Annotated in this window: 61 protein-coding genes and 8 pseudogenes (2 of these 69 only partly in view); 43 read left to right on the forward strand and 26 right to left on the reverse strand. The window is 61.9% G+C overall.

Annotated elements, in window-relative coordinates; genetic code table 11:
• From ASD64_RS02800 to ASD64_RS02840, 9 genes and pseudogenes are all read left to right on the forward strand, one after another.
• Positions 1–632, forward strand: the 3' portion of a protein-coding gene (locus tag ASD64_RS02800) for a NosR/NirI family protein (RefSeq protein WP_156459984.1). The gene continues 1,615 nt to the left of window position 1, outside the view; 632 of the gene's 2,247 nt are visible here — the last part of the coding sequence; the start codon falls outside the window, past its left edge; the stop codon is at positions 630–632.
• A gap of 24 nt (positions 633–656) precedes the next feature.
• Entirely contained in the window at positions 657–2,582 is a 1,926-nt protein-coding gene (nosZ, locus tag ASD64_RS02805; protein WP_056100638.1) for a TAT-dependent nitrous-oxide reductase, read from the forward strand.
• Between the two features lie 36 nt (positions 2,583–2,618).
• A complete protein-coding gene (locus ASD64_RS02810) occupies positions 2,619–3,965 on the forward strand; it encodes a nitrous oxide reductase family maturation protein NosD (RefSeq protein WP_056100392.1) in 1,347 nt (448 codons plus the stop codon).
• Positions 3,962–4,879: an ABC transporter ATP-binding protein gene (locus ASD64_RS02815; protein ID WP_056100396.1), complete on the forward strand. Its 918-nt coding sequence runs from the start codon at positions 3,962–3,964 to the stop codon at positions 4,877–4,879. Before ASD64_RS02810 ends, ASD64_RS02815 begins: the two co-directional genes overlap by 4 nt.
• Complete coding sequence (locus tag ASD64_RS02820) at positions 4,876–5,706, forward strand: ABC transporter permease subunit (RefSeq protein WP_056100399.1); 831 nt, start codon at positions 4,876–4,878, stop codon at positions 5,704–5,706. Before ASD64_RS02815 ends, ASD64_RS02820 begins: the two co-directional genes overlap by 4 nt.
• Positions 5,703–6,242, forward strand: a complete 540-nt coding sequence (locus tag ASD64_RS02825) for a nitrous oxide reductase accessory protein NosL (RefSeq protein WP_082549831.1) — start codon at positions 5,703–5,705, stop codon at positions 6,240–6,242. The genes ASD64_RS02820 and ASD64_RS02825 overlap by 4 nt, the downstream gene beginning before the upstream one ends.
• Position 6,243: 1 nt before the next feature.
• A complete protein-coding gene (locus ASD64_RS02830) occupies positions 6,244–7,236 on the forward strand; it encodes an FAD:protein FMN transferase (RefSeq protein WP_056100404.1) in 993 nt (330 codons plus the stop codon).
• A gap of 153 nt (positions 7,237–7,389) precedes the next feature.
• A pseudogene (locus ASD64_RS02835) lies at positions 7,390–7,810 on the forward strand (FAD-binding oxidoreductase); the annotation flags it as partial.
• Between the two features lie 50 nt (positions 7,811–7,860).
• Positions 7,861–8,094, forward strand: a complete 234-nt coding sequence (locus ASD64_RS02840) for a LysR substrate-binding domain-containing protein (RefSeq protein WP_082549838.1) — start codon at positions 7,861–7,863, stop codon at positions 8,092–8,094.
• 232 nt (positions 8,095–8,326) lie between these two features.
• On the opposite strand, the gene ASD64_RS20860 is transcribed toward ASD64_RS02840, so the two are convergent.
• The 3 genes from ASD64_RS20860 to ASD64_RS02850 form a co-directional block, all read right to left on the reverse strand.
• Positions 8,327–8,569, reverse strand: a complete 243-nt coding sequence (locus tag ASD64_RS20860; RefSeq protein ID WP_156459979.1) for a hypothetical protein — start codon at positions 8,567–8,569, stop codon at positions 8,327–8,329.
• A gap of 92 nt (positions 8,570–8,661) precedes the next feature.
• Positions 8,662–11,094 carry a YbcC family protein gene (locus ASD64_RS02845; protein WP_056100410.1) on the reverse strand — a complete coding sequence of 811 codons (2,433 nt, stop codon included), beginning with the start codon at positions 11,092–11,094 and terminating at the stop codon, positions 8,662–8,664.
• A 25-nt stretch (positions 11,095–11,119) separates the two neighbouring features.
• The gene (locus ASD64_RS02850) at positions 11,120–12,688 is read right to left on the reverse strand and encodes a proton-conducting transporter membrane subunit (protein ID WP_056100414.1); all 1,569 of its coding nucleotides are present in this window, start codon (positions 12,686–12,688) and stop codon (positions 11,120–11,122) included.
• 98 nt (positions 12,689–12,786) lie between these two features.
• On the opposite strand from ASD64_RS02850, the gene ASD64_RS02855 reads away from it, so the two are divergent.
• On the forward strand, positions 12,787–13,674 hold the full coding sequence (locus ASD64_RS02855) for a LysR family transcriptional regulator (protein WP_056100641.1): 888 nt from the start codon (positions 12,787–12,789) through the stop codon (positions 13,672–13,674).
• A gap of 150 nt (positions 13,675–13,824) precedes the next feature.
• Complete coding sequence (locus ASD64_RS02860) at positions 13,825–14,076, forward strand: hypothetical protein (protein WP_156459980.1); 252 nt, start codon at positions 13,825–13,827, stop codon at positions 14,074–14,076.
• A 378-nt stretch (positions 14,077–14,454) separates the two neighbouring features.
• Here the strand turns inward: ASD64_RS02860 and ASD64_RS21780 are convergent, their stop codons facing one another.
• Positions 14,455–14,733, reverse strand: coding sequence for an SUMF1/EgtB/PvdO family nonheme iron enzyme (locus ASD64_RS21780; protein WP_274533346.1), 279 nt, complete (start codon positions 14,731–14,733; stop codon positions 14,455–14,457).
• Between the two features lie 139 nt (positions 14,734–14,872).
• Positions 14,873–15,055 carry an SUMF1/EgtB/PvdO family nonheme iron enzyme gene (locus ASD64_RS21940; protein ID WP_413813565.1) on the reverse strand — a complete coding sequence of 61 codons (183 nt, stop codon included), beginning with the start codon at positions 15,053–15,055 and terminating at the stop codon, positions 14,873–14,875.
• A 146-nt stretch (positions 15,056–15,201) separates the two neighbouring features.
• On the opposite strand from ASD64_RS21940, the gene ASD64_RS02870 reads away from it, so the two are divergent.
• The 6 genes and pseudogenes from ASD64_RS02870 to ASD64_RS20370 all read left to right on the forward strand — a co-directional run.
• Positions 15,202–15,462 (forward strand): DUF2249 domain-containing protein, encoded by a 261-nt coding sequence (locus ASD64_RS02870; protein WP_056100423.1) that lies wholly within the window; start codon positions 15,202–15,204, stop codon positions 15,460–15,462.
• 65 nt (positions 15,463–15,527) lie between these two features.
• A complete protein-coding gene (locus tag ASD64_RS02875) occupies positions 15,528–16,883 on the forward strand; it encodes a hypothetical protein (RefSeq protein ID WP_082549839.1) in 1,356 nt (451 codons plus the stop codon).
• A gap of 18 nt (positions 16,884–16,901) precedes the next feature.
• Positions 16,902–17,447, forward strand: coding sequence for a DUF2249 domain-containing protein (locus tag ASD64_RS02880; protein ID WP_056100429.1), 546 nt, complete (start codon positions 16,902–16,904; stop codon positions 17,445–17,447).
• Positions 17,448–17,476: 29 nt separating this feature from the next.
• Positions 17,477–17,728, forward strand: a pseudogene (locus tag ASD64_RS21540) (NifU N-terminal domain-containing protein); the annotation flags it as partial.
• Between the two features lie 72 nt (positions 17,729–17,800).
• Positions 17,801–18,112: a metal-sulfur cluster assembly factor gene (locus ASD64_RS21545; protein WP_244480699.1), complete on the forward strand. Its 312-nt coding sequence runs from the start codon at positions 17,801–17,803 to the stop codon at positions 18,110–18,112.
• Positions 18,113–18,734: 622 nt separating this feature from the next.
• A pseudogene (locus ASD64_RS20370) lies at positions 18,735–18,854 on the forward strand (universal stress protein); the annotation flags it as partial.
• Between the two features lie 343 nt (positions 18,855–19,197).
• Here the strand turns inward: ASD64_RS20370 and ASD64_RS02895 are convergent.
• Complete coding sequence (locus ASD64_RS02895; protein WP_056100439.1) at positions 19,198–19,632, reverse strand: hypothetical protein; 435 nt, start codon at positions 19,630–19,632, stop codon at positions 19,198–19,200.
• A gap of 285 nt (positions 19,633–19,917) precedes the next feature.
• Positions 19,918–20,826, reverse strand: a complete 909-nt coding sequence (locus tag ASD64_RS02900) for a PLP-dependent cysteine synthase family protein (protein WP_056100443.1) — start codon at positions 20,824–20,826, stop codon at positions 19,918–19,920.
• 8 nt (positions 20,827–20,834) lie between these two features.
• On the opposite strand from ASD64_RS02900, the pseudogene ASD64_RS21550 reads away from it, so the two are divergent.
• Positions 20,835–21,032: pseudogene (locus ASD64_RS21550) on the forward strand (BadM/Rrf2 family transcriptional regulator); the annotation flags it as partial.
• Positions 21,033–21,065: 33 nt separating this feature from the next.
• Here the strand turns inward: ASD64_RS21550 and ASD64_RS02905 are convergent.
• The 3 genes and pseudogenes from ASD64_RS02905 to ASD64_RS02915 form a co-directional block, all read right to left on the reverse strand.
• Positions 21,066–21,320: pseudogene (locus ASD64_RS02905) on the reverse strand (Tn3 family transposase); the annotation flags it as partial.
• 255 nt (positions 21,321–21,575) lie between these two features.
• A complete protein-coding gene (locus ASD64_RS02910) occupies positions 21,576–22,583 on the reverse strand; it encodes an IS110 family transposase (RefSeq protein ID WP_056100448.1) in 1,008 nt (335 codons plus the stop codon).
• Between the two features lie 120 nt (positions 22,584–22,703).
• Positions 22,704–23,885: pseudogene (locus ASD64_RS02915) on the reverse strand (Tn3 family transposase); the annotation flags it as partial.
• A gap of 94 nt (positions 23,886–23,979) precedes the next feature.
• On the opposite strand from ASD64_RS02915, the gene ASD64_RS02925 reads away from it, so the two are divergent.
• From ASD64_RS02925 to ASD64_RS02945, 5 genes are all read left to right on the forward strand, one after another.
• Complete coding sequence (locus ASD64_RS02925) at positions 23,980–24,249, forward strand: DUF2249 domain-containing protein (protein ID WP_056100457.1); 270 nt, start codon at positions 23,980–23,982, stop codon at positions 24,247–24,249.
• Entirely contained in the window at positions 24,242–24,466 is a 225-nt protein-coding gene (locus tag ASD64_RS02930) for a hypothetical protein (RefSeq protein WP_056100460.1), read from the forward strand. The genes ASD64_RS02925 and ASD64_RS02930 overlap by 8 nt, the downstream gene beginning before the upstream one ends.
• 13 nt (positions 24,467–24,479) lie before the next feature.
• Positions 24,480–24,719, forward strand: coding sequence for a hypothetical protein (locus ASD64_RS02935; protein WP_056100643.1), 240 nt, complete (start codon positions 24,480–24,482; stop codon positions 24,717–24,719).
• Positions 24,720–24,747: 28 nt separating this feature from the next.
• Positions 24,748–25,086: a ferredoxin FdxA gene (gene fdxA, locus ASD64_RS02940; protein ID WP_056100463.1), complete on the forward strand. Its 339-nt coding sequence runs from the start codon at positions 24,748–24,750 to the stop codon at positions 25,084–25,086.
• Positions 25,087–25,262: 176 nt separating this feature from the next.
• Entirely contained in the window at positions 25,263–25,610 is a 348-nt protein-coding gene (locus ASD64_RS02945) for a carboxymuconolactone decarboxylase family protein (RefSeq protein WP_056100465.1), read from the forward strand.
• Between the two features lie 323 nt (positions 25,611–25,933).
• On the opposite strand, the gene ASD64_RS20380 is transcribed toward ASD64_RS02945, so the two are convergent.
• Positions 25,934–26,368 (reverse strand): PTS sugar transporter subunit IIA, encoded by a 435-nt coding sequence (locus ASD64_RS20380; RefSeq protein ID WP_156459981.1) that lies wholly within the window; start codon positions 26,366–26,368, stop codon positions 25,934–25,936.
• Between the two features lie 135 nt (positions 26,369–26,503).
• Between ASD64_RS20380 and ASD64_RS02955 the strand changes: the two genes are divergently transcribed.
• The 3 genes from ASD64_RS02955 to ASD64_RS02965 all read left to right on the forward strand — a co-directional run bounded on the left by ASD64_RS02955 (position 26,504) and on the right by ASD64_RS02965 (position 28,109).
• Positions 26,504–26,731, forward strand: a complete 228-nt coding sequence (locus tag ASD64_RS02955; RefSeq protein WP_056100470.1) for a DUF2945 domain-containing protein — start codon at positions 26,504–26,506, stop codon at positions 26,729–26,731.
• Entirely contained in the window at positions 26,728–27,291 is a 564-nt protein-coding gene (locus tag ASD64_RS02960; protein ID WP_056100473.1) for a DUF488 family protein, read from the forward strand. Before ASD64_RS02955 ends, ASD64_RS02960 begins: the two co-directional genes overlap by 4 nt.
• 176 nt (positions 27,292–27,467) lie before the next feature.
• Positions 27,468–28,109: a glutathione S-transferase family protein gene (locus tag ASD64_RS02965; protein WP_413813566.1), complete on the forward strand. Its 642-nt coding sequence runs from the start codon at positions 27,468–27,470 to the stop codon at positions 28,107–28,109.
• A gap of 47 nt (positions 28,110–28,156) precedes the next feature.
• On the opposite strand, the gene ASD64_RS02970 is transcribed toward ASD64_RS02965, so the two are convergent.
• From ASD64_RS02970 to ASD64_RS02980, 3 genes are all read right to left on the reverse strand, one after another.
• Positions 28,157–29,017 (reverse strand): formylglycine-generating enzyme family protein, encoded by an 861-nt coding sequence (locus ASD64_RS02970; RefSeq protein WP_056100479.1) that lies wholly within the window; start codon positions 29,015–29,017, stop codon positions 28,157–28,159.
• A gap of 55 nt (positions 29,018–29,072) precedes the next feature.
• The gene (nirK, locus tag ASD64_RS02975; protein ID WP_056100482.1) at positions 29,073–30,194 is read right to left on the reverse strand and encodes a copper-containing nitrite reductase; all 1,122 of its coding nucleotides are present in this window, start codon (positions 30,192–30,194) and stop codon (positions 29,073–29,075) included.
• A gap of 136 nt (positions 30,195–30,330) precedes the next feature.
• Positions 30,331–31,032, reverse strand: a complete 702-nt coding sequence (locus ASD64_RS02980) for a Crp/Fnr family transcriptional regulator (protein WP_056100485.1) — start codon at positions 31,030–31,032, stop codon at positions 30,331–30,333.
• 243 nt (positions 31,033–31,275) lie between these two features.
• On the opposite strand from ASD64_RS02980, the gene ASD64_RS02985 reads away from it, so the two are divergent.
• From ASD64_RS02985 to ASD64_RS03000, 4 genes are all read left to right on the forward strand, one after another.
• On the forward strand, positions 31,276–31,935 hold the full coding sequence (locus tag ASD64_RS02985) for an alternative oxidase (protein WP_200957783.1): 660 nt from the start codon (positions 31,276–31,278) through the stop codon (positions 31,933–31,935).
• Between the two features lie 324 nt (positions 31,936–32,259).
• Positions 32,260–32,907, forward strand: coding sequence for a hypothetical protein (locus tag ASD64_RS02990; protein ID WP_056100489.1), 648 nt, complete (start codon positions 32,260–32,262; stop codon positions 32,905–32,907).
• Between the two features lie 47 nt (positions 32,908–32,954).
• Complete coding sequence (locus ASD64_RS02995; protein ID WP_200957784.1) at positions 32,955–33,356, forward strand: hypothetical protein; 402 nt, start codon at positions 32,955–32,957, stop codon at positions 33,354–33,356.
• The gene (locus tag ASD64_RS03000; RefSeq protein WP_056100492.1) at positions 33,349–33,849 is read left to right on the forward strand and encodes an SRPBCC family protein; all 501 of its coding nucleotides are present in this window, start codon (positions 33,349–33,351) and stop codon (positions 33,847–33,849) included. The genes ASD64_RS02995 and ASD64_RS03000 overlap by 8 nt, the downstream gene beginning before the upstream one ends.
• A 141-nt stretch (positions 33,850–33,990) precedes the next feature.
• On the opposite strand, the gene ASD64_RS03005 is transcribed toward ASD64_RS03000, so the two are convergent.
• The 5 genes from ASD64_RS03005 to ubiT form a co-directional block, all read right to left on the reverse strand.
• Entirely contained in the window at positions 33,991–35,154 is a 1,164-nt protein-coding gene (locus ASD64_RS03005) for a cytochrome P450 (RefSeq protein ID WP_056100495.1), read from the reverse strand.
• Positions 35,155–35,228: 74 nt separating this feature from the next.
• The gene (gene mog / locus ASD64_RS03010; RefSeq protein ID WP_056100498.1) at positions 35,229–35,804 is read right to left on the reverse strand and encodes a molybdopterin adenylyltransferase; all 576 of its coding nucleotides are present in this window, start codon (positions 35,802–35,804) and stop codon (positions 35,229–35,231) included.
• Positions 35,805–35,816: 12 nt separating this feature from the next.
• The gene (gene ubiV / locus ASD64_RS03015) at positions 35,817–36,716 is read right to left on the reverse strand and encodes a ubiquinone anaerobic biosynthesis protein UbiV (RefSeq protein WP_056100501.1); all 900 of its coding nucleotides are present in this window, start codon (positions 36,714–36,716) and stop codon (positions 35,817–35,819) included.
• Positions 36,717–36,719: 3 nt separating this feature from the next.
• Positions 36,720–37,703, reverse strand: coding sequence for a ubiquinone anaerobic biosynthesis protein UbiU (ubiU, locus tag ASD64_RS03020; protein WP_200957790.1), 984 nt, complete (start codon positions 37,701–37,703; stop codon positions 36,720–36,722).
• 14 nt (positions 37,704–37,717) lie between these two features.
• Positions 37,718–38,266, reverse strand: a complete 549-nt coding sequence (gene ubiT, locus ASD64_RS03025; RefSeq protein ID WP_244480696.1) for a ubiquinone anaerobic biosynthesis accessory factor UbiT — start codon at positions 38,264–38,266, stop codon at positions 37,718–37,720.
• Positions 38,267–38,462: 196 nt separating this feature from the next.
• Between ubiT and ASD64_RS21225 the strand changes: the two genes are divergently transcribed.
• The 3 genes from ASD64_RS21225 (at position 38,463) to ASD64_RS03040 (ending at position 40,950) form a co-directional block, all read left to right on the forward strand.
• Entirely contained in the window at positions 38,463–38,723 is a 261-nt protein-coding gene (locus ASD64_RS21225; RefSeq protein WP_162249050.1) for a hypothetical protein, read from the forward strand.
• A 143-nt stretch (positions 38,724–38,866) separates the two neighbouring features.
• Positions 38,867–40,372 carry a UbiD family decarboxylase gene (locus ASD64_RS03035; protein ID WP_056100511.1) on the forward strand — a complete coding sequence of 502 codons (1,506 nt, stop codon included), beginning with the start codon at positions 38,867–38,869 and terminating at the stop codon, positions 40,370–40,372.
• The gene (locus tag ASD64_RS03040; RefSeq protein ID WP_056100515.1) at positions 40,369–40,950 is read left to right on the forward strand and encodes a UbiX family flavin prenyltransferase; all 582 of its coding nucleotides are present in this window, start codon (positions 40,369–40,371) and stop codon (positions 40,948–40,950) included. Before ASD64_RS03035 ends, ASD64_RS03040 begins: the two co-directional genes overlap by 4 nt.
• A 296-nt stretch (positions 40,951–41,246) precedes the next feature.
• Here ASD64_RS03040 and ASD64_RS03045 read toward each other — a convergent pair whose 3' ends face one another.
• Positions 41,247–41,639, reverse strand: coding sequence for a hypothetical protein (locus tag ASD64_RS03045; RefSeq protein ID WP_056100649.1), 393 nt, complete (start codon positions 41,637–41,639; stop codon positions 41,247–41,249).
• A 92-nt stretch (positions 41,640–41,731) separates the two neighbouring features.
• A complete protein-coding gene (gene hemN / locus ASD64_RS03050; RefSeq protein ID WP_413813567.1) occupies positions 41,732–43,099 on the reverse strand; it encodes an oxygen-independent coproporphyrinogen III oxidase in 1,368 nt (455 codons plus the stop codon).
• A 485-nt stretch (positions 43,100–43,584) separates the two neighbouring features.
• On the opposite strand from hemN, the gene ASD64_RS21330 reads away from it, so the two are divergent.
• The gene (locus ASD64_RS21330) at positions 43,585–44,052 is read left to right on the forward strand and encodes an FAD-dependent monooxygenase (RefSeq protein ID WP_200957785.1); all 468 of its coding nucleotides are present in this window, start codon (positions 43,585–43,587) and stop codon (positions 44,050–44,052) included.
• Positions 44,028–44,885: pseudogene (locus ASD64_RS03055) on the forward strand (FAD-dependent monooxygenase); the annotation flags it as partial. The gene ASD64_RS21330 and the pseudogene ASD64_RS03055, both read left to right, overlap by 25 nt.
• Positions 44,886–45,339: 454 nt before the next feature.
• On the opposite strand, the gene ASD64_RS03060 reads toward ASD64_RS03055, so the two are convergent.
• Positions 45,340–46,014, reverse strand: a complete 675-nt coding sequence (locus ASD64_RS03060; protein ID WP_413813568.1) for a lipoyl protein ligase domain-containing protein — start codon at positions 46,012–46,014, stop codon at positions 45,340–45,342.
• A 97-nt stretch (positions 46,015–46,111) separates the two neighbouring features.
• Complete coding sequence (locus ASD64_RS03065; RefSeq protein WP_056100521.1) at positions 46,112–46,561, reverse strand: RrF2 family transcriptional regulator; 450 nt, start codon at positions 46,559–46,561, stop codon at positions 46,112–46,114.
• Positions 46,562–46,743: 182 nt separating this feature from the next.
• On the opposite strand from ASD64_RS03065, the gene ASD64_RS03070 reads away from it, so the two are divergent.
• The 6 genes and pseudogenes from ASD64_RS03070 to ASD64_RS20385 all read left to right on the forward strand — a co-directional run bounded on the left by ASD64_RS03070 (position 46,744) and on the right by ASD64_RS20385 (position 50,794).
• Positions 46,744–47,022: a hypothetical protein gene (locus ASD64_RS03070; protein WP_082549834.1), complete on the forward strand. Its 279-nt coding sequence runs from the start codon at positions 46,744–46,746 to the stop codon at positions 47,020–47,022.
• Positions 47,019–47,987 carry a c-type cytochrome gene (locus tag ASD64_RS03075; protein WP_056100523.1) on the forward strand — a complete coding sequence of 323 codons (969 nt, stop codon included), beginning with the start codon at positions 47,019–47,021 and terminating at the stop codon, positions 47,985–47,987. Before ASD64_RS03070 ends, ASD64_RS03075 begins: the two co-directional genes overlap by 4 nt.
• A 3-nt stretch (positions 47,988–47,990) precedes the next feature.
• Positions 47,991–49,679: a cbb3-type cytochrome c oxidase subunit I gene (locus ASD64_RS03080; RefSeq protein WP_056100526.1), complete on the forward strand. Its 1,689-nt coding sequence runs from the start codon at positions 47,991–47,993 to the stop codon at positions 49,677–49,679.
• 67 nt (positions 49,680–49,746) lie between these two features.
• Positions 49,747–49,989 (forward strand): DUF542 domain-containing protein, encoded by a 243-nt coding sequence (locus ASD64_RS21335; RefSeq protein WP_200957786.1) that lies wholly within the window; start codon positions 49,747–49,749, stop codon positions 49,987–49,989.
• Positions 49,971–50,435, forward strand: a complete 465-nt coding sequence (locus tag ASD64_RS03085) for a hemerythrin domain-containing protein (RefSeq protein WP_200957787.1) — start codon at positions 49,971–49,973, stop codon at positions 50,433–50,435. Before ASD64_RS21335 ends, ASD64_RS03085 begins: the two co-directional genes overlap by 19 nt.
• A gap of 16 nt (positions 50,436–50,451) precedes the next feature.
• Positions 50,452–50,794, forward strand: a pseudogene (locus ASD64_RS20385) (YbaN family protein).
• 36 nt (positions 50,795–50,830) lie between these two features.
• On the opposite strand, the gene ASD64_RS03090 reads toward ASD64_RS20385, so the two are convergent.
• Positions 50,831–51,268, reverse strand: coding sequence for a CopD family copper resistance protein (locus tag ASD64_RS03090; protein WP_056100530.1), 438 nt, complete (start codon positions 51,266–51,268; stop codon positions 50,831–50,833).
• 26 nt (positions 51,269–51,294) lie between these two features.
• The gene (gene ilvD, locus ASD64_RS03095; protein WP_056100533.1) at positions 51,295–52,968 is read right to left on the reverse strand and encodes a dihydroxy-acid dehydratase; all 1,674 of its coding nucleotides are present in this window, start codon (positions 52,966–52,968) and stop codon (positions 51,295–51,297) included.
• Between the two features lie 322 nt (positions 52,969–53,290).
• Here ilvD and ASD64_RS21880 point away from each other — a divergent pair, with 322 nt between their 5' ends.
• Positions 53,291–53,506 carry a hypothetical protein gene (locus ASD64_RS21880; RefSeq protein WP_056100536.1) on the forward strand — a complete coding sequence of 72 codons (216 nt, stop codon included), beginning with the start codon at positions 53,291–53,293 and terminating at the stop codon, positions 53,504–53,506.
• Positions 53,500–53,715 carry a hypothetical protein gene (locus ASD64_RS21885; protein WP_056100539.1) on the forward strand — a complete coding sequence of 72 codons (216 nt, stop codon included), beginning with the start codon at positions 53,500–53,502 and terminating at the stop codon, positions 53,713–53,715. Before ASD64_RS21880 ends, ASD64_RS21885 begins: the two co-directional genes overlap by 7 nt.
• 160 nt (positions 53,716–53,875) lie before the next feature.
• Here the strand turns inward: ASD64_RS21885 and ASD64_RS03110 are convergent, their stop codons facing one another.
• On the reverse strand, positions 53,876–53,896 hold the final stretch of the coding sequence (locus ASD64_RS03110; protein ID WP_056100542.1) for an RrF2 family transcriptional regulator. Its footprint extends 408 nt past the window's final position; 21 of the gene's 429 nt are visible here — the last part of the coding sequence; its start codon lies off the right edge, out of view — the gene reads right to left on this strand; its stop codon occupies positions 53,876–53,878.

Genomic DNA, 53,896 nt, shown 5'->3' on the forward strand with positions numbered 1-53,896 from the left:
AACTCACCAACAACCTCGCCCAATGGCTGAAGGTGCCGCAGATCAAGCTACCCTTCGGCCTGCATGAGCGGCTGTGGCCGGTCAAATACATGATCTTCCTCGGCCTGTTCGGCTTGTCGCTCTATTCCGTTGCGCTGGCCGAGACCTATGCAGAGGTCGAGCCGTTCAAGACGGCGATCATCCTGAAGTTCGCACGTGGTTGGCCCTTTGTCGTCTTTGCGCTGGCACTGCTCGGGGCCGGTCTCTTCATCGAGCGCTTCTATTGCCGGTACCTGTGCCCGCTGGGCGCCGCGCTCGCCATTCCTGGACGCATCCGCATGTTCGAGTGGCTGAAGCGCTATCCCGAATGCGGCTCGCCCTGCCAGCGCTGCGCCAAGGAATGCCCGGTGCAGGCGATCCACCCCGAAGGCGAGATCAACGTCAACGAGTGCATCTACTGCATGCACTGCCAGGAACTCTACCACGACGACCACCGCTGCCCGCACCTGATCCAGGTGCGGCTGAAGCGCGAGAAATTCGAGGCGCTGTCCTCGCCGGCAACCCGCGGCAAGGGTCCGCCCAAGCCGCCGGTGATCACCCACGGGGGTGAGCCAGTAGGGACAGCTGCAAAACACATCAGTGTAACCGGCTGACAGGCCACAACAAGGAGAATGACCATGTCACAGGACGAACGGGACCGGAAAGCCATTCTGAGTAGACGCCAACTGCTGGGCACCACCGCTGTAATGGCGGCCGCCGGTGCCGCAGGGGTCGGCGGCGGACTGGCACTAAACGGAGGCGTGGTATCGCCGGCCGCAGCGGACGAGAAGGGCGAGCAGGAAGCCGAAGTCAAGCCCGGAGAGCTGGACGAATACTACGTGTTTTTCTCCAGCGGTCAGACCGGCGAAGTGCGCATCATGGGCGCTCCGTCCATGCGCGAACTGATGCGCATCCCCGTTTTCAACCGGTGCAGCGCCACCGGCTGGGGGCAGACTAACGAAAGCCTCAAGGTCCTGACCGAGGGCCTGCTTCCCGAGAATGTCGAGTTCCTGAAAGACAAGGGCGGCATCTATCTCAACGGCGACCTGCACCATCCGCATCCATCGCAGACCGACGGCACCTATGACGGTCGCTACCTCTATGCCAACGACAAGGCAAATACACGGGTATGTCGTATCCGCCTCGATGTGATGAAGTGTGACAAGATCATCCAGTTGCCGAACCAGCATACGGTGCATGGCCTGCGTGTGCAGAAGTACCCGAAGACGGGCTATGTGTTCTGCAACGGCGAGGACCGTGTGCCGATCCCTAATGATGGCTCGGTCCTCGACGATCACAAGCAGTATCATGCCATCTTCACCGCCGTGGACGGCGAGACGATGAAGGTTGCCTGGCAGGTCATGGTCGACGGCAACCTCGACAATGTCGATGCTGACTACCAGGGCAAATACGCTTTCGCCACCTGCTACAACTCTGAGGAGGGCGTGAACCTCGAACAGATGATGGCCAAGGAGCAGGACTGGATCGTCATCTTCAACCTGAAGCGTATCGAAGAAGCGGTCGCCAAGGGCAATTTCAAGGAGATGGGCGGCGTGCCGGTCATTGACGGTCGCCATGGCTCGCCCTACACGCGCTATGTGCCCGTGGCCAACAGCCCGCATGGCATCAACACCGCACCCGATGGCATCCATGTCGTGGCCAACGGCAAGTTGTCGCCAACGGTGACGGTGTTCGACGTGCGCAAGTTCGACGATCTGTTTGACGACAAGATCGAGTCGCGCGATACAGTGGTCGCCGAGCCGGAACTGGGCCTTGGTCCGCTCCATACCGCCTATGATGGGCGCGGCAACGCTTACACCACGCTTTTCATCGACAGTCAGGTCTGCAAGTGGAACATCGAGGATGCCAAGCGCTCCTATGCCGGCGAACAGGTCGATCCGATCCGTCAGAAGCTCGACGTCCACTACCAGCCCGGCCACAACCACACCTCCATGGGTCAGACCAAGGAGGCGGACGGCAAATGGCTGCTCTCGCTGAACAAGTTCTCCAAGGACCGCTACCTCAACGTTGGCCCGCTGAAGCCTGAGAACGACCAGCTGATCGACATCTCCGGCGACCAGATGGTGCTGGTGCATGACGGCCCGAGCTTCGCCGAGCCGCATGACGCCACACTTGTCCATCGCTCGAAGATCAATCCAGTCAATGTTTGGGACCGGGCTGATCCGTTCTTCTCCGACGCGGTTAAGCAGGCCGAGGCCGACGGCATCGACCTGATGATGGACAGCGAGGTCATCCGCGATGGCAACAAGGTGCGCGTCTACATGACCTCGGCGGCGCCGGCCTTCGGACTGGAGAGTTTTACCGTCAAGCAGGGCGATGAGGTCACTGTCTACGTCACCAATATCGACGAAGTGGAGGACCTGACTCATGGCTTCTCAATCATCAATTACGGGATCAACATGGAAGTGGCCCCACAGGCGACCGCGTCGGTGACGTTCACCGCCAGCAAGCCGGGCGTCTGGTGGTACTATTGCTCGTGGTTCTGCCATGCCATGCACATGGAGATGAAGGGCCGTATGCTCGTGGAACCGCAGGGCGCCTAGGACGTGGCTCGTACTTTCCATAACGCGATAATGGGAATGGCGGCGCTGTTTGCCGCCATTTCCGGCCACCCGGCGGACGCGACGGAGATAATCGTCGCCGCTGACGCCACGCCTTTGCAAGCCGTGGTGGACGCCGCGGCGCCGGGCGACGTGCTGCGTCTTGCGCCAGGCGAGCATGTTGGGCCGGTTGTCATATCCCGGAAGCTGACTTTGCAAGGCGAGCCGGGCGCGGCCCTGAAGGGTAGTGGCTACGGCAGCGTGGTGACGCTGGAAGCGCCGGGCTCCGTCGTTCGCAACCTTCGCATCGAAGGTTCGGGAATGGATCTGGACACGCTGGACGCCGGCGTATTCGCCGCGCCGACCGCCACGCGCGCGCTTATAGAAGACAACATCATCGTCGGCAATCTCTACGGCATCCAACTTCATGGCGCTCAGGATGCAGTGGCGCGGGGCAATCGCATCGAAGGTTTAAGCGAAGGGCGCACCAGCCGTTCCGGCAACGGCGTTTCGGTATGGAATTCGCCTGGGGCCAAAGTTCTTGACAACGACATCAGCTTTGGCCGCGACGGCATCTTCGCCAACGCCAGCAAGAAGAACGAATTCCGCGGCAACAGGTTCAGCAACCTGCGTTTCGCCGTCCATTATATGTACACCAACAACAGCGTGATCGCCGATAACGTTTCCACCGGCAATATCGTTGGCTACGCCATCATGTATTCCGACCGCCTCAAGGTCACCGGTAACGTCTCGGACGGCGACCGTGACAATGGCTTTCTTTTCAATTACGCTAACGCTTCTGAGATCAGCGGCAACGTGGTGCGTGGCCGTGCGCAGCCGGCCGAACGCTGGACCAGCAACGGCCAGCGTTTCGCCGCAGACCCGGATATGCCCAAAGCCAGCGAAGCGGTCGGGTTGCGCAAGGGCACGCGCATCGGCCCTGAAAAGTGCGTTTTCATCTATAACGCCAACCGCAATCGTTTCTCCGGCAACCTCTTCGAGGGCTGCGAGATCGGCGTGCACTTCACGGCCGGCTCCGAGGGCAACGCGATGAGCGGCAACGCCTTCGTGCGCAACCACAACCAGGTCAAATATGTCGGCACCCGCTCGCTCGACTGGTCGAGCGAGGGGCGCGGCAACTACTGGAGCGACAATCCGACCTTTGACCTCGACGGCGACGGCCTTGCTGACAACCCCTACCGCCCCAACGACATGATCGACCGGGTGCTGTGGGCAGCGCCGGCGGCCAAGGTGCTGGTCAACAGCCCGGCTGTGCAGGTGATCCGCTGGGCGCAGGCCCGCTTTCCGGCGGTCTTTCCCGGTGGCGTCGTCGATAGCCACCCGCTGATGAAGCCGGACGGCATCAAGGAAACGGTGACGCCATGAGCTTCAATGTTGAACTGAAGTCGGTTGCACGGCATTACGGCCCCGTCAGGGCAGTGGACGACGTGTCCTTCTCTGCTGGTACCGGCGAGGTGATCGCGCTGGTGGGCCACAACGGCGCCGGTAAGACCACGCTTATCAAGCTAATGCTGGGGCTTGCGCGTCCCACCGCCGGCTCTGTCGCCGTGCTCGGCCAGAATCCGGCGGCTGGCGATGCCTCCGTGCGTCGGCGGCTCGGCTACCTGCCGGAGAACGTATCTTTCAATCCCGCACTGACCGGCCGCGAGACGCTGCGCTTCTACGTCCGGCTCAAGGGAGGCAGGCCGAAAGAAGAGGATGCGCTGCTTGAACGGCTTGGCCTTGCCCACGCGGCAGACCGGCGCGTCGGCACCTATTCCAAGGGTATGCGCCAGCGGCTGGGTTTGGCTCAGGCCATGATCGGCACGCCGGCGGTATTGCTGCTGGACGAACCCACCACCGGCCTCGACCCGGAACTACGCCAGCAATTCTATGGGATCGTCCGTCAAATGGGTGCGGCTGGCGCGACCGTGCTCCTGTGTTCTCATGCTTTGAACGAACTGGAAGGCAATGCCGGCCGCGTCGTCATCATGAACGAAGGCCGCAAGATTGCCGATGGCTCGCTGGACGAACTACGCCACATCGCGCAACTGCCGACGAAGATTCGCCTGAAGACCGCCGAGGACGGGACCCGGCGCCTGCGCGAATGGATGGGCGAACCAGCGGGGCTGAGGCAGATCAACGGCCACATCGTCGAGTTCGACGCTACGCCGGAGGCCAAGGCCGCCTTCCTGCGCCGCGCCGCTGGCGAAGGCGCGCCCTTCGTCGATCTCGACATGGTGCCGCCAGGTCTCGATGAACTCTACGCCCATTTCCTCGCCGGGAGGATTTTGCGATGAACACGATCCTTCTGCTTGCGGCAAAGGAAGTGCGCGAGGGCCTGCGTAATCGCTGGGTGCTGGCGGCGACCGGCTTGCTGGCGGCGCTGGCGCTGACGCTTGCCTTCCTCGGCAGCGCGCCTACCGGTACGGTCGGCGCCGGCGCGCTCGACGTGGTCGTCATCAGCCTTGCCAGCCTCACCATCTTCATCGTGCCGCTGATCGCGCTGCTGATTTCCCACGATGCCATCGTCGGCGAGATCGATCGCGGCACCATGACTCTGCTTCTGTCCTATCCGGTCCGGCGCAGCCAGGTTCTACTCGGCAAGTTCCTCGGGCATATCGCCATCCTCGCCTTCGCCACCTGCGTCGGCTACGGGCTGGCGGCGGTTGCGCTTCTGGCTACCGGCAAGGCGATCGGCGGCGGAAGCTGGACGGCGTTCGTCGCCATGACCGCTTCCTCGGTGCTTGTGGGCGCGGTCTTCGTCGCCATTGGTTATCTGGTCAGCGCGCTGGTACGTGACCGCGGCACCGCCGGCGGCATCGCCATCGGCGTCTGGCTGGTCTTCGTCATCCTCTACGACATGGCGCTGCTGGGGCTGCTGGTGGCCGATCAGGGACGCTTCGTCGGCGACGGCGTGCTGGATGCACTGCTTCTGTTCAATCCGACCGACGCTTACCGTCTGCTCAATCTCGCCGGCTCGGACGATATCGCAGCCGCCTCGGGCATGGCCGGTGTCGTGCAGAACGCGGCGCTGGGTCCGGCGGTCCTGCTGGCCGCGCTTGCGGCATGGATCGTGGCGCCGATGGCACTGGCGGCGGCTGCCTTTTCGAGGAGAGAGCTGTGAGACAGCTCCTGACGGTTATGGTCCTCGCCGGCCTTCTGGCGCTCGGAGCCTGCCAGCGCCAAGCGGAAGCGCCGCCCCCGCCCTTCGCGATGACGGAGGACGCGATGGGCCGCTACTGCGGCATGAACATCCTCGAACATGCTGGACCCAAAGGCCAGATCATCCTCGCCAAATATGACGAGCCGATCTGGTTTTCGTCAGCGCGCGACGCCATCGCCTTCACCATGCTGCCGGAGGAGCCGAAGGATATCCGCGCGATCTATGTCTCCGACATGGCCAAAGCGCCGACCTGGGACGAACCCGGAGCCGACAACTGGGTGGACGCCCGACAGGCATTCTTCGTCATTGGCAGCAACCGGAAGGGCGGCATGGGCGCCGCCGAGGCCGCACCCTTCTCCACCGAAGAGGCAGCGACAGCCTTCGCCGGCGCCCATGGCGGCGAAGTCGTGCGCTTCGACGCCGTTCCGCGCGACTACATTCTGGAGCAGCAAACCGGCGCGAATGGCGCGCCTGCGCCTTCCAGGGAGGTTCACTGACATGATTTCCGGACCGATGACCCGCCGCCGCATGATCGGCATCAGCGCCGCCGCAGCCGGCATGGCGCTGCTGCCGTTCGAGAGCGCTGCGGCCATACCCGATGCGGTGACTTGGCAGGGTGAGGCCATGGGCGCGCAGGCTTCGCTCGTCATCCATCATCCGGACCGCGCGAAGGCGAAAAAGCTGGTAGAAGCGACGGTCGCCGAGGTACGGCGGCTGGAGCGCATCTTCAGCCTCTACCGTGACGATTCCGACCTCACCTTGCTCAACCGGCAGCGCTTCCTGGTCTCGCCGCCAAAGGAACTCGTGGAGATATTGCGCCAGAGCAGTGATGCCTGGGCGCTCACCGGCGGCGCCTTCGACCCCACCGTGCAGCCGCTATGGGATACATACCGCCGCCACTTTTCAACCTCCGGCGCATCCAAAGCCGGACCTTCGGCCGGGATCGTGCGCGAGTGCCTAGCTCGCGTCGGCCTCGATCGGATCGCCTGTTCATCCGCCCGCATCGAACTGCCGGCGGCAGGCTCCGCGCTGACGCTCAACGGCATTGCGCAGGGCTATGTAACCGACAAGGTAGTGGACCTGCTGAGAGCCGGCGGCATCGAGCACTCCATGGTCGATATGGGCGAAAGCCGCGCCATCGGCCCGGCGTGGGACGACAGGCCATGGCGGGTCGGCGTTTCCGATCCCCTCGATACGGCCCGCATCCTCAAGGTGCTTGAAGTGGAGGATCGCGCCGTGGCAACGTCGAGCCCGTTCGGCTTTCGCTTCGACGCCGAGGGCCGGTTCAGCCACATCATCGATCCGCGTAGCGGCGCGACGCCTCGGCGCCACGCCAGCGTCACCGTCGTGGCTAGGCAGGCGGCGCTGGCAGACGCGCTCTCCACCGCCTTCAACCTGATGGATGTCGGGGAGATCGTGGCTGTGCTTGAAGGCATGGCCGGCGTCGAAGCCCACATCCTGTCGCATGACAGAAACTGGACTTCCGTGTGAGAGAGGCACTGCCGTGCCAGGCGCGGCTTTCTCGGCACAGACGGGAAGCATGTCGGCAGAGCGCCGCTACCCGATTGCTGCGGCCGCCCATCAGCCCGGTTTTAGCGGTCAGGACCCACTCCCGATCAGTCATCGACAAAAGGGATGCCAGGAATGACACAAGCAGTGCGCCAGCAGACAGACGCCGCCATTTGCGAATTTCCGCTTCCCATTGGGGTTCACGCCGAGAAGGTGATCTCCGTGCGCCAATATACGGGCCGGTTGTTCTCGTTCCGTATCACCCGGCCACAGAGCTTTCGCTTCCGCCCGGGCGAGTTCGTGATGATTGGCCTGCCCAATGCGGTGAAGCCGGTATTCAGGGCCTACTCCATCGCCAGCCCTCATGGGGCGAGGAACTGGAATTCCTGTCGATCAGGTGCCGGACGGTCCGCTGACCATGCATCTGCAGAAAATCACGCCGGGCGACACCAAATTGCTGCGCGCTAGACCGACCGGGGCGCTGGTCCTCGATGCGCTGACGCCGGGCAGGGGGTTGTGGATGATATCGACCGGGACCGGTATCGCGCCCTTTGCTTGGGCTTGCCATATCTGAAGGTTCGGGGCCCAGGCTACACGCTTGGCAGCATGTCGATCGAGGCAGCCACCCGTGGTGAAGGCGTGGCCTTGGGGTGCAGTGTGCTGGTGGTCGAGGACCTGGCGGCAGGCCGTCTTGTGTCGCTGTTTCCGCAAGCCAGACTGGAAGTCGAATGGGGCTACGATCTTGTCTACCGCGTCGGCAGCCGGAATAACCCGAAGGTAAGCGCTTTCCGCGACTGGATCACGCAGGAGGTGCGAGAACTCACACGAGACACCTTCTAGGGCGCGGCGTCCGCTGCTGGTGTGGTTGTTGACGCGTTCCAGCCAGTGTGTGTTACAGAATTTCTGTCGTCCGATCTAGAGTGCGCCAGCACGGCTTCGGGGCTGTGATTTTGATCGCTGTTTGGCATTGATTGGAATGGGTAGTCTACCTGTGAACCGCCGAAGCGGCCTCAACTTGAGAACCTGGCGTCGGTCGAAGCAGTAGCGTGGTGGTGGCTTGAACACATGCGAACTAGCCTGGCAAGGTGCCCTGCGCATATCCCTCCAATGCTGAACGAATCTGCGCATTACTCCGTGTGCGGAGCAGGTAGTCCAGGATATCGAGGTCATTCAAGAGATCAACAGGGTTGCGGCCTCTGGCAGTAGTCAGTGCATTCTTCAGCCACGGGCTCATGTTGGGGCGAGACAGTAGCCAATCGATTTGTTCATTATTCGCTGTTAACGTCGGGCTTTCTATATTCATTCCTTCGGCCATTTTACGTCCTTTTGAGGGTGGGTTGCCTTGAAACCTGATGAAAGCAGGAACCGCACGAGTCGTCGGTCCGCCAAACCTGTTCCGCCTGAACCTCAAATCGGCACTGGCTCCAATCGGGCTTGAGGTGACGTATCGTCGAAAGCGCCTATCCAGCTTGAACCGCCCGCATATCGCCAGGCCCAGCGTCCCATGTCATCGAGTGCGAAGAGGTGGAGCCAGCGATTGTCGAACAGCTTGCGGACGTCGGGATGGCGTTCCAGCACTGTGGCGATCGCCTCGCGCGGCGCTTCGACAGCGACCGACATCCGCAGCGGCTCATGGACAAATTTCTCACCGTCGTGGATGGACTGCCAGGGAACGCCGCCACGCAGCAGGCCGCCATTGCCCTCGACGACACCCATGCCGCCGGTGATGTTGTGCAGGAGCTTGTTGCCCGCCCCAAAGACCTGCGGCGCCACGGTCGAACCGTAATATTGCAGGCTGATCCAGCTCGCGACGATAATGGGCGCGGTTATGATCATTTCGAGAACGCCAAAGTCCTCGTCTTCGCGCCAGACGTAGTTGTGCAGGAAAACACGTCCGCCCAGATCCCGCCCCGCCGTGCGGCTGCGTGGCGCGGCGATGAACGCCTGACAGCCGGTCAACCCCCATTCCGGCCGTATCTGGGCCCAGTCCCTAGCCCGGCGCAAAAGGTCCGCCGCCGAAGGCCTTCCGGGCAGGCGGAGCGCGCGCTCGGCTCGCGTCAGCGCGCCGGCCGCCTTGAACCAGCGCCTTAGCTGCCCAATATCCTCGGCGTGAGCGACCGAGGGGCGGTCGGCTTTGTAGAGCGTGACGGTATCGGTCGTGGTCTCGTGCAGCGCCGCCAGAAAAAGGGTGTCGTCCGGAACCAAAATACCGCGCTCGGCGAGCCCGGCGCGAACCACAGCGTCGTTGAGCAGGCCGGCGAGCAGCCGAGCGTTGACATCGCCGGAAAAGCCGCCGCAAGCACCGCAATGAAGCATGCTGGCGTGCGGATTATTGACGACGCTCGCACCATGGCCGGCGATCACTACCAGCCGCGCGAAGTCATGGGTCAGCGACATGCTCCGCAGCACTTTCTCTGCCATGGCGATGCGGAACGCCACATCGGGCGCGGGGTCGAAACGGGGCGCCGGATCGTTCGGGTGCTTGACCTTGGCGAAGCCAAGCCCGTTGCGCAAAAGCTTGTTCACATAGACAGGCCCCATGGCTTCGACGAAGGCGAAGGAGGAAACGGCTGCCAGCCTGAAACGGCCCCAGGCGCGGGTTGCCCGTTCGCCAAGCCGAGCGGCTTGGTCCAGTTGCACCATGGCGGCGCTGCCGTCGCCCGAACGCGAGTTCGACCCCGGCGCCAGTTGCGGCGGCAGGCGATACTCCTCGACGTCGGAAGCGAAACGCCGATGGGAAACGCCAAGCCCGAAGAAGCCTGCAAATCCAAGCGTACGGATGCCTGGATCGAGGCTTTCCAGCGCGCGGCGAAACACTTCAGACCGCACGTCTATGCAAAAGGCCATCTGCAACTTGGCGCGGCCGTTGACGGGGATTGCTGTTTCCGCCGCGAGAACCGCCGCAAGCCGCCTCTGGGCGGCGTGCTCGGCCGCTTCCTGCAACACGGAATCCAACACATCGTCGGCCGACGACGTAATCTCCTCGGCATAGGCTCCTCTCGACTCGAACCACTCGCCTTCGATCGAGGAGGCATATTGGCGAAAAATCGCTTTTTCCCAGACGAGACGGATTGCAAGGAGATCAATCAGGGTCCTGTCACTGCCGTCGCGAAGTTCCGCCTGCCACAGGAGATAGCGCCCGATTTGGGCCCAGCCGCCGAGACTCATCAGCAGCCGGTGGAAGTAAACCTCGAGGGTCCTGTCAGACAAACCCAGATATCCGACGCATTCGAGGATCGCCTGCTCCGCCGTTTCGGGCAGTCGCGCGGCGAACGCGGCAAAGCCCTTCAGGCCGGCAATTTCCGGCGTAAGATCGAACCGGGCATTGTCGCGCCAGGTGTCATAGGCGTCGCGCCCTTTGGGGGCCGCCCACAGCGCCTGGGCCGTATCGAAATAATCGGCGGCCCAATGGCTGATACGCTCGGTCAGAACGCCGGGCCAGTCGGTTCCCGATGCTTCGGCCGCGAGATCGGCTACCGTTGGCAGCGGTGTCGGGCATGGGGGCTCTGCCCTGAGCCCCGCGTCAAGCTCCGCGCGCGCCTTCGGCTCATCGGGTGCCGATGCACCGATAAGGGCCGCATCGAGATCGGCATCGTTTATCTCGCCGGATCGAATACGCGCGGCATACCAGCTTCGCGGCATCGTGACCCGTATGCCGGCAACGCGACCAAGCCGGGCGGCGGCCAGTTCAAGCGGCCAGTCGGCCTGGCCGAGAAATGGGTTGACCGTTACACTCGAATCCAGCGGCCACAGCGGCGGGACCTGCCGCGCCGCGCGACGCGCCGCCTCGATCGCCGTGCCAGAGGCGAGAATGTGATGATCATCGATCCTGTTCAGCATCGGTATCCTCCGCACTAGCGGTTCGTCACGGCGACACGCGGGCGGACCAGCCGCCGAGCATTCGGTCCAAGACAGCGTTCAGGTAAAAGCCGTTGGCGAGATGCACCCGCAGCCCTGTAGCGGCCGGATGGCCGGACCACAGGGGCAGCAGGGCCTGGGCAATCGCGACCACCCCAAAGCTCAGGGCGGCCAGCGCCATCAATGTCCATTCGAGCCGGCCGGGCGCTGGCGTCGCCGGCAGGGTCCCGCGCGTCAGCCACTCGGCCGCCGTTTGCAGCGTGAAATATCCGACCGCCGCTGCGATGGCGTAGCTCGCCGTCTTGCGGGTCAGCACGCGCGGCGCGGCATCAGCCAGCCCCTGCGCCAGAAGGTAGGCGACACCGAAGATCAGGATCGCGCCGAGGGCAAGGGACTGAGGGGACTTATGGCCGAAGCCGAAGGCGACGCCGAAGATAGCCCCGATCGCCGCGTAGATCAGGAGCGCCAGAGCAAACGCCCGGCCGACGGCGGCACCGTTGGGGATTGCGACCGGTCCGGGGCGGCGGATGGTGGCGACCTGTTCGACGGCTCCGCCCGAAGCGAGGAAGGCGTGCGCCTTGTAGAACGAATGGACGACGATGTGCAGCAAGGCAAGCGGGAACAGCGCCAGTCCGCATTCCAGCATCATGAAGCCCATCTGCGCCACCGTCGACCAGGCAAGCGAAGTCTTGACGGCGGGCTGGGTGAGCATGACAAGCGCCCCGAACAGCGCTGTGAAGCCGCCGACCATCGCAACCGCCGCGAGGATGCCGGGCGCCGTCAACATCAGGTCAGCGAAACGGACCAGCAGGAAGCCGCCGGCATTGACGATGCCCGCGTGCAGAAGCGCCGAGACCGGCGTCGGCGCCTCCATGACTTCCGTCAGCCACCCGTGCGTCGGAAACTGGGCCGACTTGAGCAGCGCCGCAAACGCGAGCAGGCCGGCGACAACGACGGTCAATGCCGGCCCGCCGCCGGTTCTTGCAATGGAATTGACGGTCGCGATATCGGCCGTGCCGTAGACCCAGGCGATAAAGCCGGTGCCAACGATCAGCGCAGCAGCGCCGATGCGAGAAAAAAGCCGCTTCTTGCGTTCGGCACGCCGCGCCGCCAATCGTTCCGGATAAAACAGCAGCAACCGGCGCAACGTTACGCTCATACCGATCCATGCCGCCGCAAGCTGGACGAGATTGCCTGCCTGGACGAGAAACAGGACGGCCGCGAGCGTAAGGCACAACCAGCCGGTGAACGCGCACTGCCGCGCCTCGCCGTCGAGATAGGTTCGGGCATAACGCAGCACGAGCCAGCCGATGAAACTGACGAGCAGCAGCATCGTAACGCTGACGGCGTCCAGCAGAGAGGAGAGGCCGATCCCGGCGACGCCGATCAGGCCGCTTGTCCTCGCCCCTTGCGTGACAAGCACGGCAAGCCCGCCGAGCGCTATGAGGAAAGAAACCAGCGCGGCCACTTCAGCCAGGCCGGCGCGCTTTGGGCAGCGACCGGAACCGGGAAAGGCAATGGCAGCGGCGACGAGTAGCGGTAGCGGCGTGGCCAAGGCAAGCAGGTAGAGCGACAACGTTGGTCTCCGAGGGATAATCGTTGCATCGCGATAACAGGCGCGCTTCGCCGAAGAAAATTCATTGTTTATGCGATATCGTTCGCTAATATCGAATGATGCCTCCCTTGAACTACAACCACCTGCGCTATTTCTGGGCTGTCGCCCATGACGGCAATCTCACGCGCACGGCGACGCGCCTCAACGTCACCCAATCCGCCCTGTCGGTCCAAATTCGCAAGCTGGAGGCAAGCCTTGGCAACGCGTTGTTCGAACGCAGCGGCCGCCAGCTACGCCTGACGGAAGCGGGGCGCATCGCGCTGGATCACGCCGATGCCATCTTCAACACAGGCGAGGAACTGCTGGGCACGCTTCGCGACGCCGGCACGGCGCATAAGACCCTGCGTCTCGGCGCGTTGGCGACACTGTCGCGCAATTTTCAGATGGAATTCCTGCAACCTCTGCTTGGACGGCCGGACGTCGAACTCGTCCTGCGCTCAGGCAACACAGCCGAGTTGATCGCGTCGCTTCGTTCACTCAGCCTCGACATCGTCTTGATCAACCAGCCGCCGGTGCATGACGGGCATTCGCACCTCGTGGTCCATCGCCTGGCGGAGCGAGCGGTAAGCCTCATCGGAGCCCCGGCGCGCTTTCGTAGGGATTGCGGCCTGGCCGAGCGTCTGATGGCACACCCCGTCATTGTCCCGACAAGCGGAACTAGCGTTCGAGCCGGCTTCGATGCACTTATTTACCAACTCGACATTCGTCCGCACGTCATTGCCGAGGCCGACGATATGGCGACGATGCGCCTGCTCGCGCGCGAAGACATCGGCATCGCCGTGCTACCGCCGATCGTGGTGAAGGACGAAATCGCGGCCGGAACGCTTGTCGAAGGCGATGCCCTTCCCAGTATCGTCCAGACGTTTTATGCGGTGGTGATGGAAAGGCTCTTTCCCAACCCGCTGCTGAAGGAGCTCCTTGTAAAGCAAAGAATGGAAGGTACCTGACCTCTACGCCAACGACGAGCAAGCGGCGCCTTGCTATCAAAATCACGCGGGTATTCGGGGTAACCAGCGGATAACGGAAAGACGCTTCAGGCCGCTCCGGGGCCGTCACCTTGTTCATCAAGGCGTCTGAATGGCCTGGATCGCATCGTGATGGCCAATCCTCGCTTTTGCGAGATGGTCAGCCATCCGATGGATGAAATCCTGAAACTGTGCCAGCGCGACATGCAGAGAAGGCAACCTTCGGGACTTTTTATGTTTGAGAATGAGAACATTGGCCAGACAATCCTCGATGCCGTTCTCATCGCAGATTTTGATGATCTGGTCGTGCGAAGGTCTACGGAAAGGGCAGAGGCACCTCGCGTTGCACCGGTGTGTCGATGGTACCTGCTTGAGTCCGTCTGAACCATTGAGCAGACGGATGGCCTAAGCACGATGAGCAAGCTTGTTCCATGGCTGCATTTTTTGGGTGGTACATGCTCCCGGTCGCTCATAGAGGCCGATGTAGCCGTTGAATGTTGATTTCAGGTAGGAACGACCCGGGGGTTCCACCAAGATTTGGTCCGCCTTTTATGCATCTTTCGGGCCTGGTTTAGGGGTCAAGTTCCTGGTTTTCTCCATCGCGTTTTTAAGTTTATGTGCCGAGCAAATTTTTGGTTCGGCCTGGTCGAGCGCATGGCAGATGCAGCCATGCCCGTGGCACATGGCGCTTGCCGCTTAATACGCTTTTGCCGGACAAGATGCATGTTCGCCAAAGCCGGCCGTCGGGTATTGGCATACGAATTAATCGATGTTCTTCACCCACAGCAGCTTGACATAGCCGACGAGGGAAGGCGTTTCGCGAACGAGCCGGATGCCGAGATTATCCGGCGCAAGGCCGGCCGCGCAGCCGCCGCTCTTGCCGTCGCGGATGAAGTTGGACATGTAACCGCGATGCCGGCCGCCGACGACGCGCACGCCACAGTTTTCGGTGCTCTGTGCAATTTCTCCGCCGCCGGTCATCGTCGCACGCACGTAGCACGTCATCGTCCAGTCCCAGACATTGCCGGCGATGTCGGCCACCCCCTTGCTGTTCAGTCCGAAATGGCCGAGCGGCTTGGGCTCGGTGTGCGCGCGCCAGTTCCCGCCTCCGAACGATAGCGCGCCAGCCACCGGACGGCCGGATTGGTATTGTCTTGCTCGAGGCCGAGCGCGTCATCATTCATGCGTTCGGCAGCCGCGAAAGCCCATTCCTCGTCGGTCGGCGCCAGGTTCTGCCTGTTCTGGCAGACAGCCAGGCGGCATAGGCCGTGGCGTCGCGATAGCTGACGCCCGTGACGGGTACGTAGGTGTCTTTTGCAAGGACGCGTGGTTCACAGGCGGCCACGATTCCAAACAGGCTCATAAAAGATATATTGACAATGTATCTTTTGGGCGTGAATGTGCAACTAGGAGCGCTGCACAAAGCGAACTCTCAAAGGCCCGGATCGGATTCGGTCGCGATCCCCTCCTGCCGATGGCGCAGAGCGCGACCTACGGAGCAATTGCATCATGCCTCAGACACAATCGGCTTCGGCCGTCAGCGAAATCGACGTTCGAAGCCTCGTGCCGGCACAGCGACACGCGAAGATCTTCGAACTTGTGGGGCAGCTCACACCGGGCGGCTCGTTTGTCCTGGTCAACGATCACGACCCGAAGCCGCTCTATTACCAGCTTGAGGCCGAACACCCGCAACAGTTTTCCTGGACCTATCTAGAAAAGGGTCCGCAGGTATGGCGCGTCGAGATCGGACGCATGGTGAAAGCTGCTTGAGTTCGCCGGTAGCGATGCCGGCGGCTCGACGGCCGGCACCGCTCCAGCAGAAAAAGAACGCGATCGTGCTCGGCGCAACACTCTCCCGCTGGACGATGTCTTACTTCGCGGCGGCGCTGATCGCGTTCCTTGCCGCCGAACTGTTGATGACACTCGGATATGGTTATCCCAGTGCTCCGGTGGAATCCGCGTCAACACTCGTTCTCGTGCATCTGGTCGTGCTGGGCTGGCTCAGCCTGCTCATGTGCGGGGCGCTATTCCAGTTCGTCCCGGTGCTGGTGGCGCGCGCCCTCTACAGCGACTCACTGCCGCTGCCGACACTGGTATGCCTGATCGTTGGGCTTGCGGCACTTCTTCTCGGCTTCCTGCAAATGGATGGCTTCGTCTCCACCGTATTCGCCTTCTTCCCGGCGGCCGCCGCCCTTCTGGCCATCGGCTTCGGCCTTGCCTTGTGGAATCTCGGCCGTACGCTCTGGGCTGCCCGTCCGTTGCCGCTGCCGGCCCGCTTTGTCGTCGTCGGTCTTTGCAGCCTTGCCGCAACCGTCACGTTCGGTATTATTTTCACCCTGGTGCTCCGTGGGGTCACCGACAATCCACATCTTGCCGATGTCGTCGCCAACGGTGTGCCGCTGCACGCGATCGCCGGGCTAGGCGGCTGGCTGACGTTCACCGCCATGGGGGTGAGCTACCGGCTTCTCGCAATGTTCATGCTGGCGCCCGACCTTGACAGCTCACGCTCGCGTGCGGGCTTCTATTCGGGGACGGCAGCGCTCGCTGTCGCCATCGGCGGCGGCGTGGCGGCGATCTGTTTTGCGGCAAGCCTGACGCTGGCCCTGCTCGCAGCCGGGTTGCTCGGCCTGTGCGCGCTTGTCCTCTACGGCGCCGACATGCTGCGCCTCTATCGGGCGCGGAAACGCCGTGTGATCGAACTGAACAGCCGGATGGCGGCCTTTGCAATGGCCGGCCTCGCTGCGAGCGTGATCCTGATCGTCGCGCTGGCCGCTCTCGGCTTTTTCGCTCAGCACGTTGCCGCCACCGCCTTTCTTGTCGCATTCGGCTGGCTGTCGGGGTTGGGGTTGGCCAAGCTTTACAAAATCACCGCCTTCCTGACCTGGCTTGAATGTTACGGGCCGGTCCTCGGCAAGACGGCAACGCCGCGGGTGCAGGACCTGGCAGTCGAACGTCGCGCCATCAGGTGGTTCTTCCTCTATTTCTGCGCCGTGTGGGCCGCGACCGCCGCATTGTTGCTCGAGATGCCGATGGCGTTCCAGGCCTGCGCCGGCCTGATGCTTATCGCAAGCCTCGGCATCATCGTTCAATTGGTGCGAATCCGCCGGCTGCTCGACGTCGGCGTCGCTATGCGCCTGCCGCCAGGGATACGCATGCCGCAGTTGCTGCGCTGCTCCGTACAACATGACTAGACCATTGGAGAGACAATCATGACGACATCTTTTGTCGACGTCGATGTACGCCCGATCCTGCGTGCCGGCGGCGAGCCGTTTGAAAAGATCATGGAGGCGGCGAACGCACTCAGGCCCGGCGAAGGGCTGCGCCTGCTTGCGACATTCAAGCCCATGCCCCTGCTCCATGTCCTCGGCTCCAGGGGGTTCGAACACGAGATGCGCGAACTGGGCGGTGGCGACTGGGAGGTTCTGTTTTCGCCGTCGGCCACTGCACCCAAGTCTGCAGAGGTCGACGTGCCAGAAATCGGAGATCAGGGCACGTGGCCGGAACCGCTCCGGCACATGGACAATCGGAACCTCGACCCGCCGGAGCCAATGGTCAGGATACTGGCCGCAACGGAGGAGATGGCGCCAGGCGAGGTGATGTCGGCGCTTCTTTGCCGCGAACCGATATTCCTGCTTCCCGAACTCGCAAAACGAGGGCACGCGTGGAGGGGAGACTTCGAGCCAGACGGCACTACCTACAAGATTCTTGTGCGAATCGGAGGGGCCCGGGGCACCCCGCAACCTGACGCGGCCTGATCCTCAACACTCTTTTAGGAGCCTCCGACATGTTCATCCAAACCGAAGCGACGGCAGATCCGGCAAGCCTGAAATTCCTGCCGGGCCGTCAGGTCCTGGCGGAAGGAACGCTGCAAATCCGCGATCGGGAAGCCGCCGCCCGATCCCCGCTCGCCGTCAAGCTGTTCAATGTCGATGGCGTTGCGGCGCTGTCCTTCGGGGCCGACACCATCATCATCACGAAAAGCGGCGGCGATTGGCAGCATCTGAAGCCGGCGCTGCTCGGTGTCATCATGGAGCATTTCATGTCGGGCGCGCCGGTCGTTCTGGAGCCCATCAAGGCCATTGGCGAGGTGAGCTCAGAAGCGCAGGCTATGGTCGCAACCGTCAAGGAAGCGCTGCGGCTCGTGATCGATCCGGAACTCGGCTACAATATCGTCGACCTCGGTCTTGTCTATGATGTCGCGATTGAAGATGGCGGCGTCGCCAATATCACGATGACGACGACGACGCGTGGTTGCCCGGCGACGAACTATCTCAAGGATGGCGCACGGGATGCCGCATGGTCGGTCGTTGGCGTCGAGTTCGTCGACGTGAAGCTCACCTACGAACCGCCCTGGACCCCGGAGATGATGAGCGTCGAGGCCAAACGCCACCTCGGCATTGCCGATGGGGATGGATGGTGAGCGATCCCGGCAGAACAGAAGCCAAGAGTGCATCCGCATCAATAGCGGATGGGCTTTGCGAGATCCTGCGCGCGAGCCTTCAAACCCTCGCTGCCGCAGGACAGGCTGATGCGGCATGCCGCCTCGCTGCACGCGCTTGTGCCGTATTGCGCCAGGAGGACCCGGCACGATGGCGTATGTTCAACGGATTGCTGCATCGGCTGAGCCCGATGACGGGCGATATCGAAACGCGAGGCAATGCGCAAAGGTCATGTGATGGCCGATAGCAACGAAGACAAACAGGATCGGCGTTTCTAGGAGGAGGAAGCACCTTCGCCGACCACGCTCCTGCCGAGGCTGGTCGGCGGTCTCGTGTGCTGATCGGCATGGTCGTTGTCATGGCCGTCGTGTGGCCCACCAGTGCTTGCCAGAAAGCGGCGGATCGTGCGGAAGCATTCTTGCGAAAGCGTTTGTTACATCATCCGCGAGTATATTCTCCAAGCTACGTCAAGCTGCTGTGGGCGATGATTATGGGTTAACTCGTATGCGATGATAGCCGAAAATATAAGCTGAGGGATGTCGACGGAACGAAGACTCATTCCTTGTTGGCCGAGCTTGTGGTGATTACCTCAAGGTACGATGTGGATGCGATCTGATCGTCATGGCTTCTCATGGGCGTCGAGGCATCAAAAGGGCTCTGCTGGGTAGTCAGACTGCCGAGGTGCTCGCGCTCACGAAAACCCCTGTGCTTGTCATCAAGTAGCAATCTTACAACGATAAAATCCCGCAGCCACGACGGTCGGCTTTGGCAGATACGCGCATCGATGATTTGCGACGGGCCTCTGATGCCGCTGGGTGATACCGACCTCGACCTTCAGACCCTCATCACTTGCGTAGTGTCTCTCACCACAGCCGCGGTTCGACACACAGGCTGCGCTCGGGCGACAGACGATCGTTCAGCATCAGGTTCAGCTTGCTTATCTACGTTCGCAGAAGCGAAGGAGGATTGCTGGGGAGTGGCGGGCTCGTCGTGGGCCACCTTGGGCACGAGACTGGATAGACAAGTGTCCAGAACCTGAAAGGCCACTACACCACAAACTGAACCCTCAGTCGGATGGCGGCAACTCAAACAGGTGCGCACCATTCTCTCGGCCGCGCTCAACATAACCGATTATTCGAAACCATCTCACAACCTCGGCGCGGTCGAGCCAGCTTCGCGAGTGTATGGCCATGTTTCCGGTAAGCGCCTGGATTTGGCGAATGTGTCGTTTGCAGAAGCGAACAGTCTTGGCGGTGAAGAAATCGTCCCGAGCGGAAAACAGGGTATCCGCTGCGCCGGCATGCTCATGCCACGCGATGATCGCGACGGTAGTATCATTTTCGACAAGCGCGTGCGCTCGCCCTTCCTTCAAGTCCATCATCAGATTGTCGTAGACAGCCTTGCTGTCCTTTCCGGCGGCTACATACTCGTTCGACATCCGCATAGACAAGTTGCGGAAGACAGCTTCGAGGTCTCCGACGGTTGCCGATCGTGCTTTCATTTTTCCTCCAACGGTGCCTGAGGCAGTTTGCCCTACATATAGGGTATTTCCAGGCGATCGAGTCCTTAATGACGGACGATGGCGCGCACGGCTGGTGGCGGCATCGGCAGCCTCATAGGCATTGGTGTTACAGATATTTCCAGCCATCAGGCAGCCGTTAAGGTCGGCGGGATGACGGGGCCTACGTCGAGGCGTTCGAGAACACCTCTTTTGGCGGCGGTGGATTGGGCAACGGGCATGGGACTTCCTTCCTTAAAGCCGGGGCTTGTTTTGGAGCTGGCGCCGTCAGTTGCTGTTTGCCGTGGTCTTCGCTCCGTACATCAAGGACAGGTATTTTTCACCGCGATCGCCCAGGAAGGTGAGGACGTTCTTCAGTTCCTTATGCCGGCGTTGCACCTCGCGGGCGGCCCAGAAATTGGCGCCGCTGCTCGGGCCGACGAAGTGGCCCTGTTCGTTTGCCAGCCTTTTGGCTTCCTCGATGGCGATGGCGCTGTCGACGCAGATGACCTCATCAATCTCGGCGCGGTGGCGCTCGTAGATCGTCGGGATGAAGCCGTCTGAAATACCTTCGATCCGGTGATCGGCGGCGATGCAGCATTCGATGGTACGGCTTTCGCTTGGCTCCATCGCGAAGACCTTGAGGGCCGGATTGTGCCACCGGCGCAGCGCCTGCGCCACCCCGATCAGCGTGCCGCCGGTGCCGACACCCTGCACGATGGCATCGATTGTCAGTCCGGCCGGCAATTGCGCGATGGTTTCGCGGCCCAGCCAGTCGCGGTTTTCATCGACGTTCCATTCGTTGTCGAATTGCGCCGGGCAAAAGTGATGAGGCTGCTTGCCCAGGCGCGTAGCTTCCGCGCGCGCCTCATTGACCTGGAAATTCCCGACGAGACGAATCTCGGCACCGAAACCACGCGAAATGCAGGCTCTCTCGTTGCTGTAACCATCGGGCATGACCACGATCATCTTGTAGCCCTTGGCCGCCGCGACCATGGACAGCGCATTGCCGGTATTGCCGCTGGTCGCCTCCACGATGGTGTCGCCGGGTTGGATCAGTCCTTCGGCTTCGGCGCGCTCGATCATGTAATTCGCCATACGCGCCTTGATCGAACCCGACGGATTGAAATATTCGGCTTTCGCATAAACGCTTGGCGACAGCGTCACCAGCGGCGTATTGCCGATGCAGGCCAGCACCGAGTTTCGGACCGCCGCTGCGCGCGACGGAGCCGGATTTCGCCCTGGTCGAGTGCTTCCGAAGCGACGACCGCTGCCTGATCACGCCACGCTGCCGCCTGTGCGGCGTGCTAACGGAGGCGCTAGCGGCGTTCTCGGCGACCGTGGACTGCGACACGCTGGCCGACCTCATGCAGAGCCAGCAAGGCGTCACGACACGAAAGTGATGAATCTGTCCGACATTTGGGAACATATGGTGATCAAGCGGCCAGCATGGACGTCTCGCGCCGAAGCGGCCTGAGTTCGGGGCTGTCGGTCGGAGTCCAGATGTAATCGCCGGTGAGGCTGATATGCTGCCATCCGAGAGGCGTGATGTGCTTGATCACGTCGGCCGGCGTCGCAATGCCTTCGCGATTGAGCTCGGCGAAAGTTGGTTCGAGATAGAGCGTATTCCAATAGACGATGGCGTTGATGAGCAGGTTCAACCCGGACGCCCTGTAGAACTGGCTTCTGTAACGGGCCTTCCCAAGTCAATCCCTTTTGAGCTTAATCCCTCGCCGAGTGCTTGCTTCTGTCCGCAGTCGACGCCGGGTCGCTGCTCTATGGGGTCTGCTGAGGACCGGCTGGCCAATCTCTCTAATAGCGCAGTCACAAATTGCTGCGTCCAGTTCTACGGCCTAACCTATCCATCGTCCCGGCGAAGGGACCTTGCTCCGGAAGGCTGATGGCAGTGCCCATCCGAAAGCCCGTCTTGTTTCGTCCTTCCTTGTTCAAGCGGTCATGACTGCCACCGCCCTGCGGGGAATGAAATCGGTCCCATTCCGGAGCATGTGGTGCAACACCACCGCCAACTTGCGGGCCAATGCAACACGTGCCTTTCTGGGTCCTGCACGCTTAGCGACCGCCAGCGCCCAGCTTTTGAGATCCGAGCCTTTGACTGGCCGGGTCAAAATGACGTTGGCCGCCTCGTAGAGTGCGGTTCGCACTCCTGCATCGCCGACCTTCGAGATGCGGCCACTATAATCGGTCTCGCCCGATTGATATTTCTTCGGCGTCAATCCGAAGTGTGGCCCCACCGCTCGTGATGATCGGAAGCGCTCGGGCACGTCGACGGCCGACACGAATGTCAGCGCTACCAGCACGCCAACGCCTGGCATCGTCATCAGCCGACGTGCGTTATCGTCCTGACGGGCCATGACACGTAGTTTACGCTCAAAACCCGCAAATTCACCCGCAAGCGCATCGCGCACCTTCAACAGAGAAGCGGCGATTGCCTCCAAGGTCGGATGACCTTCAACCAGCTCGCTGATCCGTGCCGCATAGGCGCGTCGGGTGGTCGGTCCTACCTTGAGGCCGAAGCCGCGCAGAATGCCCCGGATGCTCATCTCGATATCATGGAGCTTGCCCTGCGCTCGCATCTCCTGGGCCGGAAGAGATTTGCACTGGACCGCTCTGAACCAGCCAAGCCGCATCAACTGGGCAATTCCCCGCGCATCCTTCTTGTCGGTCTTCACCGGCATCGTCTTGAAGGCGGCACGCACATGGCGCGTCTCAATCAGTTCGACCGTCAGACCCATCATCCCGGCATGGAGCCACTGCGACAAGGGGCCAGCCTCCAGACCGATCCGCTCCAAAGCCACCCCGCAATCGCTGAACCAGGCGATCAGCGCACCGGGCTCGCTGGGTACCTTTCCTTCCCGCACGACGCGGCCATCCGCATCCACCACGCACACACTTGAGTATTCCAATGATACGTCGATGCCGGCATATTGCTTCATGGTCGTCTCTCCGTGCTGCTATGGAGCAGGTCACTCCTGACTCCGCGACGCCATCATTGTGGGGGACGACCACCAGGCAATCAAACCTGGCGGGCTGGGTTCCCGCCCGTTACACCATCTCTCGAAGGTTCTGTCCCGCAGTTCTCCGAGCCGGTTGAAGAACAGCGCCCGGGCCAAGGTGTTCTGGGCCTCGCTCTTGTTAAGGCCGGCAGTGGCGTTCCTGCGCATTTCGGGATTCTGCCACCATTGGGGCAGGAAGATGGATCGATTGATGCGTCCGATATCGCGCAAGGCGAGCGCGAGTCCGTTTTGGCGCGGGAATGCGGACAATTTCGCCAGCAAGGTCGAAGGCCGCACCTGGCCGGAACGGATCGTGGTAACGAGATGCAGGATGTCATCCCAGTTTGCCTTGATCCGTTCGACGTTGATGGGTTCGCCGACGAGCGGTGCGAGGTTTTCGGGAGGCGTGTCGCCCGGGAATAGATAGAGCCGGCGATCCTTGAGGCCACGCAACCGGGGCACGAGCTGGAACCCGACAAGGTGGCAAAGAGCGAAACTCATGTCGCTGACCCCGCCGGTGTCGACATAATGGGTTTCGATGGCGAGATCGCTGCCATGATAGAGCAGACCGTCGAGAACGTAGATGGCCTCGCTCGCATTGGCGTTCATGGCGATGATATGGAACGCGCCATACTGGTCGGAGGTGAAGCGATAAAACTTGGCGCCGGGGTTAGGGCCATAGCGGGCGTTGAGGTCGCCGATCGCCTCGGCGTGCCCTCCCGCCGGAAAATACTGCCCGTCCGAGGATGAGGTGGTTCCGTCGCCCCACAATTTCGCGAGAGGCAGGTGCCTCTGGGCATTGACAAGGATGGCATGCGCGCCGGTGTAACCCTCCTCTCGGATATGCCAGTCGTGCGCCCAGGCGAGCTGGCGCATCGTCAGTCCGGGGGACATCCGCCATTCTGGTGAGTCCGAGATTGATGCCGTCCGCCAGAACGGCGGTAAGCAGGGCAAGCTTGTTGTCGGCCGTGCGCCCGGTGCGCAGATGGGTGTACGCATTCGAAAATCCCGTGCGGGCGTCCACCTCAAGCAGCAGGTCGGTGATGCGGACGGCAGGCAGACGGTTTTCCACCTTCGGTTTCAGAGCCTTTGCGATGTCCGGAAACATGGCCCTGTGCGGTGTGACGCTGAAACCGCACCGGCCAATTCGACATCGTCGAGCTCACCGGCTTCCGCCAGACGGGAAAGCTCGCTCAATCCGTCGTTCAAAGTCTGACGCTGCTGCTTTGCGACGCGCGAGACCACAAACAGCAGATTGCTGAAGGATCGCCATTTCCGGCCTTGCGCGGTCGCCTCACAAAAGATATATGTATAATACATCTTTTGGAGAAAGACGATGACCGAGCAGGTTTCCGCCGACGAGCGCGTGATCGACGTCCGGCAGATCGATCCACGCCAACGCCACATAGTCATTCTCCAACTGTTCGAGCACCTGCCGGCCAGCGGGGCATTACAGCTCATAGCCGACCACGATCCAAAACCGTTGCGATTTCAGATTGAGTCGAAATATGGGGGCAATTGCCTGTGGGCCTATCTGGAAGAGGGGCCGGATGTTTGGCGCGTCCGCCTCCGTAACGTTCCGACGCGGGAGAAGTCCAATGGTTAGCGCGCTTTCCGCCATCCTCGCCACCACGCGGCGCATCCTCGACGCACCGCAACCGGTTTTCGCTCCGGCAGGCGAAAGATGCTTCGAGCCGTCGCGCGCCGAGCAAATGGAGGCGCACTTCAGGGTCGCCGGCCAGACTCTGGGCGAATGCCCCTCATGGGTGCTCGTCGCTCTCGAACAGGCCGAGGGCCGAGGCGTTTATGATGCGGACGCATAGCAAGGAGGGTGTCGTGCAGAGCAATTCCCATCATTTCGTGCGCCCGGTGGACGACACTGAGCGCGCCTATCTGGAATCCCTCATCCGTGAGGAGTACGACCGGTGCCGCGTCGGCGAGGCCTTTGATGACATCAAGCGGCGGATGGCGTTTTCACGGGAGGACCAAGGCCTCTACCGCGACTGGATGGCGGTGGCGGCGAACCGAGCCAAAGCTCTTCGCGAAGCAACGCTGATGCCGGTCGCGGCCGAATGATCGGGTTGCTACCCCCGGAGGGTAAGCGATGACCCATGTCGTCACCGACAATTGCATCAAGTGCAAATACATGGATTGCGTCGAGGTGTGTCCGGTGGACTGCTTCTACGAAGGCGAAAACATGCTCGTCATCCACCCCGACGAATGTATCGACTGCGGTGTATGCGTTCCCGAGTGCCCTGCTGAGGCGATCTTTCCCGATACCGACCCGCGCGCCGAACCCAAATGGCTTGCGCAAAATCATCAATACGCGTCAATCTGGCCGAATATTCCACGAAAGAAGATTCCGCCTGCCGATGCCGACGCCTGGAACGGCGTGGCCGACAAGTTCGATGCCTATTTCAGCAAGAAGCCGGGCGAGGAATAAAGCATCGACACCCAATCAGCTGTTTTGGTCGGCCGGCTCGCTGACCTGTCGCCTACATCCCGGCATGGGGGCTTGATGGCATAGCGCCGCTCAATCCAGAATATCTGCGATAGTGCCAACGCCGAGCGCCGCGTGGCCTCAGGCTGTTCGTGGCGCTGTGAAAAGGAGAAACACAAATGTCCGAAGGAATGTATCCGACCGCTACCGGGGAACTTGCCAGGAAGCGCCGCGAACTTGCGCCGGAAACCGAGGCGGCGTTCCAAGCGTTCAGCCAGAAGGTCTTTGCGGAAGGTGCCTTGCCGGTCAAGGTCAAACAACTCATCGCCGTTGCCGTGGCGCATGTCACGCAGTGCCCATACTGCATCAAGGGGCACACCAAGACGGCATTGCGCCATGGCGCTACCCAGGAGGAACTGATGGAGGCGATCTGGGTCGCCGCCGAAATGCGGGCAGGGGGTGCCTATGCCCATTCCGCGCTCGCGCTTGAAGAGATGGGAAAAACAGCGGCGCCCAAGGGCGCCTGAGCACCGCGATAGGGTCGATGGACGGTGATGAATGCGTGACTGATTTGAACCGGAAACCCACACCAATAGATGGAGCGTTGGGGGTCGAGGCGTTGTAGCAAACATACCACTACGGCGCCACCAGGTTTCTGGCATCGGGCATCGAATGGGGAAACTCCTCATGACAGGCGTTATGTTTCCACGCTCTCCTTCACTCTCGGCGGCAGCAGAACATGACAATGGTTCGCCAGCCAAGGCAGTGGAGATGTACAGAACGATCGGGCATTCGGTCGAGCCCGATGCTGTAGAAGAATTGGCCGGACGACCCACGCAAGCAGATGGCTTTACTCGGCAGTTGCAGCCTCAACCGCAACGGCGCCCCCAGCGCCGTAGGGAACTGCGCTTGGGTCTGCCAGCTCGTTCTCGGCCATTCTCAGGATCGCCATGCCCTCGTCGGCAGATCGAGCCTGCCTCAATCCATCGCGCAGCCAGGATGAACGCAGCAGCCTGCACAGTCTCGAAAAGGCCGGGAGAAAGGCCCGCGTATCGGACTGCAGGGTGAACAGGAGATCGACCGGCTCGCCGTCTGGGCTGCCGAAATCGATCGGAACGGTTAGCCGGGTGAGGGCGGCAACCGACGATGTGACACTGTCCAGCAAGGTGTGGGGCACGGCGACCCCATAGCCAACACCGGTCGGGCCAAGGCGTTCGCGGTGCAGCAGGCCGGCAAGTACTGTACGCTCGCTGCATCCGATCCCGCGTGCGATCTCCAGCGCGATCTTGGATAGCGCCGAGTGTCAGCGCGCGACGCGGAATCCAGGCTGGCGCCGGATATCGGCGCGGCGCGCACTATAGGGAACCAATCCCGCCCGAGCCCGGTTGCGGAACCGGGAGGAGATTTCAATGAGGTCGAAATGACGGAGAAGTTCGAGATTGGCGGCCATGTGACCTGGAATTCGGAAGCCGGCCGGGTAAGCGGGACGATCAAGGCCATTCACACAAGCGACTTCGACTACAGGGGCCACAGGCGGCGCGCTTCCAAGGAAGATCCTCAATACGAGATCAAGAGTGACAAGACCGACCATATAGCGGCTCATAAAGGCGGCGCCCTGACGCGGTCCGGCGGTGCCCGCAGCAAATGAGGCTGCCCCTCCACACCATCGGCCATTCGACCCGCACGCTGGAGGAATTCGTCGGCCTGCTGCGGGTTGCCGATGTCGGACTGGTCGTTGACATAAGAACCGTGCCGAAGTCGCAGACCAATCCGCAGTACAACGAGGCCACGCTTCCCGGCAGCCTGGCCGCATTCCAGGTCGCCTATGAGCGCATTGCCGAACTGGGCGGGCTGCGCGGTAAAACCCGGTCCGTGCCGCCTGATACCATCGGGCTTTGGGAAAATCAGAGTTTTCACAATTATGCCGACTACGCGCTTTCGGACAGCTTTCGCCTCGGCCTCGATCGGCTCGTCGCTTCAGGACGCGTGCGGCGATGCGCGGTGATGTGCTCGGAGGCCGTCTGGTGGCGCTGCCACAGGCGCATCGTTGCCGACCATCTCATCGCGCGCGGCGAGAGCGTCTTTCACCTGATGGGGCATGACAGGATTGAGGCAGTGCGCCTGACCGAAGGCGCTCATATCCTGCCATCGGGCAGGGTGTACTATCCACGTCCGGCCCCGCCGGAATCCGCCCCGAACTTGCGGTAGGCCAGGCATCGAGGCGGGAGCCATCGTCAGAACACACCAATTGACACGAGGGATACGCCGTAGGCATCTCGTGATCTGCAGGGTCGCTCCTCGACCCGTGCGCGCCCGGCGGACGGATCGGCACCTCGCGGCACTGACAGATATCACGATCCGGCTTCCAACGCAGGAGACTTATCGTGGCTTCCCCCAAACCCGCCCAACCGATCAAGCTTTACCGCGCCGAGCTTTCGGGCCATTCGCACCGGGTGCAGTTATTTCTCGGTTTGCTGGGCCTGCCCTGCACGCTGATCGACGTCGACCTCGCCCATGGTGCCCACAAGCGCCGGAATTTTCTGGCGAAAAACCCGCTGGGCCAGGTTCCGGTGATCGAGGACGGCGACGTCTGTCTCTACGATTCCAATGCGATCCTGATCTATCTCGCGAAAAAATACGATGACGGGCACTGGCTTCCCGCCGATCCGGCCTCGGCAGCCCGCGTGCAGCAATGGTTGTCCCTGGCAGCCGGCCAGATCGTCAACGGTCCAGCCGCCGCACGTATGGTGACCATTTTCGGGGCGCCTATCGACCACGAAAAGGCCAAGGGGGTGGCGAACCATCTTCTGGCTGTGCTCGACGCTCGATTGGCGCATCGCGATTTCGCCATCGGCGACAAACCGACGATCGCCGACGTCGCCGGCTACAGTTACATCGCCAAGGCACCGGAAGGCGGCGTTTCGCTCGAACCTTATCCATCTGTCAGGGCGTGGCTTAAACGCATCGAAAGCCTGCCGGGCTTCGTCCCGTTCAAGGCAACGAAAGCGGGACTTCTGGGTATCTAGGCAAGCGGATCCATCGCGCATCGAAGCCAGGCAACGATGTTCTGCACTCAGCCCACGGTTTTCGTCAACAGCCGCCGGACGTAGCCGACGAGGGAAGGCAGCTCGCGAATAAGCCGAATGCCAAGGTTATCCGGAGCCAGCCCGGCCGCGCAGCCGCCGCTTTTGCCGTCGCGGATGAAGTTGGATATGTAGCCGCGATGCCGGCCACCGACCACGCGCACACCGCAATTTTCGGTACTGCGCGTGATTTTTCCATTATCATCCAACACCGCCCGCAGGTAGCATGTCGTAGTCCAGTCCCAGACATTGCCCGCGATGTCGGCCAGTCCCTTGCTGTTTGTCCCGAAATGCCCGAGCGGCTTCGGCTCGGCGTCGCGCTCGCCGATGGTGCTTTCGGCGCGGTAGCGCGCCAGCCATCTGGCCGCCGGATTGGCGCTGTCTTGCGACAGGGCGAGCGCATCGTCGTTCATGCGTTCGGCGGCCGCGTAGGCCCACTCCTCGTCGCTGGGCAGACGCCAGGTCTCCCCGGTCTCCCGGGACAGCCAGGCCGCATAGGCCTTCGCGTCGCGATAGCTGACGCCGGTGACGGGAACGTCCCCGGAAGCGAAACGCCCGCCATCCGGCGCTTCGCAGGCGCCATCGGCGACACAAGCGCCATAGTCGGCGAGGCTGACCTGATACTTCATCATCTCGAAGCCGCGCCGGAAGGTCACCTTGCGCTTCGGCGCGTCCACCGGCCAGTCGGCCTTTAGATACTCGCCGGGAAGCCGGAAGTCGAAGGAACCGGCATTCACCGATGCCATTGCCACGGGCACCGCCGTGTCGTCTTTGGCAGCGTTGGGAGCCGCACCGATCGCCAATGCCGTTGCCGCCGCCGCGGCCACCATTGCCGGAATCATCAAACGCATGGTTCTATCCTCAAAAAAGAACGGCCCGCCGAAATCGACGGGCCGCCATTCGTCTTCAGAGGGTAGCGATCGGGGATGGCGCGCTTACCTGCGCCATCAGGTCGTTGTCCCACTCGCCTTCCACCATGATGTGCGCGGTGGCGCCCAGTTCGGCCGCCTCGATGAGGTTGTGGTTGACATAGGCGTAGATGCCCGGCTGTCGGAAGGTGTAGAGCGCAGCCCCCGCGGAGCCGCCGCGGATGAACCAGGTCTCCAGGTTCTTGGCGGGCGGATCGTTGAACTTACCCAACTCCCAGACATGGTCGCCGTGGCCGCCGATCAGATGCGGACGCGTGTCGCGGTTGGCCTGTGCGTGGACGAACAGCACTGTTTCCCCGACATTGGCCTCGAGCGCGTTGTCGCCGGTCAGGGCCCCGACCTTGCCGTTGAAGACCACATGGGTGGGGATAAGCCCGCGCATGACCTTCAGCGTGTCGTCGTAGCTTTCGCCGAGCGATGCGTAACTCTTGTACTTCCCGTTCTCGTCGCGCGGAATGTAGAACTCATTCTCGCCGATGTAGAAGATGCGGTCGTAGCGCAGCGGCTTGCCGTTCTCGTCCTTCAGCCCGTCCCGCGGCAGCACCATGATGGTACCGCTCATGCCCGCCACCACGTGCCAGGGGATCATGCCGGCCGGCGCGCAGTGGTAGACGAAGGTGCCGGCTCTGGTCGCCTTGAAGCGCAGGGTCGCCTGCTCGCCGGGGTTGACCTCGGTTAGCGCCGCGCCACCGAGAGCGCCGGTGGCGGCATGGCAGTCGATGTTGTGCGGCATCTCGTTGGTTTCGGGGTTGATCAGCGTCAGTTCGACATAGTCGCCTTCGTGCACCACCATCATCGGTGCCGGGATCGAGCCGTTGTAGGTCATGGCCTGCATGGTCGTTCCGTCGTCGTCGATGACCATGGGCTGTTCCTTCACGGTCAACTGGAACTCGACGATCTTGGGACCGCCGGTAGCGACCTGCTGGTGCGCATGCACGAAGGGCGGCTTGACCAGCGTTACGCGTTCGCGCGGCAGCTTGCCGATATCGGCGAGCGGGGGCTGCGCGGCGTTTGCGGGCGTTGCCGCCACCGCCGTCAGCAGGGCCGCGGTGGCCGCTCCGGTCATCGTTCCAAACAGGGCTTCGCGTCTCGTCAACATCTCGACACTCCTTCGTGGCTTTTGTTGACGCCATACCTAAACCGATGCTTGGCGGAATCTTTGCTGCCGCACAAAATTTCGCATCTTCGCCAGGCAGCGGCGCGCCACCGCACCCAGGTCAGATGGCGAGCCCCGGCTAGGTTACATCCTCCTTGATCTGCTCCAGAAGATCGGGCCGGTGGATGACGATATAGCGGTGTGTGCTCGAGACGATGCCGTCCTTTTCCCAGGCGCTGAGCGTCCGGCTGACCGTATGCAGGGTCGTTCCCGCCAGTTCGGCAAAATCCTGCCGCGACAGCGGAAAGCAGATTTCGATGCCTTGCGCGGTCCGGCGTCCGGCCTGTTGCGCAAGACGCGTCAAAGTATGGGCGATGCGGCGCTCGACGGTTTCCGTGGAAAGCTCGCGCAACCTTGTCTGTGTTTCCTGATAGCGGGTTCCCAGCACCGCCACCGCGTTCATGGCGATCTGTGCATGCCTGCCCATCAATTGCCGGATGGTGTGCGTGGACCAAGAAAACAGATGGGTATCCTCGACGGCACTTACCGTCCCCGGATAGGCCGGAATTTCGGAGAGCGCGGCATAGCCCGCCATTTCGCCGGGACCGAGATAGCGTAACGCGATCTGCGCTCCGTCCGGCGCGGTCTGGGTCGCACGCAGGCGCCCGACGATGACGACGTAGAAATTGTCCGTGGCATCGCCCTGATGGTAGAGCACCGCTTTTCTGGCGATGCGTCTGCGCACGGCCGACCGACCGACCTCGTCGATGGCCTCCGTCGGCAGCGAGCGGAAGATTTCGGTACCCGCCAGTATGTTCAGGTCCGTTTGTCCGCCCACCATCGCCTGTGTCTCCGATCTCCTGTTCATCCGACGTGGCGGTCATGCGGCCGGTGGTCTTGTAGTGCTTTGTGCAGTTTAAATCAGCATATCTTGTTTTGCCGCAAAACCAGATATGCTGCGGCAGCCTAGAATGGCTCGCGGCGGGTGCCTTCCACAGATATTGCTGCGGAATTCATTGTCTCCCTTTGTCAGCGCTCGATCTGCTTATAGTGTGAGAGACGCCATAGGATGTTGTTGCGAGCCATGTTGACCATAGACAAGACAGATCTGTCGCGCCACCACGTCCCGCGGACGGTTTCTGACCGCATCGCCTATCGTCTGGTCGGCATGGTCCAGTTCGTTGCCGGCGTGCTGTTCGGCCGGCGCTACCGCCATCGCACCATCGTACTTGAGACGATTGCGGCTGTTCCGGGCATGGTGGCGGCGACGCTGCTTCATCTCAAATGCCTGCGCCTCATGATCGACGATCGCGGCTGGATTCGTGTCTTGCTGAACGAGGCAGAGACCCAGCGGGTCCATTTGATGGTGTTCGTGTCAATTGACCGCCCGAACCTGTTCGAGCGCCTCGTCGTTTTGTTTGCGCAAGGTCTTTTCTACAACGCCCACTTCCTCATCTATCTTCTTTCACCCCGCACCGGCCACCGCATCGCCGGATACGTTGCCGAGGATGCCGTGCGCGGCTACGGTCAGTATCTCAATGAAATCCGCGATGGGCGGCAAGACAACCCGCCGGCGCCGGGACTGGCGATCGCTTATTGGAACCTGCCGCCCGACGCGCGATTGAGCGATGCCATCACCGCGATCCTGGAGGATGAAGCTCTTCATAGGGACATTAACCACAGCTTTGCTGATGCCTTGGCCGGCGGGCAAAATCTCCCGGGACCGCCCCAAATAGTTTCGTGACCTCATGGCGCATCATTAAAGCGGCTCACTTATCTTGGGGTCCGGAGCTCGATTCGCGGTTCAGATCTCCACATCGAGAACGTGGTTATGGGTCATGAAGAGGGCCAGATTGATCTCGCATCACCGATAGAGTCTGGGTGCCTATAGATTGCGAAAATCATACACCGTTGCGGTGAGGTCGTGGGAGAATCATTCGTGCCGCTTGCGACACGATGTCTTGATTGCCGACCGATTTAATATGTATTAGAAATGCATATTAAATCGGTAATTCGCTCCTCCCGCTATCGGTGGTGGAGGGTGTGTCATCCTGTATCGAAGGAAGCAATGGAGTTCCCCGGTTTCTTTGTCGAAGCGCCCACGATCTCGCTGCGCGATCCGCTGGCTCAGTTTCTCGGCGCCTCGAAGACGGGCACGATTACCTATGCTTATGCCGACGCCGTGAGGCTTGCCGGCCATTCCTGTCCAACGGTTGCCGGAGCATACCTGATGGTAAGGCGCGGGCTCCTGCATCTTTACGGTAACGAGATGCCCGAGCGCGGCGCTCTTGAAGCATATCTGCGCGGGCCACGCGATCAGGGCACGACAGGAGTTGTCGCTTCCGTCGTTACGCTACTTACGGGTGCTGCGCCGGAGACCGGCTTCGGGGGCATCGGTACGCACGGCCGGTTCAAGCGCCGCGATCTCCTGCATTTCGACGCAACATTCGACGGCGTCATGGGGCTTCGGCGTAGCGACAATGGGCGCGGTGTGATCCTCGATCTCGATATGAACGTCGTCCCGTTTGCACGCGAGATGCAGGCCTTGCTTCCACGGGCCATTGCCGGGCAGGCCAGTGAGGACGAGCAGGCGCGTTTTGCCATGCTCTGGCAGGCACGTGTCGAGCGGATGCTGATCCGGCACGCGGATGACCCCGCACTCATTCGGGCTTGCGAATGGAAGGCGGATACGCTTGCCGCTGAGGGCCGGGTCTGAAGATGGTGTTTTCGCGACCGCCATCAAGCGATGTAGCCGGCAGTTTGATGGACCAGCTGCGGCGGATCCTAATTGAAGAGGCGCGAAGCGGGGCGCTTGTGACCTACAGAGAGCTTGCCGAGCGCCTCGGCCTCATGCCGCCGCAGACCATTCTTCAGCTGACGGGCTTGCTGGAAGTGTTGATGGCGGAAGATGCCGCGGCGGACCGGCCACTTCTGGCGGCGCTTTGCGTCGGGCGCTTGCGCCGCAACCTGCCTGCGCCCGGCTTCTTCGTGACCGCGGGGATGTTGGGACTTTTTATGGGCGATCCCGAAGGTCCAGAGGCCAGGGACTTTCATGACCGCGAACTGGCCGGAGTTTTCAGCATGTATCGTCGCTCGCACGATGGTCGAGACCTGATAGCCTGCGATGGACCGCCGGCGGCAACGAGGGAGAAGCACCATGAATGATGACGCCATCGTGTCAGGGCGGATCCAGCGCCTCGTCGAGGCTTGGGAAGGACATCTCGAACGATGGGTGGGACATGATCGGAAAACGGTCTGGCGGATGCTGATCGAACCGCAGCAATTCGTGCAGTGGCTTGCGCCGGGTTCGATTGAACTACGTAAGGGCGGCCGGGTTCATATCGATTTCGGCGACAGCGGTGTGGTAATCGACAGCACCGTGCTCGCGTTCGAACCGCAGCATCTGCTTGCCTACTCCTGGAGCAGCGGCACTGAACCGGAGCGACCGTTGCGTTGGGAACTGGACGATGCCGGCGAAGGCACCGTACTGACGCTGACCGTGCGGTTGCCGGCAGGAGAGGACATCGCCAAGGCCTGTGCGGGGTTTGAGGCGCATCTCGACATGCTTGCCGCGGTGCTTGAAGGGGTCCCGACTAGGTTTCCCTTCGAGCGTTATCTCGCGGCGCGCCACGCCTACCAGGAACTCCTGCCACAGTAACGACGGCCTGGCAGTATTCCAGAAAGGCAATCTCGGACAGTTTAGCTCTCGTCCCACACCGGCTCTCGTTAGGGCAATCGCAGTTGCGTTCTCTGTGGGGGGGGGGCGACTTCCTTCCGCGCGGACTGGGGATCCGGCAAACTATCCGATCCGCAGGAGCAACGTGGAAAACCCGCTGGCCGGATAGATGGCAAGCACCGGCTGGCGGCCGGGTACCGGGGCGATTTCGCTTGTGCCTTTCAGCAATTCCTCCATAACGACGCACAGTTCCAGCCTGGACAGTTGCGCGCCGGGACAGACATGGATGCCCCGCCCGTAAAGCAGGTTGTCATCTAGGCTGCGGTCGAGGCGGAATTCATCGGGATCGCCAAACACCGCCTCATCGCGATTAGCCGAAGCCCATACCAGCATGACGCGCTCGCCGGCGGCGATCCTACGCCCGCCGATCTCGACTGGTCTCGTCGTCACGCGGCGGTTGGAAATCAGCGGTGCGTGCAGGCGCAATATCTCGTCGATGGCTGCCGGCAACAGGCCAGGCTGTTGGCGAAGCTGGCACTGGAACCTTTGGTTCTGTGCCAGATAGTGGGCGAGGATGCCGACACAGGCGGTGATGGTGCCGAGCTCGCCAACCGTCCAGTTGCGCAGGATGCTGACGATCTCCTCCTTGCTCAGCGGCCGCCCGTCGATCCGCTGGCGCAAGAGATCGGTGGTGATATCGTCTGGCGCGGCTGTGCCTGCCTGGCGTCGCGTCTCCAGCAGATCGTGGATATAACCGTCAAATTCGTGCGCGATCATTGCCATGGCTGCGGTATCGCGCGCCAGGGTGGCCTCGTGGTTCTTGCGCACCCACGCCAGCAGCGGTGCGTGCAGACTGTCCGGCCAGCCGAGAAAGGCGCACTGGATGCGCACAGCGAAGCGCTGGGCAAGCTGTGTCACCAGATCAATCTCCATGCCCCGTTCAAGGGCGGACACCAGATCGATCGAGATTACGCGGCACAGCGGCTCGAAGGCCTCGACGCGGGAAGGCTCGAAATGACGCTCGATCAGGCGCCGGTAGGCAGTATGCCTAGGCGGGTCCATGCCGCTCGGCACCGACAGGTGGCTGGAGACCGCACTGCTGAAGGTATCGTGGTCGTCCAGTGCCCGCACCACATCTTCATGTCGGAACAACGACCAGCCCAGGTAATCACTATACGCCACCGGACAGCGATGGCGCATTTCGTCATAGGCCTTGATCTGGTCGGAAAGCACGTCTTCAGACCGGGGGTCCCAATCGGCTTTCGGCTTGTTCGTCATTGGGTCCATGGCAATCGTCGATCCTCACTACGACCTGATGGAATCCAGCGTTGGGGCGGCGGCTGGGGAATATCGCCACTATGCTAACCGCCCGCATGGCTGGAGGCCTTGCTCGCGCTAAAACGGTGCACGTCTAAAAAAGCGGGCCTGAACGAAGGACAGACGGCAGGATCGGTTTCGATCCTCCCTGCACCTATCAGATCGAGACAATAGGGAACGGCGGGGAAGACGGCGTGAAGACACACGTCGATAGCCGAGGGCTTTCCGGGCAGGTTGATGACCAGCGTGCGACCACGTATGCCGGCAGTCTGCCGGGAAAGTATCGCGGTTGGAACCTTGGCCAAGCTTGCCTGTCGCATCAGTTCGCCGAAGCCAGGAAGTTCCTTAGTGACGATTTTACGCATCGCCTCGGGGGTAAGGTCACGGGGGGAAGGACCAGTGCCGCCCGTCGTCAGCACGAGATCGGCGTTGTCACGGTCACATAACGCTACTAAAGCGTCTCCGACGCTTTCGACACCATCTGATACGGTACGGCGGAGGCATTCGAAGGGGCTTGCGATGGCGGCACGCAGCCAACTTTCCGTGGCTGGACCACCCAGATCCTCATAGTCGCCGCGGCTGGCGCGATCCGATACAGTCAAGATGGCGACCAGCGTCATTTGCTGTTTTCCTCACGTGGTGACGGGTGGCCGTGACCCGGCTTCACCTCGAGCGTAGCCGTCCACGAGGTGCCCTGGCAGTTCAAGGCAGGAAAGCACGAAACGGGCGGACTCCGGGTCCTGTGTTTCGTCGAGCACGGAGCGGTAGGTGCGCGCCACCTCCACCATGTCGCAGTCGTGCGGGGATAGCCTCAGCCGCCTTATGCCTTGGCGGATAAGCGTTACCGGCTCGAACAGCGCGGCGTGCACCTCGGCCGACAGCGTCTGCACGCCGTTGATGGCCAGAAAGGACTGATCATCCAGCGTGTCAACAGCCAGTCCGTCGGGATCCTGCTCACAGGTGAACTGGCATGAATCCTTATGCAGTCCATGCAGCCTGGCGTGATAGCAGCGCCCTGACAGGGCCAGCGGCAGGCGGCCGAAGGCGAAAAGCTCGAGCTCAATCTCCGGGCAGGCAGAGGCGATGGTTCCCACCGTGCCCAGCGACAGTTCGACCGGCGGGCAGATGGTGTGGGCCCCATGACGCGCGAGGAAGCGCGCCGTGGCCTCGTTGTAGACGTTGAGGAATGGGCCGGTGACGAAGGGCTTGCCACTGCGGGCAGGCAGGGCGGTGATGTCGTTGATCTCGACCAGCCGTTCGTCGATGCACAATTCGGCGATGGCCTTGCGCTCGCGCACTGTGGCCGGCGCGGCCAGCGTGGAAAGCACCACCTGCTTGCCGCCGCGCTCCAGCCTTTCGATGATTTCGGGCCAGATGGGATCGGAAAATGGCATGCGTTTGCCGCACACGACCTCGCCGACATGGACACGGTCCACTGGCGCCTCGTCGGCGATGCGGAAATAGAAATTGCGCAGCCGCTCCGCCGGCCAGTGGAAGAACAGCGGACCAAGCGTTAGGGCGACCTGTGTCATGGTCTATCTCCAGATCTTGCGGTAGGCGCCGGTGGTCTGACGTCCGCCTTCGGACAGGCTGGCGAGGATGCTGTCGATCTCGGTCGCATCCTCGCCCTGTTCGGCCGCATCGACGGCCTTCCGGAAGGCGCGTACGACCTCGGTGACATAGCCCTTGCCGCGCTGACGTCCTTCGATCTTGAGGGCGGTCACGCCCGCCGCCCTGAACGCCACGATCATGCTGCCGGCATTGAGGCTGACTGGATCCTCGAACAGGTAGCCGGCCTTGTCTCCCGCCTTGAACCTGCCCTTGCACAAGGTCGGATAGCCGGCAGGTTCGCCTGGCGCATAGCGGTCGATGGTGAAGCCGGCGAGCCGCGCCGCCGTGCCGTCGCGGTCCTCATCATAGCTCACCATCTCGGGCGGCGAGCAGACGCCATTGAGATTGGGTGAGCGGCCGGCGGCGTAGGAAGAAAGATAACACCGGCCCTCAATCATCACGCACAACCCGCCGAACACAAAAGCCTCGGTTTCCACCGTGATGGCGCGGTTGAGGGCGGCGATTTCCTGTACCGAGAGCACACGCGGCAGAACTACACGGCGCACATTGAAGGCGTCGGCATAAAACCCTATCGATTCCGGTGTTGCCGCCGCGGCTTGCACGGACAAATGCAGGCGGGTGTCCGGGTGTTGGGTGGCCATGTGATCGAGCACGGCGATATCGGCGGCGATTACCGCATTGGCCCCGCAGGACGCGGCCGTATCGGCGGCCCGGCGCCAGGGATCGGTGTCGCCAGCGCGCGCGAATGTGTTGATGGCGACCAGCACCTTGGAGCCATGGGCATGGGCGAAGCGGACCCCTTCGGCCAATTCCTGCGGCGAGAAGTTGAGGCCGGGAAAATTGCGCGCATTGGTCTCGTCGCGAAAGCCGCAATAGACGGAATCGGCGCCTGCCTGTACGGCCGCTCGTAGTGCGGAAGGCGTGCCGGCAGGGCAGACAAGCTCCATCCTGCTGCTTGTTGTCATGAATCTGTCCTTTCGCGCCTATGTGTGCCGGTGACGATCTGGCGGGCGAGCGAAAGCCCACCCAATATGCCCGAATCGGCGAAGCGGGCGACGTTGCCGCCGAGGCCTAGCAGGTCGGAGGGTCGCAGTTCGGCATCCTCAATGGCGTTGCGCAACGCCACTACCGCTTCGGTGCGGCCGCTGACGGAGATGGCGCGGTGGAAGAACAGCGCATCGCCATCCAGCGAGCCGTCGAGAATACCGAGCAGAAGCAGGATCGGGCCTCGGATCACGACATCGGAGGGCAGCGCGCCGTTTTTGCCAGTGGTGTGCACCAGAGCGGCGCGGCCGTCGGGCACGACATGGAAGATAAAGGGCAGGTCGGTCGGATCGATGAGGAAGTGCGCCTTGCAGAATTCGCCGAGCCGTTCGAAGGCTTCCGGCCGCCGCTGGGCGAGTGACCGCATCGCCTGCGTCAGCAGCGGGCCGAGCGGCCGGCCGGAAAAGGCCGGCAGGAAGCGCCGGATCGGCTCAGGCAGGCTGGCATCTTTGTTGGGGTCGAGCACCATCGGCTCCTCGGGAGTGCGGCAGGATAGGCTGACTGTAGGAGGGACGACGGTAAAATGACTTGCGCTGGATCAACAAAAGCAACATTCGGTGAGGGTTGCCGTCCGCAGTTGCGGCCAACGGGCACATCGCGCCCCGTTCAGTCACGATCTACACTCTCGGCACAATCGTCCGGCCCCGCACAGGGAGGCAGTCATGTCTTGCGATGCACGACGCTGGCCGCTGACGGATCAGGTCTGGCGCCAGTTCGGCCAGTTCGATCTTGTCATGGGAGGCACTCGGGTAGACCCTGTTCTCGCCGCGCGCAAAGAAGCGGGTGCGGCCATCGCCCGGGCACGCAATATCTGTCTCGTCTGCCTCCACCAGAAGCGATGTCGGTCCCTGCTGGAGCATGACGAAGCGGACGCGATAATGGCTTTCTGCCCCAATGCCGGCTTTTTCGATCAATGCCGGTGACGCGAACCCAGAAAAATCCGGAACACGAAGCACAACAGCTGAAGATTAGGGATCGCGTGTACTGCGACGGTCTTTGACCGGGCGCAACGCCAAGCCTCGCGCTGCATGATACGGGCGGTATCAGCGGTCAGGGAGCGCCCTTCATGCATCAGCGTACTCTTCCTCTTTTTCCGACCCTCGGTGCCTTCCTTGCCTATTTGAAGGAGCGGGACGAACTCGAGACCATTGCTGCACCTATCTCCATGCATCTGGAGATCACTGAACTGCATCGCCGGGTGATCCTTGCCGACGGCCCGGCCCTGAATCTGGCTGGTGCACTCGACCGAGATGGCAATCCAGCTAGAATGCCTGTGGTGACGAACCTGTTCGGAACCGCGAGACGGGTCGCCTGGGGGCTTGGTACCGATGTCGAGGGCCTTGAGGCACTAGGAGAGATGCTGGCTTTCATGCGCTCGCCACAGCCGCCGCAGACTCTGCGCCAGGCGCGTACGATGCTGCCGGCGGCCCGCGGCGCCTTGCGGGCGCGGCCAAAGAAAATCGCCCCGTCCTGGGAATGGCGGGAGGCAGACCCGGACTTTTCGCTCCTGCCGGTGCAGACCTGCTGGCCGGGCGATGCCGGGCCGCTGATTACCTGGCCGGTGGTCGTCACCCGTCCGCCGGGTGCGGACGACCCAACTGCCTACAACCTCGGCATTTACCGCATGCAGGTTATCGGCCGCGATCGCGCCATACTGCGCTGGCTGCCGATGCGAGGCGGCGCGGCGCACCATCGGCGATGGCGGGAGCGAGGAGAAGAGATGCCGGTGGCAGTCGTGATCGGCGCGGATCCGGCGACGCTGCTCGGCGCAGTCATGCCGGCTCCAGAGGGCGTGTCGGAGCTGGCGCTGGCCGGCATGATCGGCAACCGGCGCGCAGCGGTAGCCGCGTGCGCGACCATCCCGCTTCATGTGCCCGCGAGCGCTGAGATCGTGCTGGAGGGCACGGTCTCGGCAACGGAGACGGCGCTCGAGGGACCTTTCGGCGATCATACCGGCTATTACAATGCGCCCGAGCACTATCCGGTCTTCACGCTGAAGCGGCTTTGCCTACGCGATGGTGCAAGCTACCTCACCACATTCACCGGCCGTGCGCCGGACGAGCCGTCCGTTCTGGGCGCCACGCTACTCGAGGTGTTCAAACCGTTGCTGCGGCAGGCGATCCCCGAGATCGTGGACGTGTGGATGCCGCCGGAGGCCTGCTCCTACCGAATCGCCGTGATTGCTATCGCCAAGAGATATGCCGGGCAGGCGCGGCGCGTGATGATGGGTTTCTGGTCGCTGCTGCCGCAGTTCTCGATGACCAAGACGATCATCGTGGTGGATGACGACATCGACATCCGTTCATGGGACGATGTGATGTGGGCGCTCTCCACGCGGATGGACCCTTCACGCGATCTGCTTCTGGTGGAGCGAACGCCGGTCGATCCGCTTGACTTCGCTTCGCCTCTGGAAGGGCTTGGCGGCAAGATGGGCCTCGATGCCACGTGCAAGATCGGTTCCGAGACCAGTCGGGAATGGGGCGTTAAGCTGGCGATGGACATTGGGATCACGGAACGGATCGCTGCGCGTTGGTGGGAGTTCTTTCCGGCAAGACAAGGGAACACGCCATGACGGCGGCGCGATTGATCGTCGGCGTTACCGGTGCTTCGGGTTCAGTGCTGGCATTGGAGACGCTGCGCCAGCTTGGCGGTGCGGGTGTCGAGACGCATCTTGTGGTGACGAGTGGCGCGCGCATGACTATTTCTCACGAACTGGGCCGCGAAGGCCTGAGCCGATTGAACGAGGCGGCTACCTATGTCCATGCGCCCCGCAATCTGGCCGCACCCATCGCCAGCGGCTCGTTCCGCACCGCAGGCATGATCGTGGTGCCGTGCTCGATGCGCAGCCTGGCGGCTATGGCGCATGGGCTGGGCGACAATCTTTTGACAAGGGCCGCCGATGTCGTGCTGAAGGAAAAGCGCCGGCTGGTGGTAGCGCCGCGTGAGGCGCCGCTGCACGAAGGTCATCTCGAAGCTATGCTACGGCTTGCCAGGTTGGGCGCCGTCATTGCCCCGCCTGTGCCGCCGTTCTACGCTCGACCAGTGACCATGGACGATCTGGTGCGTGAAATCGCAGCCCGGCTGGTGCAATGGGCCGGCATCGATCCCGGCCGCTGCATGACGCGTTGGGGCGAGGGTTCGACTGTGTAAGCGTAGGCTCTACACCCTGCCGCCTATACGGCGAAGACCTTGCCGTGCGCGACAAAACAAGGAGAGATCGCGGTAGCTCGTAGCGCACCTCGGCAGCGCATTCGGACCGGGCTGGATGCAGGATGGTATGAACCAGCGTCGGATGACAGGCCATCAAACGCAGCAGGCCGGGTTCAACCTTTTCCGTAGACACGGGCATTTCGCCCTCTGATCGAGAACGGCAATCACGGCTACGCATATTCTTCTCCCGATATCACGCACAGATTGGTGACTGGGAACTGACTTGGACGACTGGGTTACGTCGTCTCCTGGCCACTCTCTACGGCTTCGGACAGTTGCCGCATTGAATAGGCGCCTTCATGAGCGATCTTGGCGATATCATCGAACAGAAGCGCGATGTCCACATAGACGCTGCGGTCCTGCTCCGTCGGTTCCAACTCATCCAGATCGTTCAGGTAGTAACGCATTGTCTCGATCTGCTCGCGGCAATGGCGGGCGTCAAGAAGATGCTTGTGTATAGTGCGCTGGCGCTCAAGCACGGTGAAGTGCGCCAGTGTTTCATCGAGTTTGGGTTTGCACTCGCAATCCAATGGCGCTTCCTTGATCTCGGCCGTCAGCCTTGCGACGATTGCCATTTCGGTGAGAAGCCTCGACCCATCGGGGCCCTGGTAGGGATTGGTATTCTTCATTTTCACCTTCCCTGGTTGGCGCGCATCATCATAGCCGATCCATTCATCGCTCCTTTGCGCCGGCGCAAATGAGGCTACGGTAACCGGCCCGATCATGCAGCTTTTCCATGGACACGCGGCGAGGCGCCCGGATAGGCATCAAAAGCAGCTGCCGCCGCGCGGACAAGGAAACGATGGTCACCACGTAAGCGGACGATGCCGCCGGCGACATCCAGCACACCGTCCTGCACCAATGCGTCGAGCTTCTGGTTCCCGTCCAAAAGCCGCGCTGGATCGAAATCGTGCCTGATGCAGATTGCCGGAACGTCGGCCTGAAGGTCGCACATCAGGCGCTCAATGATATCAGCGCGCAGTCGGTCCTCGGCTGTTAGCAGGTAACCTTTGGTGGTGGCCAGTTGGCCGGCGCCGATGTGTTCAGCATAGCGGCCGAGCGGCACCTCGTTCTGCACATAGCCCTGCGCCGTGCGGCCGATGGCCGAGGCGCCGAAGCCGATCAGCGTCTGGCAATCGTCGGTCGTGTAGCCCTGGAAGTTGCGCCGCAATTTGCCGGCGGCCTGCGCCAGCGCGAGATCGTCGTCGGGAAGCGCGAAATGATCCAGGCCGATCTGTCGATAGCCGGCGGCGACCAGCGTCTCGGCGATGGCCAGCGCCTGTTCGCTGCGGGCGGCGCCGTCGGGAAGGGCCGTCTCGTCGATCATGCGCTGGTGCTTTTTGAAGGATGGCACATGGGCATAGCCGAATACAGCCAGACGGTCGGGGCGCATCGCGGCGGCGGCCACGGCCGTCTCCACGCAGGAGCGGATGGTCTGATGCGGCAGCCCGTAGATCAGGTCGAAATTGATGCGATCGACCCCGTGCGCGCGCAGGGCCTGAACGGTTCCAAACGTCTGCCCCTCGCTCTGGATGCGGTTGACCGCCTTCTGCACGATCGGATCAAAACTTTGCACGCCAAGGCTGGCGCGGCGTATGCCGGCGCTGCCGAGCGCTGCGGCCATCTCGCTGGTCAGCGTGCGTGGATCGATCTCGACCGCCAGTTCCGCCCCGGGTGTGAAGTCGAAACGGCCGCGTAGCAGGTCGACCAGCGCGATGAAGTCTGCCGGCTCCACGATGGTCGGCGTACCGCCGCCGAAATGCACCTTCTCGACGGGAAGTGGGTGCGAGATTTTGGCGGCAACCGTATCGATCTCGGCACGCAGCATGCCGAGATAGTCGACGATGGGCTGGTCCCTGACCGTGATGGTGGTGTGGCAGCCGCAATACCAGCACATGGCACGGCAGAAGGGAATGTGCAGATAGAGCGAGACCGGCTCATCGCCAGGCAGGCTTGCAAGCCAGTCGGCGTAAATTGCGGGACCTATCTCGGGTGAGAAATGCGGTGCGGTTGGATAGCTCGTATAGCGTGGCAGGCGCGCCTCGCCGTATTTTTGCAGGATGGACGGTCGCAAGGGTGCTTTCTCCATTGGTGATGAAGAGATTCCTATTTTCTACGGTTCCATGCTTGCGGCGGTGGACCTCTATCTCAAGCCGCATTGCCCCAAGCTTTTCCAGGCATCTTCAGAATGCCCTTTGTTGCGATTTATCTCCCCGACTGCCGGAGGAGAGGCTGTGGGTATTGTCGATATTCGATGGATCGCGGCGCGAGCGGCTGATCCAGGAAGGTGGATCGCTGGCCGGGAAGGATCCCCAGGACGCCTGTGAAACTTCATCCCAGTCCTCATTTTCAGGCGGATGTCCTGTCACCGCTCCGCTTCCGGGCGGAGTGATCCTGCGGCTCTCGACATGCCTGTGCCCTCGCATCTGGTATTGCTGAATATGCATTTCTAATACATATTAGACGGCGAAGCGCCGGATCGCAATACAGCCTTGCACCGTCTCGGTAACAATAGCTGCATCGATGAACAGCGGTCACGACAGGCAGCTTGCTACTAAAGCTGGGGACGACAGCATGAACGGCGCCAATCCTCGAAACGTACTGATCGTCGGGGCGGGACCGGTGGGATTATGTCTCGCTCGTCCTCTTGCCGCATATGGCCTCGAAGTCGATATCGTTGAACGCCAGTCCGAAGAAACCTTAGCCGAGCCGGTCTTGGACGGGCGTGAGATTGCCCTTTCACACGGCTCGATGAATATCCTGGAGCGGCTGGATATATGGAGGCGGATTCCGACGGCGGAAATCCATCCGCTGCGCCGCGCGCATGTCAGCGACAACGCTCTCGAAGGCTTCGACATCGACGCCGGTATCTTTGGCAAGGATCGCCTCGGTAACTTTGTCTCCAATCATGTGATCCGCGCCGCCGCCTGGCAGGCGGTACGTGACACCCCGCCGTATGCGTTCATACCGATGCCGAGGTCAAGGCGGTCGAGCGCAAAGGGGAAACCTTTTCCGTCCATCTGGCGGACGGTCGCCAACTGAACACTTCATTGCTGGTAGCCGCCGACAGCCGCTTTTCGCAGATGCGCCGGCTGTTGGGCGTTCCGGTCGCCATGCACGATTTCGGCAAGACCATGTTGGTCTGCCGCATGCACCACGAAATCCCCCATGAGGGCGTGGCGCGCGAGTGGTTCGGCCATGGCCAGACCCGCGCGCTGCTGCCGCTGGATGAGCACACCGTTTCGCTTGTGCTGACGGTGACCGGACATGAAGCGGCAAAATTGCACGCGCTGAACGAAGATGCATTCGCGCGCGATATCGAGGCGCGACTGGAGCGCCGGCTCGGCGCAATGCGGCTTGTCGGCACCCGCCACACATACCCGCTGGTCGCGATCTGGGCCAGACAATTGGTCGGTCCCGGCTTTGCGCTGGTAGGCGATGCAGCGGTTGGAATGCATCCCGTCACTGCTCACGGTTTCAATCTCGGCCTTGCCAGCGCCGATCGCCTCGCCGCCACATTGGGCGATGCGCTGGCCCGCCAGCGCGGCGTCGCCGATCCAGCCGCGCTGGCGCGTTATCAGCGTCAACACCGTGCTGGTGCACTGCCCTTGTTTCTTGGAACCGGCATGATCGTCGGACTCTATACCGACGACCGTCCTCTCGCACAACCGCTGCGTCATGCGATCATCGGTGGCATACGGCGGCTGCGGCCGTTGCGCGATGTTTTGGCCGCTGCCGTGGTAGACGCGCCGCCGCCGCAGACCCTGCTTGGCCTGATGCGAAGCGTGGCACGTTTTGACCCACGCCCACTGCCGCATCAAGGAGAGGCGGCCTTGACCGATTCCGATGGTTTTTTCGTCCGCTGCACACCCTGACCCGGCCTACGAGAAATCACGGAACGGCGCACATCTGTCGAAAGGCCGCCGATCTCCCGGGCCTCCATGAACGGATAATTTGTTACTGTCGCCAGTAGCGTCTTCCAAGCGCGAGGCATACGCGAAGCCGGTCATCTCAGACAAAACTGAACATATCCTGGATAGCGGGTGTGATATGGATAAGAAACGACAATCGAATGCGGCAAAAACCTTTCTTGCACGGCATCACGCGCCGCCCGTGCTCCTGCTGCCGAACGTTTGGGGCGCGATGAGTGCGAGGATTTTCGCGGCAGCCGGATTCGATAGCCTGGCAAATGTGTCGCATGCCACAGCAGCTATCGGTTGAAGGCCGCAGCCGCCGAATAGCGATAGGACTCTTCGCCACCGTGCTTGAACCAAGCGTCGAATATCAATTCATCGGGAGGCCAAGGAAATCTGACTGATCAGTGTCCTGTCATGCGAGCCTAGTGTAGGCACTCACGATTGCTTCGTCGAGGCCAATTGGCGAAGCGATTTCCGTCCAATTTATATGGCTTTGTGCCTTGACGTCTGTGGCGATACCTACCGAAGCATGAAATTCGTTTACAACGCGACAGGCGCTCGAATGATCTGTATCGACCGACAGGACCAGATGAGCGAGCACTGCGTAGTGTTCATCATTCGCCCTGGCCCGGCGCCAGCGTTGCGCCGTCCCGGCAAGCTTTCGTTGATTGACCACGATATTGTAGGCTCCGTCGCACATCGCGCCTTCAATGGTGCCGTAGGCTGGATCGGCCCCTTGTTGGCGCAGAAACTGCATGACCGGCTCGCACAGGAACTTGTAGGCTTGTCCGATGCGGTCATCCATTGTCATGGGCATGGTGAACGCGATCGAGACGTTGACCGTACCTGAAGCTTGGATAACAGCCCCACCTCCCGTCTCACGCACCGAAACCGGATATCCTCGCTTCAGCGCGCCGAGGCTGGCCTCCTCGAAGCCTGACAAGTTGGACATCTTGCGCGGGACGACGAGGCAGGACTCGGTGCATTGCCAAAGCAGAAACTGGAAACGTTCTTTGCCAGTGGCAACGGCATCCAGCATCGCCGATTCCGACTGAATAGCTCGAGCAATATCCAAAGAGGCGCGCAACTAGATCAAGTCATTCCTGTCGGGGACGAGCGGGCGGCGTGAAGGTACCGTATATCCTCTCCAATGCCACGCCGGAGAATGGATGGGCGGCCGCGCTCTAATTGGTTTCCAGCATGGCCGGCGCGGCAGCCTTGCCTGAAGCGAGTCCAGGATAAGCGCATTGGGCGACGCTGGTCTTATCGAGTTCGGCCAGAAAAGCTTCGCGCGCGGCAACCAGCTGCGGCTTCAACCGGCATAGCGGGTTGAGCAGGCAGGCGCCGCCGTCTGCCCGGAAACATTCCACCATGTCGTAACGGTCTTCCAGGTGGCGCACGACTTCCCCCAGCGTAATCGCCTCGGCCGGCCGCGCCAGCCGGATGCCGCCACCAGCCCCGCGCTGGGTCGTAACGAAGCCGCCGCGGGCGAGATCCTGCACGACCTTGGTGAGATGGTTGTAGGGAATATGGAACTCCTCCGCGATACGCGCAGTGGTCGACGGTTCATCCGGTGTTCCGGCAAGCCGCATCAGGACCCGCAGGCCATAGTCGGTGAAAGCAGCAAGTCGCATAAGATTCCTTTAATTGGCATTTACAATGCGAATTAACACGGCTATGAATTTACATCATAAATACCTATTTCGGGCGCGTTTGTCCATTTTTGACATGCGCACCGTGGGGGACGTGCATCCGGCGACCTCGATTGCATCGCAGCGCAGTCCAGCAACCAAGCAACTTCCGTGTGGAGGGGGAAATGTCTGCACAGCGCATCATCCGGCTATCGATAGCGGTTGTGGCCAGCGGCGCGAGCCTCGCGCTGTCATGGCCCTATTGGCGTGATTTCGGCTACTGGCCGGAATCGCGGACCATGTGGCTAGCATACTTCATCCTGGGGTTCATTCTCGCCGTCTACGTCTTTTATGTCTTCCTCGGCAGCCTGCGCACGTTGTTCGAGCATGATGCGCTGGAGCGGGAGAAAAGCTCGGCGGCCTGCGGCTGTGGCGAGTCCGGTTGCAAGGAGGACGTAGCATGAGCTGCAAGCCGGGCGAACTTTGCTACGAGGGTGTGAAGCGTCGGCGTGCGCTCGCCGCCCTTGGTCTGATGGCGCTCATTTTCGTAGCGTTGTCGGCTGTTTCCTTCCTTGATTCACGCGGGCAGGCAGTTCCTTCCGCAGTCGACTATGCCGGCGTTGATGCCGTTGCCGGAAAGCGTGTCATCCAAGCCTATAATTGCATGGGCTGCCACACCATCGTCGGCAATGGAGCCTATTTCGGGCCGGACCTGACCAAGCTTTACGCCGCGGTCGGGCCGGCTTGGCTCGAAGCGTTTCTACCCTCGGCGGGCGCGTGGCCGGCGAGCGGTGCAGTGAAGCTCAAACTGCAAGACAAAGCCATTGCCGGCGAAGCCGGTGTCGACACCATCGAGGCCTATATGGAAAAATATCCGGCCGCCGCCGAGCGCATCGACCGGCGGGGCGGCACCGCTACGCATATGCCGAACCTGCCATTCAGCCGTAGCGACGTACAGGAACTGGTGGCGTTCCTGAAATACACCTCAGAAATGAACACCGAAGGCTGGCCGCCCGTGCCGAAGGTCGACGGGCTGACGTTTCGTGAGGCGACGCCGATGCCCGTGGCGGCAAGGCAGGCAGCGCTTGCGCCGACCGAAGAAGCTGGCCAGGCGACCGCGACACCAAAATCGGCGACCGCGCACGGGGCCGAACTGGTCGAAGAGAATGGCTGCACCGCCTGCCATGCTCCGACAAAGGAGAATCTCGTCGGGCCGGGCTGGGATGGCCTTTATGGTTCGACCGTCAAGCTTGCCGACGGGTCGAGCGTGGTGGCCGATGACGCCTATCTCACCGAAAAGATCCTGAAGCCCGAGGCAAGGGTCGTCGAGGGGTACGAGGCCGGCGTCATGCCGTCCTTCGCCGAGATACTCGATGCGGACCAGATCGCCGACATCGTCGCCTATATCCGCAGCCTTGGGGGGAATTGAGCCATGTTCAGGATTGAATACCAGACCCAGCGCCTTTCCCTGCGCTTCTTCATGGTCATGCTGGTACTGTTCTTCTTCCAGACCGCTCTCGGCCTTCTGCTTTCGGCCCAGCATCTTGACCCGATGCTGCTAGCCGGAACGCTGAACTTCAACGTCATCCGCACCCAGCACCTCAACCTGGCGATCTTCTGGATTCTGTGCGGCTTCATCGGCACGATCCTGTTCGTCGGCCCGCTCTTGTCGAAGCGTGAACTGGCAGCGCCGTGGCTGATCAAGTTCCTGTTCTATGCGCTTCTGGCCGTGGTGGCGTGGAACCTGGCCACCCAAATACTGGCGCAGCAGGGCGTCGCCGGCTGGTGGATGGGCCAGCCCATGTTGCAGGAGGGCCTGGAGTATCTGGAAGCCGGCCGCATCGCCGATATGGTCATATTCGTCGGCTTTGCCATCCTCTGTTACGTCGTGTTGCGCACCTTCCCGCCGATCTCGCAATGGAACGAGATCCACTGGGGCCTTGGCCTCGGTGTCGTGGCGCTAACGCTGGTGTGGGTGTTCGGCATGTTCTTCGTCGAACGGCTCGACCTGCAAGAGTATTTCCGCTGGTACGTCGTGCATTACTGGGTCGAGGGCGTGTGGGAGGTGATCCACATCGCGCTGGTCGGCTTCCTGCTGGTGCTCCTGTTCAAGGCCGACGTGAAATCTGTCGGCTATGCCGTATTCTGGGGAATCTCACTGGTGTGGCTGTCGGGGCTGATCGGCAATGCGCATCACTATTTCTGGATCGGCACGCCGGAGTTCTGGCAGTTCTGGGGCTCGCTGTTCAGCGCGCTGGAGCCGCTGCCGCTGATCTTCTGCTTCTGGCACATCTATCTCGACGCCCATCAGGACGGGAAGCCGATCCCTAACATGCCGGCCTTCGCCTTCCTGCTCGGATCCGTGGTGCTGGAACAGGTGGGGGCTGGCATCCTCGGCTTTACCATGACGTTCGCGCTGACCAATGTGTGGTCGCACGGCACCTGGGTGACCGCGAGCCACGCGCATCTGGCCCTTTTCGGCACCTTCGGCATGCTCGGCCTGGCGGCGGCCTATTATGCGGTTCCGGTCATGCGCGGCGTGACGAATTTCGACCAGCGGCCTGGCAAGCTCGCTTTCTGGCTGGTCTTCACCGGCATGCTGGGGCTGGGTTTTGCCTTTGCCATCGGCGGCACGATCCAGGTGTTCGTCTACCGAACGCTCGGCCTCGACTGGTTCGGTGGCGACGTCGGCCCGGCCATGCTGTTCACCAAGGCAATGGTGCCGTTGTTCGGCCTCATCTTCGCCGCGGGAGTCTGCCTGATCGTCTACGATCTGATCACACTCGGCCTGCGTCAGCCTTCAGCCGCCACCGTCGCTACAGAGGCTCCGGCGCCTTCCGGCTGGGGCAGGCGGCTCACCGGCTGGGAAACCGGCATCTGGCTGCTCGCCATGTGGATCTTCGGCGCCATAATCACGCTTGGCCTGCTGTCCTTCAACCTGAACACCGTGCAGGAAGGCAGCGCGCTGATCCCTTATGTCATGGGCGGTGTCGGCTATCCCGGCCTGCTTCTGGTAACGCTGTTTTTCGTGCGGCGGTTCCTGCGGTCGTTGGAAGCACGCAACAAGGTTAGCCTCGGGACCACTATTGCCCCGTCACCGTTGCCCGCCGAAGCTGCCTAAGATGGTGCGCAAGTCATCCTTTCTTACAACCAATAAGCCCTCCAATCGAAAGCAGGGAGTTACGACCATGACCACTCAAGCCCCACAAGCTCAACTGCGCACGCTCACTGTCGGCGATATCGCCGCAAAACTACCCGGCGCCACCGCCGTGTTCCGCAGCTTCAAGATCGACTTCTGCTGCAATGGTGATCTCATGCTTACCGAGGCGGCGCAGAAGCGCGGCATCGATGTCGAGCCGATCGAACAGGCGCGGCCGCACTCGACATCGACGCGTCTGGCGCGGCGGTGGAAATGGACAGTGCACGGCTGATCGATCATATAGAGAGCCGCTACCATCACGCGCATCGCCGCGCACTACCGGAACTCATCGCCTTGTCGCGCAAGGTCGAAGCGGTGCACCGCGACCATCCAAAGGTACCCGCAGGACTTGCCGTCGTACTTCAGCGGATGGAAGAGGAGCTGGAGAGCCATATGATCGAGGAGGAGAAGCACCTGTTTCCGGCGATGCGACAGCAGGCCTCGCAAGCGCTTGACGCCCCCATCCTGAACTTGCGTCACCAACATGACGATCACGGCGCGCTGCTGCGTCAGGTGGAGACCCTGACCGAAGAGTTTTCACCTCCGGAGGGCGCATGCAATTCCTGGCGGGCGCTTTATGTCGGCACCGCCCAACTCGCCGAAGATCTGATGCAGCATATCCATCTGGAGAACAACATTTTGTTCCCCAGATTCGCGGCAACAGAACACGTCGCCTAGCCATTGGGAATGACCGATGCGCGTCGTGTGGCTGATCGCGGGCTTGGCCAGCCTGGTGCTGGCAGGATTCGGTGTGGCGCTGCCGTTGCTGCCCGCCACGCCCTTTGCCATCCTTGCGGCGTTCTACTTCGCGCGCTCGTCACCGCCTCCTCAACAGCCGCACGTTTGGCAAGGCAATCCGCGACTGGCGTACTCATGGCGCCATCAGCCGCAGGAGCAAGGTGACGAGCGTGCTCGCCATGGCGTTGTCGCTGGCCGACTCGCTCGTTCTCGCTGTCGATCTTGCCATTGTAGGCCTGCAGGCCCTGACGGTATCCGCTGCCGCTGCCTTCATCCTGACCCGCCACACCGCGGCATAGAGCCGTCATCGCGTGCGACCATGACGCCCGACTCTATCAGGTGACGTAGAACATCGCCTTCGCCAGGAAGACGATCAGCACGACATGGCAAAACACGCTCAGATGGATGATGTGCGATTGCCGCGCTCGCATCCGGCCGCGTGCCGCAAGTGTGACGGCGGTGATGAAATGCGCGAGCACGCTTATGGCGAGCAGTATCTTGAGCGTCAGAAGCGTGGCGAAGCTGGAGGAGAAGGGGTGCGCGAGATCTGCGCGGTATTGCCAGGCCATGCCGATGCCGGCGCAATAAAGGACCAGGATGACGAACGGCATCAGCTGGCGGGCGCGGACGCCGATCGCAATTTCCACCGGCCGCATCCCCTCCCGTCCCACAGCCTTTCGCACGCTACCGAGGATCATAACCTCGAAGAACACCGTGCCGACAAAGGCGATGGCGGCAAAAAGATGCAAGGTGATGAGAACGAAATGGCTCATGATCGGTTTCAGTCTCGATGCACGTTCTACCCGGTGATCGCGCCTTCGTTGGCAGGGCGGGCAAGCGCTGAAAACTTGGCCAGCACGCCGCGCGTATAGCGCGGTTCGGGCGCTTTCCACGCCGCGCGGCGGAGGGCGATCTCGGCCTCGCTCACCTCCAGTTGCAGCAACAGCTTGCGCGCATCGATGGTGATGGTGTCGCCCTCCTCGACCAGCGCTATCGTGCCGCCGACATAGGCTTCCGGCGCGACGTGGCCGACCACCATGCCCCAGGTCCCGCCGGAAAAGCGCCCGTCGGTGATGAGGCCGACGCTTTCGCCAAGGCCGCGCCCGACCAGCGCCGAGGTGGGCGCCAGCATTTCCGGCATGCCGGGACCGCCTTTCGGCCCGAGATAGCGCAGCACCACCACGTCGCCGGGCCGGATATTGTCGGCGAGGATCGCCTCCATCGCCGACTGTTCGTCGTCGAAGACGCGAGCGGGACCGGTGATCGCCGGGCTCTTCAGGCCGGTGATCTTGGCGACCGCGCCGTCCTCGGCCAAATTGCCCCTGAGAATGGCGAGATGCCCCTGCCGGTAAAGCGCCTTGTCGATCGGCATGATGACATGCTGGTCGGCGCTCGGCGCGTCGGGCACATCGGCCAGTTCCTCGGCCAGCGTGCGGCCGGTGACGGTCAGGCAGTCACCGTGCAAAAGGCCGGCGTTGAGCAGGAGCTTCAACACCTGCGGGATGCCGCCGGCCTGGTGCAGGTCGACCGCCATATAGTGGCCGGAAGGCTTCAGGTCGCACAGCACCGGCACCTTGCGGCGCACCCGCTCGAAATCGTCCAGCGTCCATTCGACCTCGGCGGCATGCGCGATGGCGAGATAATGCAGCACCGCGTTGGTGGAGCCGCCGATCGCCATGATAAGGGCGACCGCGTTCTCGATCGAATTGCGCGTGACGATGTCGCGCGGCTTGATGTTCTTTTTCACCGCCTCCACCAGCACGCGGCCGGATTCGGCGGCGCTTTCGAGCTTTTCCCGGTCGGGGCTGGCCATGGTCGAGGAATAAAGCAGCGACATACCGAGCGCCTCGAACGAGGAACTCATCGTGTTGGCGGTATACATGCCGCCGCAGGAGCCGGTGGAAGGGCAGGCATTGCACTCGATGCCCTCGAAATCCTCCTCGCTCATGGTGCCGGCCATGACCGCGCCGACCGCTTCGAAGGCGGAAACGATGGAAAGGTCCTGGCCCTTCCAGCGGCCGGGCTTGATGGTGCCGCCATAAACATAGATCGCCGGCGCGTTGGCGCGCAGGATGCCGATCATGCCGCCCGGCATGTTCTTGTCGCAGCCGCCGAGAACCAGCACCCCGTCCATCCACTGGCCCTGCACGCAGGTTTCGACGCAGTCGGCGATCACCTCGCGCGACACCAGCGAATATTTCATGCCTTCCGTGCCCATGGACATGCCGTCCGAAATGGTCGGCGTGCCGAACACCTGCGGATTGCCGCCGGCTTGCCTGATGGCGGCAATCGCCGCGTCGGCGAGCGGCTGCAGGCCGGCATTGCACGGCGTGATGGTGGAGTGCGCGTTGGCGACGCCGATCATCGGCTTGTCAAAATCGGCCTTCTCGTAGCCGAGCGCATAATACATGGCCCGGTTGGGCGAGCGGGCGACGCCTTGGGTGATGTGCTTGGAACGTTCGTTGTAAGACATGGAGGAAACCCCGACCTGGCCGAAAGACGCGGCGTTTGCCGTATAAGCGGGAGCACGAAATCTACCCTTTGAGAGCTTAATTTCACCGCCGAAAAGAACTACGGTGAATATATCTTATGGCTGATCGAGTCACAATCGCCAAGCGGAGGTGCGCTGTGAAATCCTTCCTGCCATTGAACTGGGGTGTCGAGGCTGCTTCCAGGATCGCTCGCGGGCGCACATGGCCTGCAAAGAACGCCGAGGCCCCAACACGTGCATTGGAAGTCTATCGTTTCGATCCCGATGCCGAGAGCGGCCCGCAGCTCCTTCCTTCTTCAATGTGATGGACGGGCAGGATCGGCCGATCGGCGGGCCGACGCTGGCCGAGGGCATCGCGGTCAAGACCGTTGGCGAATTGACACTGCCGGTCCTCCGCAGCCTCGTTGCCGACATCGTGCCTGTGGGTGAGAATCTGATCGAACGTGCCGTCAACGGCTATGCCGGCCTACACCACACATGGCCGAAGGAGCCGGAGCGGCCGGGCTTGCCGCAATGTTGAAGGAACCTGACCGATATGCCGGGCGCAAGGTGGGGCTGGTGTTGTGCGGTGGAAATATTGACACGCGCCTGCGAGCCGGAATCATGATGCGCGAGTTGGAGCGTGAGGGCCGCATCGTCTCGCTTCGGCTAGCCAGCGATGACCGGCCCGGTCTGCTTGGCAAGGTGGCAAGCCTGCTTGGCCAGGGCGGTGCTAACATTTGGAGGTGAATCATAGCCGGCGCTTCCTCGATATGCACATCCCTACGGCATGTCGTCGAGTCGATATGGCGGTTTGCGAAAGACGTTTTGTAAGCATTTCGAGGCGGGTGGAGCGTGTAAGCGACGATGAACCCGTGGATATCGCGGGCCAAATTCGGTACGTTTCATCTCATGCCGCCGGCCGGAGGCC

This window comes from Mesorhizobium sp. Root157 (genome assembly GCF_001427385.1).
GTDB lineage: Bacteria > Pseudomonadota > Alphaproteobacteria > Rhizobiales > Rhizobiaceae > Mesorhizobium.

What these genes read in the sequence shown, in the direction of transcription:
- hemN (WP_413813567.1), bottom strand. Translation starts at nt 43,099, where the DNA reads ATGGAGAAAGCACCCTTGCGACCGTCCATCCTGCAAAAATACGGCGAG.
- ASD64_RS02895 (WP_056100439.1), bottom strand. Translation starts at nt 19,632, where the DNA reads ATGAAAGCACGATCGGCAACCGTCGGAGACCTCGAAGCTGTCTTCCGC.
- nirK (WP_056100482.1), bottom strand. Translation starts at nt 30,194, where the DNA reads ATGTTGACGAGACGCGAAGCCCTGTTTGGAACGATGACCGGAGCGGCC.
- ASD64_RS02910 (WP_056100448.1), bottom strand. Translation starts at nt 22,583, where the DNA reads ATGAAGCAATATGCCGGCATCGACGTATCATTGGAATACTCAAGTGTG.
- ilvD (WP_056100533.1), bottom strand. Translation starts at nt 52,968, where the DNA reads ATGTCTTACAACGAACGTTCCAAGCACATCACCCAAGGCGTCGCCCGC.
- ASD64_RS02880 (WP_056100429.1), top strand. Translation starts at nt 16,902, where the DNA reads ATGACGACATCTTTTGTCGACGTCGATGTACGCCCGATCCTGCGTGCC.
- ASD64_RS02970 (WP_056100479.1), bottom strand. Translation starts at nt 29,017, where the DNA reads ATGCGTTTGATGATTCCGGCAATGGTGGCCGCGGCGGCGGCAACGGCA.
- ASD64_RS21545 (WP_244480699.1), top strand. Translation starts at nt 17,801, where the DNA reads ATGGTCGCAACCGTCAAGGAAGCGCTGCGGCTCGTGATCGATCCGGAA.
- ASD64_RS02980 (WP_056100485.1), bottom strand. Translation starts at nt 31,032, where the DNA reads ATGGTGGGCGGACAAACGGACCTGAACATACTGGCGGGTACCGAAATC.
- ASD64_RS02925 (WP_056100457.1), top strand. Translation starts at nt 23,980, where the DNA reads ATGACCGAGCAGGTTTCCGCCGACGAGCGCGTGATCGACGTCCGGCAG.
- ubiV (WP_056100501.1), bottom strand. Translation starts at nt 36,716, where the DNA reads ATGACACAGGTCGCCCTAACGCTTGGTCCGCTGTTCTTCCACTGGCCG.
- ASD64_RS02840 (WP_082549838.1), top strand. Translation starts at nt 7,861, where the DNA reads ATGTCGATCGAGGCAGCCACCCGTGGTGAAGGCGTGGCCTTGGGGTGC.
- ASD64_RS03035 (WP_056100511.1), top strand. Translation starts at nt 38,867, where the DNA reads ATGCATCAGCGTACTCTTCCTCTTTTTCCGACCCTCGGTGCCTTCCTT.
- ASD64_RS21880 (WP_056100536.1), top strand. Translation starts at nt 53,291, where the DNA reads ATGGACGGGCAGGATCGGCCGATCGGCGGGCCGACGCTGGCCGAGGGC.
- ASD64_RS02845 (WP_056100410.1), bottom strand. Translation starts at nt 11,094, where the DNA reads ATGCTGAACAGGATCGATGATCATCACATTCTCGCCTCTGGCACGGCG.
- ASD64_RS02930 (WP_056100460.1), top strand. Translation starts at nt 24,242, where the DNA reads ATGGTTAGCGCGCTTTCCGCCATCCTCGCCACCACGCGGCGCATCCTC.
- ASD64_RS03080 (WP_056100526.1), top strand. Translation starts at nt 47,991, where the DNA reads ATGTTCAGGATTGAATACCAGACCCAGCGCCTTTCCCTGCGCTTCTTC.
- ASD64_RS02985 (WP_200957783.1), top strand. Translation starts at nt 31,276, where the DNA reads ATGTTGACCATAGACAAGACAGATCTGTCGCGCCACCACGTCCCGCGG.
- ASD64_RS02955 (WP_056100470.1), top strand. Translation starts at nt 26,504, where the DNA reads ATGACGGAGAAGTTCGAGATTGGCGGCCATGTGACCTGGAATTCGGAA.
- mog (WP_056100498.1), bottom strand. Translation starts at nt 35,804, where the DNA reads ATGACGCTGGTCGCCATCTTGACTGTATCGGATCGCGCCAGCCGCGGC.
- ASD64_RS20860 (WP_156459979.1), bottom strand. Translation starts at nt 8,569, where the DNA reads ATGGCCGAAGGAATGAATATAGAAAGCCCGACGTTAACAGCGAATAAT.
- ASD64_RS02945 (WP_056100465.1), top strand. Translation starts at nt 25,263, where the DNA reads ATGTCCGAAGGAATGTATCCGACCGCTACCGGGGAACTTGCCAGGAAG.
- fdxA (WP_056100463.1), top strand. Translation starts at nt 24,748, where the DNA reads ATGACCCATGTCGTCACCGACAATTGCATCAAGTGCAAATACATGGAT.
- ASD64_RS02870 (WP_056100423.1), top strand. Translation starts at nt 15,202, where the DNA reads ATGCCTCAGACACAATCGGCTTCGGCCGTCAGCGAAATCGACGTTCGA.
- ASD64_RS02990 (WP_056100489.1), top strand. Translation starts at nt 32,260, where the DNA reads ATGGAGTTCCCCGGTTTCTTTGTCGAAGCGCCCACGATCTCGCTGCGC.
- ASD64_RS02815 (WP_056100396.1), top strand. Translation starts at nt 3,962, where the DNA reads ATGAGCTTCAATGTTGAACTGAAGTCGGTTGCACGGCATTACGGCCCC.
- ASD64_RS02855 (WP_056100641.1), top strand. Translation starts at nt 12,787, where the DNA reads ATGCCTCCCTTGAACTACAACCACCTGCGCTATTTCTGGGCTGTCGCC.
- ASD64_RS02860 (WP_156459980.1), top strand. Translation starts at nt 13,825, where the DNA reads ATGGCCAATCCTCGCTTTTGCGAGATGGTCAGCCATCCGATGGATGAA.
- ASD64_RS03085 (WP_200957787.1), top strand. Translation starts at nt 49,971, where the DNA reads ATGGACAGTGCACGGCTGATCGATCATATAGAGAGCCGCTACCATCAC.
- ASD64_RS03040 (WP_056100515.1), top strand. Translation starts at nt 40,369, where the DNA reads ATGACGGCGGCGCGATTGATCGTCGGCGTTACCGGTGCTTCGGGTTCA.
- ASD64_RS03005 (WP_056100495.1), bottom strand. Translation starts at nt 35,154, where the DNA reads ATGGACCCAATGACGAACAAGCCGAAAGCCGATTGGGACCCCCGGTCT.
- ASD64_RS21885 (WP_056100539.1), top strand. Translation starts at nt 53,500, where the DNA reads ATGTTGAAGGAACCTGACCGATATGCCGGGCGCAAGGTGGGGCTGGTG.
- ASD64_RS21940 (WP_413813565.1), bottom strand. Translation starts at nt 15,055, where the DNA reads ATGAGCCTGTTTGGAATCGTGGCCGCCTGTGAACCACGCGTCCTTGCA.
- ASD64_RS21225 (WP_162249050.1), top strand. Translation starts at nt 38,463, where the DNA reads ATGTCTTGCGATGCACGACGCTGGCCGCTGACGGATCAGGTCTGGCGC.
- ASD64_RS03000 (WP_056100492.1), top strand. Translation starts at nt 33,349, where the DNA reads ATGAATGATGACGCCATCGTGTCAGGGCGGATCCAGCGCCTCGTCGAG.
- nosZ (WP_056100638.1), top strand. Translation starts at nt 657, where the DNA reads ATGTCACAGGACGAACGGGACCGGAAAGCCATTCTGAGTAGACGCCAA.
- ASD64_RS03065 (WP_056100521.1), bottom strand. Translation starts at nt 46,561, where the DNA reads ATGCGACTTGCTGCTTTCACCGACTATGGCCTGCGGGTCCTGATGCGG.
- ASD64_RS03070 (WP_082549834.1), top strand. Translation starts at nt 46,744, where the DNA reads ATGTCTGCACAGCGCATCATCCGGCTATCGATAGCGGTTGTGGCCAGC.
- ASD64_RS03090 (WP_056100530.1), bottom strand. Translation starts at nt 51,268, where the DNA reads ATGAGCCATTTCGTTCTCATCACCTTGCATCTTTTTGCCGCCATCGCC.
- ASD64_RS03045 (WP_056100649.1), bottom strand. Translation starts at nt 41,639, where the DNA reads ATGAAGAATACCAATCCCTACCAGGGCCCCGATGGGTCGAGGCTTCTC.
- ASD64_RS21335 (WP_200957786.1), top strand. Translation starts at nt 49,747, where the DNA reads ATGACCACTCAAGCCCCACAAGCTCAACTGCGCACGCTCACTGTCGGC.
- ASD64_RS02960 (WP_056100473.1), top strand. Translation starts at nt 26,728, where the DNA reads ATGAGGCTGCCCCTCCACACCATCGGCCATTCGACCCGCACGCTGGAG.
- ASD64_RS02810 (WP_056100392.1), top strand. Translation starts at nt 2,619, where the DNA reads ATGGCGGCGCTGTTTGCCGCCATTTCCGGCCACCCGGCGGACGCGACG.
- ASD64_RS03075 (WP_056100523.1), top strand. Translation starts at nt 47,019, where the DNA reads ATGAGCTGCAAGCCGGGCGAACTTTGCTACGAGGGTGTGAAGCGTCGG.
- ASD64_RS21330 (WP_200957785.1), top strand. Translation starts at nt 43,585, where the DNA reads ATGAACGGCGCCAATCCTCGAAACGTACTGATCGTCGGGGCGGGACCG.
- ASD64_RS02820 (WP_056100399.1), top strand. Translation starts at nt 4,876, where the DNA reads ATGAACACGATCCTTCTGCTTGCGGCAAAGGAAGTGCGCGAGGGCCTG.
- ubiU (WP_200957790.1), bottom strand. Translation starts at nt 37,703, where the DNA reads ATGGAGCTTGTCTGCCCTGCCGGCACGCCTTCCGCACTACGAGCGGCC.
- ASD64_RS02995 (WP_200957784.1), top strand. Translation starts at nt 32,955, where the DNA reads ATGGACCAGCTGCGGCGGATCCTAATTGAAGAGGCGCGAAGCGGGGCG.
- ASD64_RS02830 (WP_056100404.1), top strand. Translation starts at nt 6,244, where the DNA reads ATGATTTCCGGACCGATGACCCGCCGCCGCATGATCGGCATCAGCGCC.